49 protein-coding genes and 3 pseudogenes (1 of these 52 running past the window's edge) are annotated in these 57,671 nt (G+C 58.8%); 27 read left to right on the top strand and 25 right to left on the bottom strand.

Annotated elements, in window-relative coordinates:
• The 6 genes from BLQ55_RS14650 to BLQ55_RS32700 all read left to right on the top strand — a co-directional run.
• Positions 1 to 112: the 3' end of a hypothetical protein gene (locus BLQ55_RS14650; protein ID WP_092254654.1), read on the top strand. Its footprint begins 224 nt before the window's first position; 112 of the gene's 336 nt are visible here — the last part of the coding sequence; the start codon falls outside the window, past its left edge; its stop codon occupies positions 110 to 112.
• Between the two features lie 46 nt (positions 113 to 158).
• Entirely contained in the window at positions 159 to 695 is a 537-nt protein-coding gene (locus BLQ55_RS14645) for a hypothetical protein (RefSeq protein WP_143011736.1), read from the top strand.
• Positions 696 to 1,052: 357 nt separating this feature from the next.
• Positions 1,053 to 1,904 carry a sugar phosphate isomerase/epimerase family protein gene (locus BLQ55_RS14640; RefSeq protein WP_092254649.1) on the top strand — a complete coding sequence of 284 codons (852 nt, stop codon included), beginning with the start codon at positions 1,053 to 1,055 and terminating at the stop codon, positions 1,902 to 1,904.
• Between the two features lie 13 nt (positions 1,905 to 1,917).
• Positions 1,918 to 2,970, top strand: coding sequence for an isopenicillin N synthase family dioxygenase (locus tag BLQ55_RS14635; RefSeq protein ID WP_092202927.1), 1,053 nt, complete (start codon positions 1,918 to 1,920; stop codon positions 2,968 to 2,970).
• 79 nt (positions 2,971 to 3,049) lie between these two features.
• Positions 3,050 to 3,853 carry an ABC transporter substrate-binding protein gene (locus BLQ55_RS14630; RefSeq protein WP_092254859.1) on the top strand — a complete coding sequence of 268 codons (804 nt, stop codon included), beginning with the start codon at positions 3,050 to 3,052 and terminating at the stop codon, positions 3,851 to 3,853.
• Positions 3,854 to 3,959: 106 nt separating this feature from the next.
• Entirely contained in the window at positions 3,960 to 5,468 is a 1,509-nt protein-coding gene (locus tag BLQ55_RS32700) for an amino acid ABC transporter permease/ATP-binding protein (RefSeq protein ID WP_092254646.1), read from the top strand.
• 94 nt (positions 5,469 to 5,562) lie between these two features.
• Here BLQ55_RS32700 and BLQ55_RS14620 read toward each other — a convergent pair whose 3' ends face one another.
• Positions 5,563 to 6,018 carry a MarR family winged helix-turn-helix transcriptional regulator gene (locus BLQ55_RS14620; protein WP_092202923.1) on the bottom strand — a complete coding sequence of 152 codons (456 nt, stop codon included), beginning with the start codon at positions 6,016 to 6,018 and terminating at the stop codon, positions 5,563 to 5,565.
• 59 nt (positions 6,019 to 6,077) lie between these two features.
• Between BLQ55_RS14620 and BLQ55_RS14615 the strand changes: the two genes are divergently transcribed.
• The 6 genes and pseudogenes from BLQ55_RS14615 to BLQ55_RS14590 all read left to right on the top strand — a co-directional run bounded on the left by BLQ55_RS14615 (position 6,078) and on the right by BLQ55_RS14590 (position 12,449).
• Positions 6,078 to 6,638: a PaaI family thioesterase gene (locus BLQ55_RS14615; RefSeq protein WP_092254643.1), complete on the top strand. Its 561-nt coding sequence runs from the start codon at positions 6,078 to 6,080 to the stop codon at positions 6,636 to 6,638.
• A 103-nt stretch (positions 6,639 to 6,741) separates the two neighbouring features.
• Positions 6,742 to 7,746, top strand: coding sequence for an aldo/keto reductase (locus tag BLQ55_RS14610; RefSeq protein ID WP_092254641.1), 1,005 nt, complete (start codon positions 6,742 to 6,744; stop codon positions 7,744 to 7,746).
• 280 nt (positions 7,747 to 8,026) lie between these two features.
• A complete protein-coding gene (locus BLQ55_RS14605; RefSeq protein ID WP_092254638.1) occupies positions 8,027 to 8,782 on the top strand; it encodes an aldehyde dehydrogenase in 756 nt (251 codons plus the stop codon).
• Between the two features lie 139 nt (positions 8,783 to 8,921).
• The gene (locus tag BLQ55_RS14600; protein ID WP_092254635.1) at positions 8,922 to 10,613 is read left to right on the top strand and encodes a thiamine pyrophosphate-binding protein; all 1,692 of its coding nucleotides are present in this window, start codon (positions 8,922 to 8,924) and stop codon (positions 10,611 to 10,613) included.
• A 483-nt stretch (positions 10,614 to 11,096) separates the two neighbouring features.
• Positions 11,097 to 11,660: pseudogene (locus BLQ55_RS14595) on the top strand (NADAR family protein).
• 489 nt (positions 11,661 to 12,149) lie between these two features.
• Entirely contained in the window at positions 12,150 to 12,449 is a 300-nt protein-coding gene (locus tag BLQ55_RS14590; protein WP_092254632.1) for a hypothetical protein, read from the top strand.
• A 98-nt stretch (positions 12,450 to 12,547) separates the two neighbouring features.
• Here the strand turns inward: BLQ55_RS14590 and BLQ55_RS14585 are convergent, their stop codons facing one another.
• Positions 12,548 to 13,462 (bottom strand): LysR family transcriptional regulator, encoded by a 915-nt coding sequence (locus tag BLQ55_RS14585; protein ID WP_092254629.1) that lies wholly within the window; start codon positions 13,460 to 13,462, stop codon positions 12,548 to 12,550.
• Between the two features lie 100 nt (positions 13,463 to 13,562).
• Positions 13,563 to 14,762: an MFS transporter gene (locus BLQ55_RS14580; RefSeq protein WP_092254626.1), complete on the bottom strand. Its 1,200-nt coding sequence runs from the start codon at positions 14,760 to 14,762 to the stop codon at positions 13,563 to 13,565.
• Positions 14,763 to 15,055: 293 nt separating this feature from the next.
• Between BLQ55_RS14580 and BLQ55_RS14575 the strand changes: the two genes are divergently transcribed.
• The 4 genes from BLQ55_RS14575 to BLQ55_RS14560 all read left to right on the top strand — a co-directional run bounded on the left by BLQ55_RS14575 (position 15,056) and on the right by BLQ55_RS14560 (position 20,300).
• A complete protein-coding gene (locus BLQ55_RS14575; RefSeq protein WP_092254623.1) occupies positions 15,056 to 16,336 on the top strand; it encodes a c-type cytochrome in 1,281 nt (426 codons plus the stop codon).
• A complete protein-coding gene (locus tag BLQ55_RS14570) occupies positions 16,333 to 16,806 on the top strand; it encodes a (2Fe-2S)-binding protein (protein ID WP_092254620.1) in 474 nt (157 codons plus the stop codon). The genes BLQ55_RS14575 and BLQ55_RS14570 overlap by 4 nt, the downstream gene beginning before the upstream one ends.
• Positions 16,803 to 19,040 (top strand): xanthine dehydrogenase family protein molybdopterin-binding subunit, encoded by a 2,238-nt coding sequence (locus tag BLQ55_RS14565; protein ID WP_092254617.1) that lies wholly within the window; start codon positions 16,803 to 16,805, stop codon positions 19,038 to 19,040. The genes BLQ55_RS14570 and BLQ55_RS14565 overlap by 4 nt, the downstream gene beginning before the upstream one ends.
• 147 nt (positions 19,041 to 19,187) lie before the next feature.
• Positions 19,188 to 20,300, top strand: a complete 1,113-nt coding sequence (locus BLQ55_RS14560) for an alkene reductase (RefSeq protein WP_092254615.1) — start codon at positions 19,188 to 19,190, stop codon at positions 20,298 to 20,300.
• Positions 20,301 to 20,359: 59 nt separating this feature from the next.
• On the opposite strand, the gene BLQ55_RS14555 is transcribed toward BLQ55_RS14560, so the two are convergent.
• The 3 genes from BLQ55_RS14555 to BLQ55_RS14545 form a co-directional block, all read right to left on the bottom strand.
• Entirely contained in the window at positions 20,360 to 21,142 is a 783-nt protein-coding gene (locus BLQ55_RS14555; protein WP_256326580.1) for a DUF4253 domain-containing protein, read from the bottom strand.
• Positions 21,143 to 21,324: 182 nt separating this feature from the next.
• Positions 21,325 to 22,386, bottom strand: a complete 1,062-nt coding sequence (locus BLQ55_RS14550) for an HD-GYP domain-containing protein (protein ID WP_092254612.1) — start codon at positions 22,384 to 22,386, stop codon at positions 21,325 to 21,327.
• The gene (locus BLQ55_RS14545; RefSeq protein WP_092254609.1) at positions 22,371 to 25,268 is read right to left on the bottom strand and encodes a sensor histidine kinase; all 2,898 of its coding nucleotides are present in this window, start codon (positions 25,266 to 25,268) and stop codon (positions 22,371 to 22,373) included. Before BLQ55_RS14545 ends, BLQ55_RS14550 begins: the two co-directional genes overlap by 16 nt.
• A gap of 248 nt (positions 25,269 to 25,516) precedes the next feature.
• Here BLQ55_RS14545 and BLQ55_RS14540 point away from each other — a divergent pair, with 248 nt between their 5' ends.
• Together BLQ55_RS14540 and BLQ55_RS14535 are read left to right on the top strand one after the other, a co-directional pair.
• Positions 25,517 to 28,501 (top strand): sensor histidine kinase, encoded by a 2,985-nt coding sequence (locus BLQ55_RS14540; protein WP_256326579.1) that lies wholly within the window; start codon positions 25,517 to 25,519, stop codon positions 28,499 to 28,501.
• The gene (locus BLQ55_RS14535) at positions 28,498 to 29,127 is read left to right on the top strand and encodes a response regulator (RefSeq protein WP_092142311.1); all 630 of its coding nucleotides are present in this window, start codon (positions 28,498 to 28,500) and stop codon (positions 29,125 to 29,127) included. The genes BLQ55_RS14540 and BLQ55_RS14535 overlap by 4 nt, the downstream gene beginning before the upstream one ends.
• A gap of 12 nt (positions 29,128 to 29,139) precedes the next feature.
• On the opposite strand, the gene BLQ55_RS14530 is transcribed toward BLQ55_RS14535, so the two are convergent.
• From BLQ55_RS14530 to BLQ55_RS14480, 12 genes and pseudogenes are all read right to left on the bottom strand, one after another.
• Positions 29,140 to 30,216: a protein-glutamate methylesterase/protein-glutamine glutaminase gene (locus BLQ55_RS14530; RefSeq protein ID WP_092202892.1), complete on the bottom strand. Its 1,077-nt coding sequence runs from the start codon at positions 30,214 to 30,216 to the stop codon at positions 29,140 to 29,142.
• Positions 30,216 to 30,725 (bottom strand): chemotaxis protein CheD, encoded by a 510-nt coding sequence (locus BLQ55_RS14525; protein WP_170847609.1) that lies wholly within the window; start codon positions 30,723 to 30,725, stop codon positions 30,216 to 30,218. Before BLQ55_RS14525 ends, BLQ55_RS14530 begins: the two co-directional genes overlap by 1 nt.
• Before the next feature lies 1 nt (position 30,726).
• Positions 30,727 to 31,530, bottom strand: coding sequence for a CheR family methyltransferase (locus tag BLQ55_RS14520; protein ID WP_092254603.1), 804 nt, complete (start codon positions 31,528 to 31,530; stop codon positions 30,727 to 30,729).
• Positions 31,527 to 32,051: a chemotaxis protein CheW gene (locus BLQ55_RS14515; protein ID WP_092254600.1), complete on the bottom strand. Its 525-nt coding sequence runs from the start codon at positions 32,049 to 32,051 to the stop codon at positions 31,527 to 31,529. Before BLQ55_RS14515 ends, BLQ55_RS14520 begins: the two co-directional genes overlap by 4 nt.
• A 71-nt stretch (positions 32,052 to 32,122) precedes the next feature.
• Positions 32,123 to 32,635 carry a chemotaxis protein CheW gene (locus BLQ55_RS14510; RefSeq protein ID WP_092254597.1) on the bottom strand — a complete coding sequence of 171 codons (513 nt, stop codon included), beginning with the start codon at positions 32,633 to 32,635 and terminating at the stop codon, positions 32,123 to 32,125.
• Between the two features lie 3 nt (positions 32,636 to 32,638).
• A pseudogene (locus BLQ55_RS32860) lies at positions 32,639 to 33,472 on the bottom strand (methyl-accepting chemotaxis protein); the annotation flags it as partial.
• Positions 33,473 to 33,535: 63 nt separating this feature from the next.
• A pseudogene (locus BLQ55_RS32855) lies at positions 33,536 to 34,159 on the bottom strand (HAMP domain-containing protein); the annotation flags it as partial.
• Between the two features lie 891 nt (positions 34,160 to 35,050).
• On the bottom strand, positions 35,051 to 37,180 hold the full coding sequence (locus BLQ55_RS14500) for a chemotaxis protein CheA (protein ID WP_092254591.1): 2,130 nt from the start codon (positions 37,178 to 37,180) through the stop codon (positions 35,051 to 35,053).
• Positions 37,181 to 37,196: 16 nt separating this feature from the next.
• Positions 37,197 to 37,511, bottom strand: coding sequence for an STAS domain-containing protein (locus BLQ55_RS14495; RefSeq protein ID WP_092202881.1), 315 nt, complete (start codon positions 37,509 to 37,511; stop codon positions 37,197 to 37,199).
• A gap of 32 nt (positions 37,512 to 37,543) precedes the next feature.
• The gene (locus BLQ55_RS14490) at positions 37,544 to 37,912 is read right to left on the bottom strand and encodes a response regulator (protein ID WP_013692986.1); all 369 of its coding nucleotides are present in this window, start codon (positions 37,910 to 37,912) and stop codon (positions 37,544 to 37,546) included.
• Between the two features lie 11 nt (positions 37,913 to 37,923).
• On the bottom strand, positions 37,924 to 38,604 hold the full coding sequence (locus BLQ55_RS14485; RefSeq protein ID WP_256326578.1) for a hypothetical protein: 681 nt from the start codon (positions 38,602 to 38,604) through the stop codon (positions 37,924 to 37,926).
• Between the two features lie 248 nt (positions 38,605 to 38,852).
• Entirely contained in the window at positions 38,853 to 40,082 is a 1,230-nt protein-coding gene (locus tag BLQ55_RS14480; protein ID WP_092254853.1) for a cyclic di-GMP phosphodiesterase, read from the bottom strand.
• Positions 40,083 to 40,481: 399 nt separating this feature from the next.
• Between BLQ55_RS14480 and BLQ55_RS14475 the strand changes: the two genes are divergently transcribed.
• The 5 genes from BLQ55_RS14475 (at position 40,482) to BLQ55_RS14455 (ending at position 45,200) form a co-directional block, all read left to right on the top strand.
• Positions 40,482 to 41,183: a hypothetical protein gene (locus BLQ55_RS14475; protein WP_092202879.1), complete on the top strand. Its 702-nt coding sequence runs from the start codon at positions 40,482 to 40,484 to the stop codon at positions 41,181 to 41,183.
• Positions 41,184 to 41,461: 278 nt separating this feature from the next.
• Positions 41,462 to 42,262: a helix-turn-helix domain-containing protein gene (locus BLQ55_RS14470; protein WP_092254589.1), complete on the top strand. Its 801-nt coding sequence runs from the start codon at positions 41,462 to 41,464 to the stop codon at positions 42,260 to 42,262.
• Between the two features lie 57 nt (positions 42,263 to 42,319).
• Complete coding sequence (locus BLQ55_RS14465; protein WP_092254586.1) at positions 42,320 to 43,744, top strand: NAD(P)/FAD-dependent oxidoreductase; 1,425 nt, start codon at positions 42,320 to 42,322, stop codon at positions 43,742 to 43,744.
• Entirely contained in the window at positions 43,741 to 44,082 is a 342-nt protein-coding gene (locus BLQ55_RS14460) for a cupin domain-containing protein (RefSeq protein WP_092168971.1), read from the top strand. Before BLQ55_RS14465 ends, BLQ55_RS14460 begins: the two co-directional genes overlap by 4 nt.
• Positions 44,083 to 44,126: 44 nt before the next feature.
• Positions 44,127 to 45,200, top strand: a complete 1,074-nt coding sequence (locus BLQ55_RS14455; protein WP_092202873.1) for a polyamine ABC transporter substrate-binding protein — start codon at positions 44,127 to 44,129, stop codon at positions 45,198 to 45,200.
• 244 nt (positions 45,201 to 45,444) lie between these two features.
• On the opposite strand, the gene BLQ55_RS14450 is transcribed toward BLQ55_RS14455, so the two are convergent.
• Positions 45,445 to 46,200, bottom strand: coding sequence for an SDR family oxidoreductase (locus tag BLQ55_RS14450; protein WP_092254583.1), 756 nt, complete (start codon positions 46,198 to 46,200; stop codon positions 45,445 to 45,447).
• 99 nt (positions 46,201 to 46,299) lie between these two features.
• Here BLQ55_RS14450 and BLQ55_RS14445 point away from each other — a divergent pair, with 99 nt between their 5' ends.
• Positions 46,300 to 47,208 (top strand): AraC family transcriptional regulator, encoded by a 909-nt coding sequence (locus BLQ55_RS14445; protein WP_092254580.1) that lies wholly within the window; start codon positions 46,300 to 46,302, stop codon positions 47,206 to 47,208.
• 28 nt (positions 47,209 to 47,236) lie between these two features.
• Complete coding sequence (locus tag BLQ55_RS14440) at positions 47,237 to 47,542, top strand: NIPSNAP family protein (protein WP_092254577.1); 306 nt, start codon at positions 47,237 to 47,239, stop codon at positions 47,540 to 47,542.
• Here the strand turns inward: BLQ55_RS14440 and BLQ55_RS32180 are convergent.
• The 5 genes from BLQ55_RS32180 to fdhF form a co-directional block, all read right to left on the bottom strand.
• On the bottom strand, positions 47,468 to 47,818 hold the full coding sequence (locus BLQ55_RS32180; RefSeq protein ID WP_176814217.1) for a hypothetical protein: 351 nt from the start codon (positions 47,816 to 47,818) through the stop codon (positions 47,468 to 47,470). The two genes, BLQ55_RS14440 and BLQ55_RS32180, sit on opposite strands and share 75 nt — an antisense overlap.
• A 120-nt stretch (positions 47,819 to 47,938) precedes the next feature.
• Positions 47,939 to 48,946, bottom strand: a complete 1,008-nt coding sequence (gene cydB / locus BLQ55_RS14435; protein ID WP_092254574.1) for a cytochrome d ubiquinol oxidase subunit II — start codon at positions 48,944 to 48,946, stop codon at positions 47,939 to 47,941.
• Positions 48,946 to 50,319 (bottom strand): cytochrome ubiquinol oxidase subunit I, encoded by a 1,374-nt coding sequence (locus BLQ55_RS14430; RefSeq protein WP_092254571.1) that lies wholly within the window; start codon positions 50,317 to 50,319, stop codon positions 48,946 to 48,948. Before BLQ55_RS14430 ends, cydB begins: the two co-directional genes overlap by 1 nt.
• A 13-nt stretch (positions 50,320 to 50,332) precedes the next feature.
• Positions 50,333 to 50,815 carry a helical membrane plugin domain-containing protein gene (locus tag BLQ55_RS14425; RefSeq protein ID WP_092254568.1) on the bottom strand — a complete coding sequence of 161 codons (483 nt, stop codon included), beginning with the start codon at positions 50,813 to 50,815 and terminating at the stop codon, positions 50,333 to 50,335.
• On the bottom strand, positions 50,815 to 53,790 hold the full coding sequence (gene fdhF / locus BLQ55_RS14420; RefSeq protein ID WP_092254565.1) for a formate dehydrogenase subunit alpha: 2,976 nt from the start codon (positions 53,788 to 53,790) through the stop codon (positions 50,815 to 50,817). Before fdhF ends, BLQ55_RS14425 begins: the two co-directional genes overlap by 1 nt.
• Before the next feature lie 530 nt (positions 53,791 to 54,320).
• On the opposite strand from fdhF, the gene BLQ55_RS31565 reads away from it, so the two are divergent.
• Positions 54,321 to 54,782 carry a hypothetical protein gene (locus tag BLQ55_RS31565; RefSeq protein ID WP_139208003.1) on the top strand — a complete coding sequence of 154 codons (462 nt, stop codon included), beginning with the start codon at positions 54,321 to 54,323 and terminating at the stop codon, positions 54,780 to 54,782.
• Positions 54,783 to 55,210: 428 nt separating this feature from the next.
• Here the strand turns inward: BLQ55_RS31565 and BLQ55_RS31560 are convergent, their stop codons facing one another.
• Positions 55,211 to 55,444 (bottom strand): hypothetical protein, encoded by a 234-nt coding sequence (locus BLQ55_RS31560; protein ID WP_139208001.1) that lies wholly within the window; start codon positions 55,442 to 55,444, stop codon positions 55,211 to 55,213.
• Between BLQ55_RS31560 and BLQ55_RS14415 the strand changes: the two genes are divergently transcribed.
• The coding region (locus BLQ55_RS14415) for a non-ribosomal peptide synthetase (RefSeq protein ID WP_143011735.1) at positions 55,410 to 57,671 on the top strand (2,262 nt) is incomplete at its 3' end. The genes BLQ55_RS31560 and BLQ55_RS14415 overlap by 35 nt on opposite strands.

The following is a 57,671-nucleotide window of genomic DNA, read 5'->3' as shown; positions in this document are numbered from 1 at the left end:
CGAATTGTGGCGGCGCTCGGACGAACTGAAACCTGAGAACGGACAACCGTCATATCATGATTTAATCGAAAGGTATAAGGGCGGCATCGAATTGTACAAGGAAATGCAATAAGCATAGTGTACAGCGAAACTAAACTGTCATTAATTGGGATGACTGCATGGAAAGCCTTAATCCACTGTTGCACTCCATCACCTATATGGCGGGCCCTTCGCTTGTCGCCATAATATTGAATATCACCCTATGCCTGGCAACATTAAAGCTATCCCGGCATAAGCTTGAGCCGGGGCATACACCGCTGATAATAGCATTATGTTTTCTTGGCACGATTTTGGGCGTGATCGCAGGTGGCAGTGCAACGCCGCTTGGACAGTCATTAGTCACAGGAATCCTAGGCATCATTGCTACCTTCCTCACTTATTTGCTCGGTAAAGAGTCAGCAGCCGACTGGCGCAGTCTGATGCCTTTCGCGATGATTGCACTATTGGTCGCGGCGTTCGCCGGCCTAATGATCGGTGGTAACTATAAAGCAGTACGACAAAACAACGAAGAAACCATGGCGCAATGGCAAAAATATTACGAAGTCGTGATGCTACCCATTTGCACCAAGGAACTGGCGTTACTTCTTGATGGCAGAACACTTCCCGAAAATTACATCAGTCAGTGCGAACAAGCGAAGTCAATCATTGAGCAATGACCAAACACTTCGGAAACAGAACACTTTACTTCGACATCATTGCGTTCTACCGCGTCCAGAAAGCCATCCCCCTCGGCAGTGGTCAACGCTACAGGTTCCAGAGGACCGGATCGAGGGCTGACGATTCAGCGCCGCAACCAGTGATCAATAGTTTAGAAATCTCTGAACTATCTTTTTGCGCTTCCCTATTCTTCCCGCCAACCGCCCCTCCCTACTATTGACGGCAACAAAGGAGCCTTTCCATAGAGATGCGGCCCGAAGATTGCTTTTTCTGATTGCCACTGCCGTTCGTTGTGCGTTTCGGTTAGCCGCAACGTCGCCGTGTCAATCATGCGAAGGAACCTTTGGAGCAGATCGATGAAGTTGGAAATATTCCGAACGTTGTGGGGCTACACCGCGAGCAAGGCACAAGCGCTCGACGAGCTGCTTGAAGCCGGGTTCGATGGCATGGAAGCCCGCCTGCCCATGACCGCCAGCGAACGTGCCGAGTTCGCAGCCTTTCTACGCATCAACAAAGTCAGCTATATCAGCACCGTCTTCAGCGCCTACGACGTTCTGCCGGAACAGTCGGCAACCGTCGACGAACACCTTCTGGACCTCGACAAGAAACTCGGCTGGGCGGCTGAGTTGGCGCCGCGCTTCATCAATCTGCTAGCTGGCAACGACCGCTGGCCACTGGCACAGCAAGTCGACTTCTTTGGCCGCGCGATGGACCTTGCGCGCAAACATGGCCAGGTGTGCGCCTTCGAAACCCATCGCGCTCGCTCGTTATTCAACCCCTGGGTCACCCTCGAGCTGATTCGTCAACTGCCGGACCTGCGCTTCACCAGCGACATCAGTCATTGGGTCGTCACCTGCGAGCGCCTGCTCAACGATCCGGAAGACGACCTCAGCGCCTTCGTCGAACGCGTTCACCATATCCAGGCCCGAGTCGGTTATGACCAGGGACCGCAAGTGCCCCACCCCGCCGCCCCCGAGTACAGCCAAGCGCTTGCCTTCCATCAACAACATTGGGAGGCCATCTGGCGATCCCAGGAAAAACGCGGGTATCAGGTCAGCACGCTGACACCGGAGTTCGGCGCCGACGGCTACCTGCATCACCTGCCCTTCACCAACGTGCCGGTGGCTGATCTGTGGTCGCTGAACGTGTGGATGGCAAACACCGAGCGCGAGCATTTTCGGCGTTTCGCCTGCACCTCAACCCGATAAGGAGTGCTCCCTCATGCCTGACAAAACGCCCACGGCCGCCAACTTCAATCGCATTCCGGTGGTGGATATCGCCGGGCTGTACAGCGACGACCTCACCCAGCGCCAGGCAGTGGCCGCAGAACTGGGTAACGCCGCCCGTGCGGTCGGTTTCCTGTACATCAAGAACCACGGCATCGAGTCGTCACTGATCGACGGATTGCGTCAAGCGGCGAAGGACCTGTTCGCACAATCGCTTGAGTACAAAATGCAGCATTACATCGGTACCTCGCGCAGCCACAAGGGTTTTGTGCCTGAAGGTGAAGAGGTCTATGCCAAAGGCAAACCGGATCACAAGGAAGCTTTCGATATCGGTTTCGAAGTGAGCGAAGACGATCCGCTGGTGATTGCCGGCACACCACTGATCGGGGCCAACGAATGGCCGGACCTGCCGGGTTTCCGTCCCGCCGTCGAAGCCTACTACGCCGCGGTGTTTGCATTAGGTCGGCGCTTGTTCAAGGGCTTCGCCCTCGCTTTGGGCTTGGAGGAGGACTATTTCGAGGCAATGGTGACTCGCCCACCGTCGAAGCTGCGCCTGATCCACTACCCATTTGACCTGGCGGCTCAAGACGCGCCCGGCATTGGTGCGCATACCGACTACGAATGCTTCACCATTTTGCTTGCCGACAAGCCAGGCCTCGAGGTGATGAACGATCAGGGGCAATGGATTGATGCGCCGCCCATGGACGGTACTTTTGTGGTCAACATCGGCGACATGCTGGAGGTCATGACCGCAGGCACATTCGTCGCGACGGCTCACCGAGTGCGAACCGTCAGCGAAGAGCGCTACTCGTTTCCACTCTTCTATGCGTGCGATTTCCATACGCAAATCAAGCCACTGCCGCAGTTTCTTGAAGGTGGTAAGGATTACGAGGAAATCACCATCGGTGAGCACATGTTTGGCCAAGCGTTGCAAACCTATCAATACCTGCGCCGCAAGGTCGAACGCGGCGAACTCAAACTGTACGAGCGCGCGCGCAAGCCATCGAGCTTCGGTCACTTGAAGAACCAGACGCAGGAAGCGTCCTGATGCAACCCCCGACCCGTTCCAAAACAACCCTGCTTCAAAACCAGTCCAATCCTACTTTTTCGACGTGGAGTCACCGATGATGCGCAATCCAATGAATATCGCTGTCCGCTTGTCCCTGCTGGCCTTCGCGATCCTCGGTGCGGCAGGTGCCCACGCAGCCACGACGGTGACACCCGGCGTCCTCAAGGTCGGCATGGAAATCACCTATCCGCCCTTCGAGTCATACGACGAACAAAAAAATGTCGTCGGCTCCGACCCCGAACTGGCGCGATTGCTTGCCAAACATCTGGACCTCAAGGCCGACTTCGTTGACACCAAATTTTCCAACCTGCTGCTGAGCCTGAACGCCGGTCACTATGACGCGATCATCTCGGGCATGTACATCACGCCCGAACGGCAGACCCAAGCGCAAACCATCGCATACGCCAAGACCGGCGCAGCGATCATGGTGCTGAAGGACAGCCCGCTGAAACCGAAAGTACCGGAAGACCTCTGCGGCCTGAAAATCGGCCTGGAAAAAGGCACCACTTGGGTGACGCAATTCAACAAACTCTCGACCGATTACTGCGTCCCGAACAACAAGGGCGCGATCATGGTCAGCGAATTTCCGTCCGCCCCTGAAGTGACCCAAGCGCTGCTCTCCGGCAACGTACAGGCTCAGGTGGAGATCGACGGCGCCGCCGGCATGATCGCAGAACGCACCAAAGGCCGGGTCGTGATCAGCACCGAGCACTCGATCTATCAACAGACGCTGGGTATCTACATCAAAAAGGACAACGACGCGCTCTACCAAGCGCTGCTCAAGGCCTTTGATGCGACGAAAGCGTCGGGTGAATACGCCGCCCTGTTGAAGAAGTACAACCTGGAAGAACCGACTAACTGACTCAGTGCAGCCCTGTGGGAGCGAGGCCGCTCCCACAGTCGGCGGCGTTCGCTTGACTGCCCGACATAGGTGAAACCTCCGTCGACGCCAGCAGTTGGAGGTATACATGCAATTTGAATGGCCCTACTTCTTTTCTCTATTTTCGGTCTCGGACTTCTGGAAAGCCTGCATTACGGTGGTGGAACTCAGCACACTGGCCTGGTTCATCGGCATGCTGCTGGGCTTCCTGCTGGCGTCGGCCAAGCTTTCGGCCACGCGTTGGGTCAGCGTGCCGGCGTCGGTTTATATCTGGTTCTTTCGCAGCGTGCCGCTGCTCGTGCTGGTGGTGTTCGTCTATAACCTGCCGCAGATGTTCCCGGTCACCCGTGGCGTACTGTCCAACCCCTTCTATTCCGGCCTGTTGGCACTGGTGGTCACCGAGTCGGCGTACATGGCGGAAATTCATCGGGGCGGCTTGATATCCGTTGCCAAAGGCCAGAAAGAAGCCGGCCGCGCACTGGGCATCGGCCTGATCGGCCTGCAGCGCCTGATCGTGATCCCACAGGCATTCCGCATTTCCCTGCCGACACTGATCAACGAATACATCACTGTGGTGAAACTGACCTCACTGGTCTCGGTGATTTCCTTGACCGAACTGCTGACCGTGGGCCAGCGCCTTTACGCGCAAAACTTCCTGGTCATGGAAACCCTGTCGGCTGTGGCGGTGTATTACGTGCTGATCGTGACCGTGCTCGGCTGGCTGTTTCATTGGCTGGAGCAACACCTGGAGCTCAACAACCGCAAACCACAAACGCTGGATGACATCAGTCTGCGGCGTCTACGCGCGTCACGGGCGGCGCCCTCTCCGGCAGACGCTCGTACAGCGCCGGGGCCCGGCTCGGCACCCGCCCTGCAACTGGTCAACATTCACAAGCGCTACGGCCAGCACGCCGTGCTCAAGGGCATCAACCTTGAGGTCAACGTGGGTCAGGTGATTTCCATTATCGGTCCGTCGGGATCGGGAAAAACCTCGCTGATTCGGACCGTCAACGCCTTGGAAAGCATCGACCAGGGCGAGATCATTCTATTCGGCGAAAGTTATATCCACGCCGGTGACAACACCAACACGCAACAGGTACGCCACGGGGTGCAGCGCATCGGCATGGTGTTTCAGAGCTTCAACCTGTTTCCCCATCGCACCATCCTCGACAACGTCACCCTCGCGCCGCGCTATCACAGCCGTGACAAGTCCATCAGCGAGCAGCGCGCCTACGCCCTGCTGGACAAGGTCGGGCTGCTGGCGCATGCGCAAAAGTATCCGCATCAGTTGTCGGGCGGCCAGCAACAACGCGTGGCAATCGCCCGCGCATTGGCGATGGATCCCCACATCATGCTGTTCGATGAGCCTACTTCAGCCCTTGACCCGGAACTGGTCGGCGATGTGCTCAAGGTGATCAGCGACCTGGCAAAAGAAGGCATGACCATGTTGATCGTGACCCATGAAATGGACTTCGCCATGTCAATTTCCGACAGGGTAGTTTTCATGGAGGACGGCCTGGTCAAACTGGATGCGGCGCCTGGGATGATCCGAGCTGATCAGTGCGGCGAGAGAATCAGAAAATTCATGAGGGTTTGAACTCGGTGTGATTTGCTCCCGACACTCGAGATGGGATATCCGTCAAGCACGCTGGTTTCCCACCCACGTCATGCGTTGCGAAGCGGCTGGCGAGTCATTCTGATGGGGCCTCATCAAGATCGTCGTCAAGGCTCGCAATGCATGCGTCGAGCAATTCGTGCAATACCGCCACGCGCTCCACGCCGAGTAGACCATTGAGTGCGCGCTGTGCCTCCTTCCAGGCCCGCTGGCCTTCGGCTTGCTTTACGCATCCAGCCTCGGTCGCTTCGACAAGGCGACTGCGGGCATCGCCTCCTGCACCAATCTCCAGCCACCCCTGAGCGGTCAGGGACTGCATGTTTCGAGTCAAGGTCGAATTATCCATCTGCATTTGCCTGGCCAGATCGCTCGGCCGAATAGGCCCCAGCCTGACCACATGCGACAACAATGCGTACTGCGTGTTCTTCAGGCCGGACTCGGCGACGTAGCGGTCGTAGTGACGCGTCACCATGCGATTGAGCTGGCGGAGTTTCAGATTGGTACAGCCCTGTGGCTTGATAGTATTTTTCATGGGGTATATTGTACCTGCAATATTTGCATATGCAATTATCTGGAGAGAAGGAAACGCCGATGGAAGTCGATCAGGTCGTTGCTCACTGGGAGGCGGAGGAACAATCGGTTCGTGCGCGCTTGCTGGTCGCCGACACCGCGCCGCAGGATCAGATCGCCGGTCGAACAGGCATGCAAGTGTTCGAAGCAATCTTTGCTGGAGAACTGCCTCCCCCCCCCATCGGCGACACGCTCGATTTCGTGCCGATCCACATGGAGCCCGGCATTGCCGTTTTCCAAGGTCGCCCACAGCGCAGGCACTACAACCCACTGGGCACCGTCCATGGCGGATGGTTCGCTACGCTGCTCGACTCGGCAGTAGGTTGTGCTGTGCACTCGACCTTGCCCGCAGGCAAGGGCTACACCACGCTGGAACTGAAGGTCAACATGGTACGCCCTCTGAACGACCAGGTCCCGTTGGTGCGTGCCGAGGGCAAGGTCATTCATGCGGGGCGTACAGTGGCGACGGCCGAGGGCCGGATCATTGGCCCCGACGGCAAACTGTATGCGCACGCGACGACCACCTGCCTGATCTTCGATCATCCCGCAGCCAAACAGGGGACCTCTCATGGCCAAGGCTGAGACCGATCCTGGCACACCCGTTACCCGCGAAACACTGCGACGCCCAGGCCTTTGCGCCGACACTGTCTGACAATATCGTTCCGACTTGATCAATGGTGAAAACATGAAATATGCATCTTTCGGCAAAACAGGACTGAATGTGTCCCAGGTCGTACTCGGGACAGGCAACTTTGGCACAGGCTGGGGCTACGGCGCGGATCCCGATGTCAGTACGGCAATCTTTAACGCCTACGCGGAGGCCGGCGGCAACTTCATCGATGGGGCCGATATCTACCAGTTTGGACAATCCGAGGAACTGCTCGGGACCCTGCTGAAGGGCCGACGCGAGCGTTTCGTCCTGGCGACCAAGTACACCCAAGGCGCGCAGCCCAATGCCGATCGCCTCGTCACCGGCAATAGTCGTAAAGCCATGGTGGCCTCGGTAGAGGCGAGCCTGAAGCGACTCGGAACCGATCGCATCGATCTCTACTGGGTGCATTGGCCGGATAATGTCACGCCCATCGAAGAAATTGTCCGTGGGTTCGAGGATCTCGCCCGCGCGGGCAAGATTCTTTATGCCGGCCTCTCCAACTTTCCTGCCTGGCGGCTATCGCGCGCCGTCACCCTCGCCGAACTCACCCACTCGGTGCCGATCGCCGCGGCGCAATTCGAGCATAGCCTGGTCCACCGCGAGCCCGAGGTTGATCTGTTCCCGGCTTCACATGCGTTGGGATTGGGTATCGTCACTTGGTCGCCACTCGGCGGAGGCATGCTGACCGGTAAGTATCGCAAGGGTGAGAAAGGACGCGCCGAGGGCCTCGGTGGCAAGGTGTTCCAGGCAGAGAATAGCGAGCAGCGTACACAGGTCCTCGACACGGTGATCGCCATCGCCAACGAACTGGGCGTCAACCCCGGTCAAGTCGCCATCGCCTGGTCCGGCACGCACGGGTCGTTACCCATCATCGGCCCGCGCTCGGTCGAGCAGTTGGCCGACAACCTCGCAGCCCTGTCGGTTGAACTGTCAGCCGAGCAGATTCATCGGCTCGACACCGTTAGCAGCCTGTCTCCTTCGATGCCAGCAAGGACAGCGACCCCTTGGGCTCGCGCAGCAGCGCAGATCGTGGCTTGAACGTGGGTGGGTGATGCAAGCCGACGACAAGAAGGCCGGACTCAACTGTATGCATCACCTGCCCGGCCCCTTTATCGCCTGACATGTTCCTGTCAGCCTCCTGTCACCCTGACGTCAGATCGTTCCGCCTAAAGTAACACCAGGATTGCTCCTGCGGCGCCAGCGTGAACCTGCGGGAGCGAGCCTGCCCGCTCCCGCAGGAACCTGGCTTGACCAGAGACTCCGCACCCTCGGTTGCTTTTTGCTGGAGCTCTTGTCATCAGGCGGAAGGAGAACGCAAATGAACCATCCTGACGGGCACGACAGCGCGCTTGATCAATTCATCTGGCCATCGCCAGACGGTATCCTGGACCGTAAGGACCTGTTGCTTCGCCTGCACGCCGAACAGCGGTTCATGGCCGCACAGGACCCTGCATGCAGGCTCGATCAACAAGACTACCTGCTCTCCCTGGTCGACTCGGTATCAACACGGGCCGAGAGCGCCGCGCAACGCTCAGGTTTCGATGCCCGGCGAATGCGTAGCGTCATCACCGAAGCGGCCACGAGAAGCCATTGGGGCAAGCCTTCAGGCGGTCGCCGAACCCAGGGCATCGCCGCACACTGCGATGCGCAGACTTGCATGGCCGCGGTACTCGATGTCGAGCTGAGCGACGAGGGCCGCTTGATTGTGCATGACACGGTGTTTGTCGCTGACCTGGGCGCGGTAGAAAACCCCGGTCGCCTACGCGCCCAGCTTGAAGGCGCGTGCCTGATGGGAGTCGCATTCGTGGCATCTGCTGAATTTGGTGTGACGGCGGCGGATCTGTGCCCGACGATCGCCCAACGGCCCCGCTGGCCACTCGTCTCATGGCTGCCAGGGCACATCGCGGTACATTTGATCAACCCAACGGGTGCGCTCCAGGCCTGCCAGCCCAGCCAGCTGAGCTACGTACCCATCGTCCGGGCCTTGTGCAATGCGATTCGCAAAGCCTCGGACAAGCGTACCAGCGATTTGCCGCGCAAAAGCCAGTCGCTCGAAAGAATGGGCGGACGTTAAGTCACTGACAGGCTTCAAATCAAACCCGGCGCCAGGGCTTTCAGCGTCGCCGCCGCACCAATGGTGCAGTGCCATTTGGCAATCCGATAGCCACGAAAGCAGGGTAAATTATCTCTTCCAATAAGTGAGGTTTCGCGCCATGCCTTCAACTCCCTGTGTCCCGTCCAGCATCCGTGGGCAACGCGGCGCGGACCTGCTCGTAGACGTACTGCGCAGCGAAGGCGTTCGCCATGTCTTCGGCAATCCGGGAACAACGGAGCTGCCTTTGCTCGATGCGCTCTCGGGCGTCTGCGACATTCACTACGTGCTCGGCCTCCAGGAGGCCTGCGTCGTGGCGATGGCCGACGGTTATGCCCAGGCATCCGGCCGCCCCGGTTTCGTCAACCTCCATACTGCAGGAGGCCTTGGCAATGCGATGGGCGCCATCCTGAACGCGAAGATGGCGAACACGCCGCTGGTGATCACCGCGGGCCAACAGGATACCCGCCATGGCGTGACCGACCCGCTGCTTCATGGTGATCTGGTCAGCCTGGCCCGACCGAGCGTCAAATGGGCGGAGGAAATCCAGCACCCCGAACATATCCCGATGCTGCTGCGTCGCGCTCTTCAGGACTGCCGCACGGGGCCGACTGGCCCGGTTTTCCTTTCGCTGCCGATCAACGTGATGGAGCAACACACCGATGCCGATGCTGGCCAGCCGTCGCGAATCGAACGAGGTGCGGTGACCGTGGCGATTGACCCGTTGGCTGACGCCTTGGCGACGGTTCCCCCCGGCCGTCTGGCGATTATCGTCGGGGAGGAGGTCTTCCAGTCGAATGCCCAAGTGGAAGCGGTGAGACTCGCCGAAGCGCTCGGTGCGCCGGTCTTCGGGCCATCCTGGCCCGGGCATATCCCCTTCCCCACCGCTCATCCTCAATGGCGAGGAGCCTTGTCGCCCAAGGCTACCGATATCCGCGAAACGCTCGCTGATTTCGATGCGGTCTTGCTTCTCGGCGGCCATTCGCTGATCAGTTACCAATACTCGCAAGGCCCGGCGATTCCCCCTCATTGCCGTCTCATTCAATTGACCGGCGATGGCCACCAACTGGGCAGAGTGCATGGAACGGCACTGGGATTGATAGGCGACATCAAGCTGTCCTTGCAGTTGTTGCTGCCGTTACTGGATCGGATACTGGCCCCACACAGCCAGGCCATCGCGACGCTGCGAAATGTCGCTGCGCACGAGCGCAGTACCCGCCGAATCGAAGTGGCCGAGCGCGCGAAGCGCGAATTCCATACACCCGTGACAACGCCTTTCGTTGCGGCCCATGAAGCTGTCCGCGCAATCGGCCCTGACGTGTGGATCGTCGACGAAGCGCCGGCCACCATCGCTCATGTGCGTGCGTGCCTGGATTCGCATTCGGCCCGCCAGTACCTGTTTACGCGGAGCGCCATCCTCGGCTGGGGCATGCCGGCGGCTGTCGGTACATCCCTTGGCCTGGACCGCACCCCGGTGGTCTGCCTCGTCGGCGATGGCTCGGCGATGTATTCACCCCAAGCGCTTTGGACAGCGGCACACGAGCGTTTGCCCGTCACCTTTGTGGTCATGAACAATGGCGAATACAACATTCTGAAAAATTACGCGCGTAGCCAGGCGCACTACCGAAGTGCCGGTACGAACCAGTTCATCGGCATGGACATCCGGGACCCGGCCATCGACTTCCTGGCCCTCGCCTCCTCCCTGGGGGTTGCTTCGCGCAGGGTCGAGCGCGCCGGCGATATCGCTGAAGCGGTCGAGGATGGCATTCGCTCAGGCCGTCCCAACCTCATCGAATTACCGATCATGGCTTGAAGCTAGCGGGCCTTTCGAAAACTGCTCACAAGCGTTGCCAAGTTCATCTGAGCTTAAGGAGTTTGCCTTCGATTCAATCTCGGCGAACACGCGAGCGTAGGATTCCGAAGCTCGCAGCTTTTTAAGGAGATTTGCATCCGCATCTTGTAGGAAGTGAGCGGTCACCGCAGAGTATCGCTCCCGCATACCAGGGTTCACTGAAGAGCACTTGGCCTCCATAAAATCAAGTGGTGCAATAAAGGAAGCCGATGCTTCGCCAATGCACCCATCACCCGTACATGGCGAAGTTGCACTGGCTAATGTGGCCCAAAGCATCGGTAAGCAAGCCAAAGTTCGCAAAGTGTTTGGCATCGGTTGATCTTGATCAGGTTGGAGAGGTGCAATTATGCCTCAATCTATGGACGTTCGATCTCCCAAGCTTCGTAGTTGCCTCGGTCAGCACAATAGCTGTAGCTTTGATCTTCAATCAGCGAGGATATGTCATTGGACGACTCTGAACATCTGAAACAACTGTGCGCTCGTTTCAACTCTGGAGAATGTCTGAGCTTCACGTTTTTCTGGGGGCACCAGCGTAGTAAAACTGGCGTCACGGCTTCGTGCTTCAGCCAATGGTTCGAGGCCGGGTTCATTGTCGACGGGCAACATTACCCGACAGCCGAACACTACATGATGGCCGAGAAAGCGGCCTTGTTCGACGATCAGGATATTCGTGCGCAGGTGCTCCACGCGCCTACTCCAAATGCCGCCAAAGCGCTTGGCCGCAACGTGCGCGGATTCAATGATAAGGTTTGGCTGCAACACCGATACGACATCGTCGCTTGAGCGAACCAGGCCAAGTTCTCCCAGAATCCGCAGTTGAACGAATATCTTCTACAAACCGGTTCGCGGGTTATTGTCGAAGCCAGCCCGGTTGATAATATCTGGGGTATAGGGCTCGCACAGGACAACGCGGCTGCGAATAATCCGAAACTGTGGAAAGGCTTGAATCTGCTGGGATTTGCGCTGATGCAGGTGCGGGACGGGACTGGTATGTCAGCCCCAAGGTAGGGTGCTGACCTTACTCACGAAAAATGCAGAAGCCTTGACGAACGCAAGGGCTTATTACATGCGACCTTATCGAGATAGCGCGTCAATCAACAAAAGCTGAGTCGCCCGAATTTTCGTCGACACCTTCAGGCGGCTGCTTCTGGCCGATTCCTGCCTGTCATAGCTGGTAGCAATTGACCCAAAACAGATGTTCGAAACTCGGAAAATAAACCCATCGAATTTCTTCACGCTTTGAGAATTTGCTGACGCGCTTTTTACACACTCTGGGTCGTTAGCTGCCGTTCGCCGCTGACCGCTTTCGACCATAGCGGTCTGTTGGCAATGAAAGGGGGCGGCAATGAAGGGGGTAGATTTATTTACTGGAAATACTGTCCACTTTTTTATGAGGTTCGCCACTCCTTGGCTTGGCGCGGTTGAACCGCCGACGTTGGGAACACCCGCTGTGCCTGTAAGTCTACCTGTAACCAATCATTGGTAAGGTACAGCGCAATGGATAAGACAATTACCCTGGATCAACTGGCGACCACTGACCTCAGATCAATCAACGAGATATGGCTCGGCGGGACTCATACCCAGCTATGCCTCTGGCGTGGCGCACAAGTCTTCACCCACGAAATGCTCAGCGAAGGCGCCCACGATCAGAATGTCCAACGCCTGTGCCTGCAGTTGGTCAACCCTGACGATCAGGCCGCAGTGGCCAGCGTTGAGCGGATCGCGCGCGAACGGCTGACAAAGATGGGCAAGGAAGGCGAGTTTTATCCGGCTGAAGAGGCGAACACCCATCAATAGTCGCTCTGCAGCGGTGATAAAAAGAGGCTATCGACCAGTCATGAAGGTCCTCAGTACGTCACTTGAGGATCCGGCGCTACACATCTCGGCGATATCCCTCATTGGGCCATTCGATCAGAGGCAAGAATCTCCGCAAGAAAATCGATGAACACATTGATGCGGCTGGAGCCGCGATGATTGGGCAAATACAGTGCATTGATGCAGCTGCTCGCACTGCCCGGATTGACTTCGTAATGCTCCAGCAACCGTGTCAGTCGACCTGCGGCGACGTCATCGCGCACCAGCCAGTCGGCCAGGAGAGCCACCCCGCCGCCCGCGATTGCGGCCTCGCGCAAGATGTCGGCGTTGTTGCTTTGCAACCGGCCATGCACGTTGAGCTGAAGGGGTTGCCCGTCGCCCTGAAACGTCCAGTGATGATGCGATCCACCGTAATCGAAGCGCAGGCACTGGTGCCCCAGCAAGTCATCAGGATGACTCAGCGCCGCGTGACGGCCCAGGTAATCCGGGCTGGCGACGACCCAGCGCTGGAAGGCCCCTACCCGTTTGCTGACGATGTCCTCGCTGACCACCGACGAGCCGAGGCGCACGGACACATCGATCTGCTCGCTCAACAGGTCACCGACCTGATCGCTCAATGACACGCTGATTTCCAGTCCCGGATGACGGTCGAGCAGCCGGCCCAGATGTGGCGCGATGATTCGCCGGCCAAACTCGACGGGAACACTGATCCGCAGGCGCCCTTGCACCTCGCTGCCGCGGTCGGCGACCACGGCATCGGCTTCATCGATGGCCTCCAGAATAGCCACGGCTTTTTCAAAGTAGGCTTGCCCGGCGACGGTCACGCTGGTGTTGCGGGTCGTGCGGTTAAGGAGGCTGGCGCCCAGCTCGCTTTCCAGGCCCGCCACCTGGCGTGTCACCGAAGAGGTGGAGATTCCGAGTTTGCGCGCCGCGGAGGAATAACCGCCGCAACGCACGGTTTCAACAAACATCTTCAACGCCAGCAATTTGTCCATCAGCGGAATCCGGTCGAAAGGGAACGGAGCTGATTGTGCATGACCGTTCGCCCGCCGTCTTGCAGGACTGTGCTTCGCCGCGCACCTCGATGCCTGTTGGTCAGACATCTGCCTTGCGACTCATGAATATCACCAGGGCCAAGGAAGGCAGCAACGCAATCGCCATCGCAGAGAGGCTCCAGCCGAAATGCTCATAGAGCGGGCTCGCCACCAGCGATCCCAAGGCACCGCCGACGAAGATGCTGGTCATGTACACGGCATTCAATCGAGCCCGGCTGTGCGGGTCGATGGAATACACCTCGCGCTGGCCCAGCACCATGTTCAGCTGCACGGCGAAATCCAGCAGCACCGCGCACACGACAAGCCAGATGTAGCCACTGCCGGGCAGCGCAGCAATCAACAAGGAGACCGGAGCCAACAGCAGCGCAACGAGTGTCCCGCGACGGCCATGACCTGCATCGGCCAAGCGTCCGGCAATGGGCGCGGCCACGGCACCGACGGCGCCTACCAGCGCAAAGATCGCGATCTGCACCTGGCTGAAACCGTGGTGGCGCATCAGCTCGATGGGCGCCAGGGTCCAGAACAGGCTGAAGCTGGCGAACAACAATCCCTGATACAACGAACGTTGGCGCAGGACCGAATGGCGCCGGGCCAGCGCAAACACCGAGCCGATCAATGCGGCATAAGTCGCCCGATGCGTCGGTACGCGACGCGGCAGCGCAATGGCGGTGATCAGGGCGATAACAGCCATCAGCGCCGCCGCACTGAAGAACACACCGCGCCAGCCGAACACGTCCACCAGCAGGCTCGACAGCGGGCGCGACAGCAGAATGCCCAGCAACAGGCCGCTCATGATGTTGCCCACCACGCGGCCTCGTGTTGCTTCCGGCGCCAGGTGCGCCGCCAGGGGCACCAGGATCTGCACCGCTACCGATGTGAGGCCGATCAGCAGCGACAAGACGAGGAATATCGACGGCGAGTGCGTCAGCCCGGCACACATCAGGGTAACGCCCGACGCGAGGGTGAGGCCCACCACCAGGCGCCGGTTCTCCGCAAGGTCAGCCAATGGCACCAGCAGCAATAAACCCAGGGCATAGCCGAATTGCGTCAGCGACACGATCAGGCTCGCCTTGGTGCTGGACAGGCCAATTTGCGGCGCGATCAATTCGACAATCGGCTGAGCATAATAAAGATTGGCCACGATCGCGCCGCAGCAGAACGCCAGGAACGCGACCATCAGGCCGGAAAGTGAAGCGGGTTGTTCGGCCTTGGCCGTCGCGGCGGGATTCATGAACATGATGACACCTCGGTAAGTTTGGGGAAGTGATCGTCAGGCTAAGGGCAGCGGTCTGCCCGGAGAATCCATTGTTCGGGCAATGAAGTGATGCGCGACACGCAACGCCAGCGGTGTTGCGGTTGGCGCAACAGGCTTTTGCGTGATCCGCTGATACTCCGGCGCATGGGGCTTCTCTACCCTTGGGCACTCGGCGCAGGACTCTCCATCGGCGCCCTTTTCCGATTGTTCAAGGAGCCGTCAATGACCTCGAATCCATCCTCAATGTCCAGCGCGCGTCCCTCAGGCTTGGGATGCCCATGATCGGCATTTCCACGAGGTCCAGACCGTTTTGGATCGGCGCTGCGGTCCTGGCTTCGATAGGTGCGATCGCTGCCACCCTGCTGATGTGGCGTCCGGCGATTGCGCCCGTCGAGCGGCCGCGAACCTTCGATTCGGTGCAGTTGCAACGCGGTGCGCGAGTCGTCGAAGCGGGCGACTGCGCGGTATGCCACACGAGACCCGGCGGCCCTTACCTGGCGGGGGGACTGCCGCTGGTGACGCCGTTTGGCACGCTCTACAGCACGAACATCACACCCGATCCGCAGACTGGCATTGGCCAGTGGTCGCTGCCGGCGTTCGAGCGGGCGATGCGTGAAGGGATCGCCCGCGATGGGCACTTCCTGTATCCGGCCTTCCCGTACGTGCATTACCGGCGCATGACGGCAGGCGATATAGAAGACGCCTATGCGTACTTGATGAGTGGCCCTGCCGTGCACGCTCCAGCCCGGCAAAACCGCATGAGCTTCCCGATGAACCTCCGGCCGTTGGTGGCGTTCTGGAATTTACTGTTCCTGCACGGCGAGCCACTGCCCCCCGTGGCGCAGCAATCCGATGCATGGAATCGCGGGCGCTACCTGGTCGAAGGCCCTGGCCACTGCGCAGGCTGTCATTCTCCGCTGAACCTGATCGGCGCCGAGAAGTCCGGCGCAAGCCTGGCCGGCGGTACCGTGGATGGTTGGGAAGCGCCTTCGCTGCTGGGCATGGACCGTCGTGCAAATGCCTGGCGCTACGATCAGTTGGTGAGCTACCTGCGAGCAGAAGTGGTGGACGGCCATGGAACTGCCGCCGGCCCGATGCGCCCGGTCAGTCTCAGCCTGGCGCGCTTGCCAGTCGGCGACGTAGAGGCGATTGCCGAGTACCTGCTGAGCTTGCCCGCCAGAACTGTCATCACCGAGGTCCCAGCCGCAGATGCTGATGCCGGGGCCTCCGATCAGACCACTGGCGCCCTGCTGTTCGCCAGCGCCTGTGCCGGCTGCCATGGGCCAGCCGCACCGATGCGTGAAATCGACGAGCGTCCTTCGCTGGACCGTACGTCATCGTTGCAAGCCCCGAACCCGCTCAATTTCCTGAAAACCGTGTTCGAAGGTGTCCCGGCAGCGCCGGGCATGCCGGGACCGATGATGCCGCCGTTTGCCGCCAGCCTCGACAACGATCAACTCATCGCACTCGCTTCGTACCTGCGCCGACAAGCCAGACCCGACCAACCCTGGACAGACCTTTCTTCAACCCTTGAAGCGATACGTCAGGAGACGAAATGACTCAAGTCACGCTTAACGTCAACGGCTCAGCCCAGACATTGGACCTCGAACCGGACATGCCGTTGCTCTACGCGCTGCGTAATCATCTGAGGCTCAACGGCGCCAAGTACGGTTGTGGTCTGGGGCAATGCGGCGCCTGCACGGTCATCGTCGATGACAAGCCTGTATTTTCCTGCGTGACGCCGTGTGCGGGCCTTGGCGGCAAGCAGGTTCGGACGGTGGAAAGTCTCGGTACCGCCGAACATCCCGGCCCTTTGCAAAAGGCTTTTATCGAGAAACAGGCGGCCCAGTGTGGCTACTGCATCGCCGGTATGTTGATGCGCGCGCAGTCACTGCTGGAGAGTAACCCGCAGCCGGATGAACAGACCATTCGTGAGTACATGGCCGGCAACCTGTGCCGATGCGGCACCCACTTGCGAATCATCGACGCGATCAGCCTTGTCGCCAGGCAAAACGGGAGCGCGCCATGACAGTGGTCAATGAGGTCAATCACAGCCGTCGCGCATTCCTACGTGGGGGCGCCTTGCTGATGGCGTTTACCCTGGTACCGGTGCCGCGACGTGCGTGGGCGGACACCGAAGTCGACACGCTTGGCACGGTGGTATTGGCACCGGATCTGCCCGGCAGCCTGCGCACCAATCCCTATCTTGATGCCTGGATCCGCGTCGGTCATGAAGGCATCACCGTCTATACCGGCAAGGTTGAATTGGGCACCGGGGTCAAGACTGCCTTGCTGCAAATTGCCGCTGAACGCCTGGAGGTTTCTCCATCAGCGATCAACCTGCTCACCGCCGACACGGCGCTGACGCCCAACGAAGGTTACACCGCTGGCAGCCACAGTATTTTCGACAGCGGGACCGCGCTGTTCAACGCAGCGGCACAAGTGCGTGAACTGCTGCTGGAGTCGGCCGGGCGTCGTTGGGAGGTTGCACCGGCACTGTTGACGACCCGGGAGGGCATCATTCACGGTCCCAACGGACAACGAATGGCCTACGCCGACGCTGTCAAAAACGTCGATCTGCACCGCTATGCACAGTCCGATTCGCCAGCAGCGGCCGCGACCGCGTTCAGGCTGATCGGCCATTCGCTGCAACGACTGGATATTCCGGCAAAAGTCAGCGGTGGCACCGCGTTTGTCCAGGACATCCGTCTGCCGGGCATGCTGCACGCTCGGGTGATTCGCCCACCCCGCCCCGGCTGCACGCTGCGGGCCTTTGATGCGGCGTCGGTCGAAGCGCTGTCCGGGGTTGTGCAGGTGATTCGCGACGGCAATTATCTTGCGGTGGTCGCGCGGGATGAATGGCAAGCGATCAAAGCGATGCGCAGCGGATACGAAACGGCGCGCTGGAGCGGTGGCCAGGCAACCCCCGAATCCGCGGACATTCATGCGTTGCTCAAACGCCTCCCCTCACGCCCCTACCCGATCAGCCATGAAGGCACTGCCCAGGGTGCGACCGACAACAGCTATCAGGCGCGCGTGACCAAGCAATACCTGATGCACGGCTCCATTGGCCCGTCCTGCGCCGTGGCCTGGTTCAAGGACGGCACCCTCACCGTCTGGAGCCACACCCAGGGCGTGTATCCCCTGCGGGCCGGGATCGCCGAAATGATGCAGCTCCCCCCCGAGCGCGTTCGCTGTATCCACACCGAAGGGTCCGGTTGTTATGGCCATAACGGCGCGGACGATGCGGCAGCCGACGCGGCGTTGATTGCCATGCGCATACCCGGCACACCGATCCGTGTCCAATGGATGCGCGAGCAGGAAAATCTATGGGAGCCATACAGCTCGGCGATGGTCACCGAAGTCAAAGCCAACCTGGACGCCCAAGGTCGGTTGCAGGACTGGAACTATGAACTGTGGACGACGCCGCACAACGAACGCATCGTCAACGCCGGCCGGTTGCTGCCAGCGCGATTGCTGGCTCGACCGTTCGCCTCCGCACCTTCGGTGCCCATCGCTCAACCTGAAGGCGATGGCGATCGCAACGCCGTGCCGCTCTACACGCGGGCTTCTACCCGCATCAACATGAACTTTGTCACGCAGATGCCCTTTCGCACCTCGGCCATGCGTTCACTGGGTGCGCACATCAACATTTTTGCGATCGAAGCGTGCATGGATGAGCTTGCGTCCAGGGCCAGGGTCGATCCGATAGCCTTGCGCCTGGCTCATCTGGAAGATCCCCGGGCGCGGGCCGTGGTGGAGCGGGTTCGCGACGCCATTGGCTGGCAGCAAAAAAGCAATGAGCCTGGCGCAGGCATCGGCTTCGCCTTTGCCCGGTACAAAAACATCATGGGCTACTGCGCTATCGCGGTACGACTTCAGGTACATCCGCTGACCGGTGAAGTCCAGATCGAGCATGTGGTCACGGCGGTGGACGTCGGACAGATCGTCAATCCCGATGGCCTGCGTAATCAGGTGGAGGGCGGGATCGTCCAGTCCACCAGTTGGACACTGTATGAACAGGTCGCCTATGACGCCGGGGGTATACGCAGCTACGACTGGAGTGGTTATCCGATCCTGCGCTTTTCGCAGGTGCCCAGGAAGGTCGATGTTCATCTACTCGACCAACCGGGACAACCGTTTCTCGGCGCCGCCGAAATCGTCCAGGGTCCCATGGCCGCCGCCATCGGCAACGCCGTGGCGAACGCCACCGGCCGACGCTGGTTGAACCTGCCCCTGACCCGCTCGGAGCAACCGTCCTGACCTGCACTGCGTTGCGCTTCACGCAACGCAGTGTTGGGCTTTCCTCGGATTATCAAACGCCCTCCCGCCGATTAACTTGAGCCATCCGGTGCCTGACCCAACGTCCGCCGCCGCCCTGCTTTCTGTACCACTATCGGAGAACACCTCATGCCGCAGCACCTGTTCCAACCCATCGCATTGGGCCCCTACACACTCCCTCACCGCGTGGTGATGGCGCCTTTGACACGCTCTCGCGCCGGGCAACCGGGCGACGTGCCAACGGCCATGAACGCCGAGTATTACCGCCAGCGTGCGAGCGCCGCGTTGATCATTACCGAAGCGACGCAAATTTCCCGGCAAGGCCAAGGCTATGCCTGGACACCGGGCATCTACAACGCTGAACAGGTGCAAGCCTGGCGTGCAGTCAGCACCCAGGTGCATGAGAGCGGCGGCCTGATCTTCATGCAGCTCTGGCATGTCGGCCGCGTGTCCCACCCGAGCTTTCAGCCTGACAACGCGCGCCCGGTTGCCCCGAGCGCGTTACCCGTGCCAGGCAAGACGTTCATCGTCGACGCGGATGGCAACGGTGTCTGGAGCGATGTACCGGTGCCACGTGCACTGCAGGCTCCAGAGATCACCGACATCATCGACGACTACCGCCGGGCCGCGCGCAATGCACTGGACGCTGGAATGGACGGCGTGGAAATTCATGCGGGCAATGGTTATCTGCTGGACCAGTTCATCAACAGTAACAGTAACCAGCGCGAGGATGCTTACGGTGGAAGCCTGGAAAACCGTGCACGGCTGTTATTGGAAGTAGTCGCCGCCGTAGTCGACGAAGTGGGCGCAGAGCGCGTAGGCGTACGCTTGACGCCCATGGGACGGTTCATGGGCATGGGCGACGAGACACCGCAGGCGACATTCGGCTACATCGTGCGCTCGTTGAACCAATGGACGCTGGCCTATCTGCACCTCGTCGAGCCCGCCGTGGTTGGCACCGTCAAGGACGAGCACTTCGATCCACGCTGGGATGAAATCATCGGTCAATTACGTGCAGCATGGGACGGCGTGTTGATGATCGCCGGTGGCTACGACCCCAAGACGGCGGAACAGGCCTTGATCGACGGCCGGGCGGACATCATTGCGTTCGGCAGAGCGTTCCTGGCAAACCCGGATCTGCCCCGGCGAATTCGCGACGGGTTACCGCTCAATACACCAGACCCGAGCACCTTCTTCGGTGGCGATCAGCGTGGCTACGTGGATTATCCGACTTATTCCTGAGCTGGGCTTAACGCAGTTGACCGATCCGAAAGGCGGCCGGCGCGGATTGTTTGGAATTATCACTCCACATAACGCAGCCAAAGATGAGTCCGACCCGAGACCGCCTGAGCGACCGCAAAAATGCGTGCTTGTAGTTTTTCAACGCTCGTGTTGTAGAGCGCGCAAAAGTCTTTCGCAACAAGATTGGCCAGAGATAGGTCAGGCGGCTCAGCACGAATGAAGCCGATGTAAGAGGCACCTACGCCCATTAGCTCATAGCCATGCGCTTCTGAAAAATGACGCGCAACCGCAAAGTTTTTCGCAGGATCCAAATCGGAAGTGAAATAACCGTTGGGAAAAGCAGCGAGCGCCTGGTAAGACTCCTGAACGGGTACCAAAAGCGCTGACATGGGCTGGTCGATTATCGATACAGGTTTTTCCTGATAACCAATCCACTCCTGCAGGGCCTGCTCATCAAGCGTCAAACCATGAGCACAAGCATCTTCGAAAGACGTAGCTGCTACCAGGTTCGTGAAATTGCGAAGGCAGATTGCGAACTCCGCTTTCGTGGTCGGATAACCTACATATTCACCGTTCTCAAAACATTCTTGAGGCAGCCCCGCGATGTCATCCTCGGTGGCGTCATCCATTCCTAAATGACTGCGAGCATGGCCCGACGTGTATCGAGCCTGGTGCAGATCATCGAGCGAGAACAGAGGTTTAAAGCCTGGGTGCGATTCTGCAATCTTACGACGAGCCTCGGTCAGATCGTCAAAGCTGGTAATCCCGCTCACACCGTACTCATCGCATGTACCTACAGACGGGTTCCCATGCATGCCATTACCGCGAAATTCGATCTCCATAAAGCGTGCCTTGCTCCATTGAATTGAGGGAGTAATCCTAAGCGCCCCAAGATCATCATAGAAAGATCCGCTTCCAAGCTACAACAGGACCAGTAGCATGCGACACACACTGCATGTGGCCGTTGCCAATCCCCGCCGCAACCGGCGTGGAGATACCAAAGCTGCACGCTCATAGAACAATCTCAGCCCTCTCGCGCATCGGGCAAACGCAAACGATCTATTTCATCAAAGAGGTTACAAAAGACGTCCACCAGGGAGGGATCGAACTGGGTACCGGCTTGATCGGTGATGTAACGCCTCGAACGCTCGACATCCCAAGCCTGTTTGTAGGCTCTAGGCATTCTTATGGCGTCATACACATCGCATATCGACACAATCCTTGCCGATAATGGAATCTCCTTACCTCGCAATCCCTTGGGATAACCGGTGCCGTCCCAGCGCTCGTGATGCGCCAGGGCAATTTCCGCTGCCAGATCCGTCAAGGGAGAGCCGTCCGGGTCATGCAGGATTTCATAACCGATACGGGCATGTTCCTGCATGATCTCTCTTTCCTGTGGTGTCAACGCTCCAGGTTTTTGCAGAATGGCGTCGGCAATGCCGATTTTCCCGATATCGTGCATCGGCGCCGCCATCTTCATGAGGTCGCACCATTGGGAGGGCATGCCGATTGCCTTGGCCAATAACGCGGCGGACTCGCCAATACGAACAATGTGATGCCCCGTGTCATCGTCGCGATAGCTGGCTGCTCGACTCAAGCTGCTGCTGATCGCCTTGTAGCTGGAAGCCAGTTGGGCCGTACGTAGCTCGACTTTGCGCTCGAGCTCGACATTGACCTCGCGCAACTGCTTCGCCGCCTGCGCCAACTCCAGGCAATTACGTACCCTGAGCAGCACCTCAGGCAGGTCGATGGGTTTGCAGATGAAGTCGTTGGCGCCCTTCTCCAGTCCTTTTCGCCTGCTCGTCTGGTTATTCAGGGCCGTTACGATGATCACCGGAGACTCCGTGCGATCACGTATGCTGAGGCGCTCAAGGATCTCGAAGCCATCGGGCGCGGGCATATCCAGGTCCAGCAACACCAGGTCCCAGGCGTTCGAGATCAGCCAGTCCAGTCCTTGGCCCGAGTCGCTGAAGGTCATGATGTTGCGCAGGCCCACGGCTCGCAAGCATGAATCCAGAAGCCGGAGATTGGTGGGCACATCGTCGATAATGACAATCCTGCTTTCAGCATTTACTTTGGCGAACATGCATCTGCCCTCTTCGTGGCGAGCGTCAATACCAGGTGACGAATACTCTGCCTCTCCAAGGGAGAAGCCACGATGGCCTGGCACTCCAGTTGGCTAATCGAAGCGTGATCGACGGCCGCACGAACCACGACGATCGACAGGGCAGTCTCTGCGATCCTAGTGCGTAGACTGCGGAAAAAAGTGTCCAGCACAGGCACACGGTCCGCGGTGGCGACAATCAATACGCTGACTGCCGTGGTATCAAGCACGACGCTGGCATCGGGCAACGTGGTGACCCGTTGCAACTCGAAATCACCGGCCAGTGCCTCTCGGACCACCTCACCATCCTTGGGGTTGCTGCTGACCAACAGCACGCGTGGCAAGCCAATCGCCGACACTGTGGGATCGCCCCCGGGGGCTGGAAAAGCCGACGAGCACATGTCGATCCAGAAAGTCGACCCCACCTCGACGTGGCTTTCAAGGCCCATGCTGCCGTGCATCAGCAGTGCCAGGTCCCGACACAGCGCCAAGCCAATGCCCGTGCCCTGGATGGAAGAATTCTCTTTACCCAAACGCTGGAAGGGCCTGAACAGCTCGGCCTGCAACGCCGGGGGAATGCCCATGCCGGTATCCGTCACATAAAGACGCAACCGGGCTCCCCCCTCGACAACCGTGGCCCCCAGGGTGATGTCACCCCCGGGCCGGTTGTACTTGATTGCATTGGATAACAGATTGATCAGGACCTGCTTGAGGCGGCGTTTATCCGCCCAGACATGCCATGTATCCAGAGGAGCATGGGTGTGCAGGGTCTGGCCGTGGGCAGCGATCTGCTGCTGGACCATGTCAGCGCAGTTGGATAACAGGCTCGCCACGTGCACCGGCTTGAGATCCAGCAGAGGCCTCTCAGCCTGCAGACTGGAGAGTTCGAGCAGATCGTCAACCAACTGCATGAGGTGCTCGCTGGCCTCGATGATTTCCTGCAGGTTGGCCGTTTGCTGCGATGCCTCGTCAGGCGGCTGCATGAGCCCCAGCTGGGCAAACCCGTAGATTGCATTCAACGGCGTACGCAACTCATGGCTCATGCTGGAGATGAACTTGGACTTGGCCGTACTGGCGGCCTCTGCCTCCAGGGTTTTCTCCCGCAGATCCAGCTGGGTCTGCTTGAGCGTCGTAATGTCGACACACGCCACCACCACGACACTGGCATCCTCAAGCCGCGAGGGTTCCAGCATACGGCCCCGGCAGAGGATCCAGATCAACTTGCCCTGCACGTCCCTGATCCGGAACTCCGCTTCCGGCGCCACGCTGGCAGTGCCCCTGGCCTCCTCCAGAAACCGCATGAAGGTCTGCCTGTCTTCAATGGGTATGTTCTCCAGCAGTGTCGCCATCGGCACTTCATTGGCGGCAAAGCCGAAACGCTGGCACAGGGCGCCCTTGAGAGTAAAACGCTGTCGCTGGGGGTAATACTCCCAGAGCCCTTCGGCAAAACTCTCCATGACCAACTCGAGACGCTGCTGTGTGGAACTGCGAACAAACTCGGCCTGGGCCAACTGCCTGCCCATTCCCAGTGCCTGGTTGGACATTGACCAGAGTTCGGAGATATCGGAGGGGCTCTCCACCGGTTGCCAGTTACCCCGGCCAATCTCTCGCATCATTCGTGAAACCCCCTGCACCGGCGCGCTCAATTGGCGACTGAGGTCACGTGTCCGCCACCACATGAAGGCAAAGAACAAGGTGTAGAACAGGACCAGCCCCGCGATCAACAAATAACCCACATCGCGGTAATGACTGGCGAGCAGATTGGTTTCCTGCATGACCGTTGCTTCGTCCACCACCGCCAGCAACAACCACCCGGTGGAGGGAATCACATTCCAGGCGACCAGATGAGGCCGTCCATTCAACGTCAGGGCAACAATGCCCCCCGGATGGCCCGGTAAGTTCTGATTGAGGCTGGCGAGGTCCGGATGACGGGTAAGATTTAAATCCGGGGACTGCAGACGCTCGCGATCAACAGGCTCTGCGACGGGCTGGTTCTCGACTCGCAGGGAGAAGTCACGTTGGCCCGCCTTGGGTACGGCCATGACATCGAGCTTGTTATTGACCAGCATCAGGTAGCCATCCCACGGCATCTGCAACTGTTCGATTCGCTTCAAGATGCCGTCGACCGTGACATCAACTCCGGCGACACCCTCGAGAAAGTCGCCCTTATAGACCGGCGCAATGGCAGACATCATCCACCCCTGGCCGGCGGGGTCCAGGTAGACATCCGTCCAGACTACTTTTTTATCAGGATTGTGCTGTGCATCGGCCAGGTAGTAGAAGTTGTATTGGGTGATGTCCATATCATGGGGGTATTGCTCGAGCGTATTGAACCAGGGATAAATCCGGTTATAGCTGTCCCAACTGTTGAAATAGATACTGGCAATCAGAGGATCCCCGTCCTTCAACTGCTTCATCATGAAATCCTGATTCGCCAGGAGGGATACCTTGTAGAGATCCTGATCTTGCGGCGCAGTGACATTCGAATAAAACGAGGCGGACGCACCATTGTTTGTTGCGCTGTAACGGACACCGTCGGCACTTAATGAAAGCGATGCCGCCACCAGATGCTGGTTTTCGGTGAATTCATGCTCAGTGGACTTGGCATAGAGGTCGATCGCCTTGTGGATCCGCTCCAACTGTCCTTGCACCAACAATGCATTCTGCTGAACCGATATCTGGATGTCTCGCGTTGCACTTTGATGCAGGTGCTCGATCTGAGAACTTCGAATGGACTGGTTCGTGATGAAATAAGCGGTGATCAGCACCCCTTCCACCAAGATGAGTGGCAACAGGCTCGTACTGGCAAACGCCCGCCAGATCCATCTGCGCAGACTGACCCTCTGTTTTGAAGCTGCTCGCATAAGCACGCTCATTCCGTTGGCGGCACCGCTAATATCACAGCGATATCATTGTGGTCGCATCCCTGATTTCTGTCCAACGGAACTCCTTTCCTTTCGTCCGCCGGCTACACAACCTGCCGGTACCGCCCAGCATTGATCAAAAGCCTGTGGGATAGCCTTATGACCATAGTCGAACACTCGATTTCGGTTTCAAGACTTAAGCTATGCTCAAGAACGGTGACCAGAGGATGGGGCGAATGGATGCAGCCATGGCGGTAGCAACACCGTTCACGCAGGATGCGGATGATGTGGGTGTCGTGTTGCTGGATGCCCAAGGATCGTTGCTCATCATGGATGACTGCGCCAGCGCACTGCTGGGGCTGAACGAGAGCGTCGCCGCGCTTATGCCCTCGCCTGCGTTGTTTTCGCTCAAGCCGCTGACGTTTGAACAGCACCTGACCCATGCGCGACTCAAGGGGAACTGGTATTTCCAGATGACCTCGGCCAGCGGCGACACGCTGAGAGTGACCCTCGACTACAAAGCACAACAATCGACCTACTTGGTGAAAGTCCGCCGCGCCGAACTCGTCCACATTGCCGAACAGGACTATCGCCTGGCGTTCGATTCTGCCGGCACGGGCCTGGCCTTATTGCGAATGAGCGGTGAATGGATCGCGGCCAATCGAATGCTGTGTCAGATGCTTGGCTACACCGAAGCAGAACTTCGCGCCACATCCTTCCAGCGTTTGACGCATCCGGACGACGTCGATATCAATAAAGAGGAATTGCACAGGCTCATCCAGGGACACCGCACGAGCCTGACCCTGGAGAAACGCTACATCCGTAAGGACGGCAGCACGCTGTGGGCACGTTTGACCCTGGGCATCGCCCGTAACGCTGATGCAGAGGCGCTTTACTTTGTATCGCAACTGGAAGACATCAGTGAGCATCTTGCCTTGCGCAAGGCACTGTTCAATAACGAACAGAAGTACCTTTCACTGGCCAAAAACTCACAAAACATCATTCTTCGCTACAACCGGCTTGGACAACAGATCTATGCCAATCCCGAGCTTGAACGCGCCCGAGGCTTTCCCAACACTCACATCACCGAACGCGCTTCGACGCTCAATCAGCTCGACAAATATTTTCGTACGCAAGTAGAACTCACGCTGTCAACCGGCGTAGCCAATACGTTCCTGCTGGAAAACAGGGACTCACACTCACGTCGTTCCGTGGATTTCCTGTGCAACCTGACGCCAGAGCATGACGAAACAGGCGAGCTGTGCGGGGTGCTGGTCACAGCCCAGGATATCAGTGCGTTGCGCCGACAGGAGCGGGCCGAGAATGCGCGCTCCGCCATTTTTCAAAAGATGGTCACTCACGACACACTCCGGGAGGTGCTGCCACTGCTCGGCGCCTACCTGGATATTCTGACGCCCGAGTTTCACAACGCCATGGCCTTCAAGGCTGTGCCTGGCGACGAATCCCTTCGCGCCCCTCTTACGGACACGTCCTCGATTACAACCTGCCTGGCCGAAGATCTTGATCGACACCCCGAGCGGTTCGAACACCATCACTTCATCGCTGATTTGAAAAGCGATGCCGCGGGCCTCGCGTTCAGCCAGCCCGCCTTGCAGGCAGGCTACCGAGGTTGTTGGGTAGAACCGGTGGTCAATAAGACCGGTGTCGCGATGGGCGCCATCCTGTTGTTCGTCGGTGGCGACGCCCAACTGAGCGAGCAGGACCGCAAGCATGCACAAATGGCCAGTCATATCGGTGCCATCGCCTGGGAGCGCTGCTCGGCCCATAACCACCTGGCGCAAAGCGAACGCCGTTACCGCGAAGTCTTCGACCATTCGCAAGACATGCTTTGCCTGCTCGCCGTGGATGCCGACCAGCAACTCAGTTGCCTGGAGGCCAATCCAAAGCTGTGCGAAATGCTCGCCAGGAGTCATTCGGACATGATCGGCCAATCGTTGGGCCAGTGCCTGGAAAAAGAAGCCGCCAGTATCGTCGAGGCGATCTGCCTGCACTGCATTGCCGTGGGAGCCCCCATCGAACTGGATGCACACCTGCCCTGCGGTCAGCGCTCACTCGTTGTCCATTTCAACCTGGTACCCGTAGCCGATTCAAATGGGCGCTTGCATCGCCTGGTATGCATTGCTCGCAACATTACCGATATCCTGGAAGCTCAGCGCAACGAACTGGCCAGGCAGCAGGAAATTGGCACACTGGTTGAGAACTCTCCAGACGGTATCGCACGATTGAGTCGAACGGCGAAACTGCTGTTCGTCAATCCGGCATTGGAAGCCTGGTTGGATCGCCCGCAAATCGATTTGCTGCACAAGGACCTGCTCGAGATCCTGCCGAAAAACCTGCAGAGCCAATTGTTCCATGCGGCCGTCATCGAAGCAGTGGAAAAAGGCCAGCCTCTGGAGCATGAATATGTGCTCACCGCGCAACATCGATTGCAGCGCGTCTATCACATCAGTCTGGTTCCCGAGCAGGACATCCAGGGGAAAATCGCCACCGTGCTGGCTGTCGTTCGCGATATATCGCAGCTGCGCCTGGCCGAACTGCGCCTGGCTTCGCTCAACAAGCAACTGCGCCAATTGATGTCCAGTCGGGAAAGTGCGCGGGAAGAGGAACGCAAGCTCATTGCGCAGGAGATCCACGATGAGCTCGGACAACATCTGACCGCCATACGCATGGGCACTTCGCTGCTGCGCTTCCAGTACGGCGAGCAACTGCCCCAGCTCAGCGAACAAGTGGCGCGCCTGCTGCAACTGATCGACCAAACGGTGCAGGTGGTCAGGAACATTTCCACCAGCCTGCGCCCCTCGATCCTCAACATGGGTATTGCCGCGTCACTGGAATGGCTGAGCGATACGTTCAAACAGCAACAGGGCATCGACTGCAACCTGCAGATTCACCCGCAGAAAATCCATTTGGACGATGCCAGTGCAACCGCTGCATTCAGGATCGCCCAGGAGTCGCTGACCAACATCGCCCGACACGCCGAAGCCACTCGGGTCGATATCAGGTTCGAGCAAGGCGAGAACGGCTGGTCACTGGAAATCATCGACAACGGCAAAGGCTTCGAGCAACGCGAACAAGCGTCCAGGACCCTCGGCTTGCTGGGAATGCGCGAACGGGGCCTGACCCTGGGGGGAACCACCACCATATCCAGCACCCCAGGCAGCGGCACCACTGTCCAATTACGTGTACCGGCTTCAAGGAGTCAAGACTCATGATCCGTTTAATGGTGGCCGACGATCACACGATCATGCGCGAAGGCCTCAAGCAATTGTTCGCGCTGGTCAAGGATATTGCCGTGGTGGCGGAAGCGGAGAACGGAGCCCAGGTCCTGGAGTTGTTGCGCCATACCGATATCGATGTGCTCCTGCTCGACATGACCATGCCCGGTTCGAGTGGCGAGGACCTGATCGGCCGTATCCACGCCCATTACCCCAAGCTGCCGATGCTCATCCTGAGCATGCACAATGAAGCCCACATTGCCCAGCGAGCCCTACGCGCCGGCGCCTCAGGCTACATGACCAAGGACCGCGACCCGGAAGCGCTGCTGGCGGCGATCCGCAAGGTGAGCACCGGCGCACGCTACCTCGACCCGCAACTGGCCGAACAGATCGCCCTGCAGAGCAGCGGTGTGACGCCCGAGAACGCCTCGCAGAGCCTGACCTCGCGTGAATTCCAGATCCTGCGCATGCTGGCCCAAGGGCTGAGTGTCAACCAGATCGCCGAACAACTGGTGATCAGCAACAAGACCGTCAGCACGCATAAGACTCGGCTAATGGAAAAGATGTGCTTTGCCACCAGCACAGACCTGGTGCGCTATGCCTTGAATGAAGGGCTGGTCTGAAGACGGCGCGATTCAGGTTGGATGCCCGCGGACGCCAAGGATGGCTGAAGCGATCTGCTCCAGGGGCAGCTCGCGCTCGACCGCGCCCAGCTTGAATGCCTCGCGCGGCATTCCATACACCACGCAAGACGCTTCGTCCTGACCCAGGGTCCTGGCACCGGCATCGCGCATTTCCTTGAGTCCGCGAGCGCCATCATCCCCCATGCCCGTCATGATGATGCCCAAGGCATTGCTGCCGGCGCTACGTGCGACCGAACGAAACAGTACATCCACCGAAGGTCGATGCCGGCTGACGGGAGGCCCTTGGACAATATCCACCTGGTACTGGGCACCACTGCGCTTGACCAGCATATGGTTGCCACCCGGTGCGATCAGCGCACGCCCGGGAATGATGCGATCGCCCTGTACCGCCTCACGGACCTCGATCTCACAAACGTGATTGAGACGCTCGGCGAAGGCGGCGGTGAACTTCTCCGGCATATGCTGCACGACGACGATGCCCGGACATACCCGCGACAACCCTTGGAGAACCTGTTCCAGGGCCAGGGTGCCCCCGGTGGAAGTGCCTATGGCCACGATGCTTTCAGTCGTGCGGGCCATGGCTACGGACGCAGGGGGCAGGATCGAATCGGCACTGAGCCGGGGCGCTACCTCGACAGGCGCCCGGGCGCCCGCTACGCACCGCATGTTGGCCTTCGCCGCCGCCCTGACGGCCTGGACCAGTTCGTCCGCGTTTTCAGTCAGGAACTGCCGCAGGTTGGACTGTGGCTTGGTGACGATACTCACAGCACCAGCCGCCAATGCCTGCAAGGTGGTCTTGGCGCCCTTCTCTGTCAGCGTCGAGCAAATCACCACCGGCGTAGGCTTTTGCGCCATGAGTTTTTTCAGGAAGGTGATGCCGTCCATTCGTGGCATCTCGACGTCCAACACGATGACGTCAGGCCATTGTTTGTTCATCTTCTCCATGGCGTATATCGGATCGATGGCAACATCGATCACCTGGATCCCGCTGGCCTGGTTCAGAACTGCACTCAGCACCTGGCGCACCACGGCGGAATCATCAACGATCAAGACCTTGATATCCGTCATCAGACATTACTCTTGGGCGATTCGAATACTTTGCGTACCGAGTCGGCATGATTGAGCTGAAGGCGTCCGGTGCTCACATCGAACACCAAGTGGCGATACCCCCGGCCACCTACGTGATAGGCCCGGCATTGCAACCCATGGTCCTGGATCAGGCGAATGGCGGCATTGACGTTCTGTTGGCCAATGCCGATAGCGTCACCGCGCTCCACCCCGGGAAACATGTCAGCCCCGCCAAAAAGGCTCACCTCGAACTGCTCGGGCCGGGCGCCTGCCTGATGAATGCACTCGAACAGCAGCATCAACGCATCCGTCGCATAACGACCGTTCAGGTGTCCCGCGCCGTGCCCTCCCCGACGAGGCAACATGAAATGACACATGCCGCCCAACAAGCGTTGCGGATGCCAGAACACCAGGGCAACGCAGGAACCCAGCACCGTACATAAGCGCATCTGGCGCCCTCCGAACGCCACCTCGCCGGGCTGCAGGAAGTATTCGACCACCCGAGCCATCTCAAGCATCCGGTTTGCGATAGATCGAGGGCTTGACCACCTGCAATTCATCGCTGATGCCGTTCAGGCTTTCCGAATGGCTCACGATGAAATAGCCACCCGGCCTCAGGTGTTTGCTCAAGCGCTTCACCACCTCGGACTTGGTCTGGTTATCGAAATAGATCATCACATTGCGCAGGAAAATCACGTCGAACTGCCCCACCGAAGGCAGCGCATTGTTCAAGTTGATCGAAGTGAAGGTAATCCGTGACGCCAACGTGCGGTCGACCATGAAAATGCCGTTGTTGCAGCCCACGCCCCTCAGGCAGTACTTGTTCAACAGCGCCTCGGGAATACCGCGGATACCATCCAGCGGGTAGCGTCCGCCCTCGGCTTTTTCCAGCACCCGGCTACTGATGTCGGAAGCGAGGATCTCCCATGGCCGGGTGCCCAGGCTGTCGGCCAGTACCATGGCCAGGGTGTAGGGTTCCTCTCCCGTGGAGCAGGCACCACTCCAGATACGCACCGGGCCATTGCCACGAAGCCCGGGAAGAATCACGTCGCGCAGAAACTCGAAATGCTTGGGTTCGCGGAAAAAGTAGGTTTCATTGGTGGTCAGCAAGTCCACCGCCATTTGCAACTCGGCCCGGTCCTTCATCAGCAACCGGTAATAGCTGCCGTAGCTGGTCAAGTTGAAAAACTGCAAGCGCTTGGCCAAGCGGCCACTGACCAGTTGCTTCTTGGCAACGGATAAGCTGATCCCGGCGATTTCGTGAATCATTGACCGAAACTGCTGGAACTCGTTGTCGGAGAGGACGGCATTCATACGTTCAACCCGCCTTCGTTGATGTTCGAAGCAAGGAGTGCCGACCAGTCATTGCGACTGAGCAGGTGTGCGATGTCCAGCAACAGGACAAAACGATCACTGAGCTTGCCAACCCCCACCACGAATTCAGGGCTAAGGCGCCCCTGGAGTGCCGGTGCCGGTTCGATCTGCTCGGCCGGTATTTCCAGCACCTCGCTGACGGCGTCCACGATGATGCCCACCAGGCCTGCGCCACCGCTGCCGTCGACTTCCAGCATGACGATGCAGGTGCGTGGGTTTTCCAAGGTCTGGACACCGCCAAAACACAGCCCGAGATCCAGCACCGGAATGGCCGCACCGCGCAGGTTGGTGATGCCGCGAACCTTCGGCGGCGCCATCGGCAACGGGGTTATCGGGCCGTATTCGACAATCTCCCGGACGCACAGGGTACCTACCGCAAACATCTCCTGACCCACGCTGAAGGTCAGGTACTGTGGGGCTGCCGTCCCTGGGGCCGGCGAACGCGACGCGGATATGGACATGGTTCACTCCTCGGGACCCACCGCAGGCGGCCCCCTCTCAAGACAACGTATGCACGCCTGGGCGCGACGACTCAATGCAACTGGCTGGCGATCTCATTGACACACAGCACCTGGTCGAGCTGAAGCACAGTCAGGAACGCCCCTCGCACCTTGACCATCCCTCGAATGAAGTCTTCACGGATCCGGTTTCCGATCGCTGGCGCGGCCTTGATGTCGGCCAGCTCGATTTCGATCACCTCGCTCACCGAGTCGACAACGATGCCCAGCACGTGGGGTTCGCCCTCCTGGATCAGTTCCAGGACAACGATGCAGGTCCTGCTGCCTTGCTGCGTGACGCCCTTGCCAAAGCGCGCCTGCAGATCGATCACCGGGACCACCGAGCCGCGGAGGTTGATCACCCCGCGAATAAAATCCGGCATCATCGGTACGCTTGTGACCTGGCCGTATTCGATGATTTCACGCACACACAAGGTATCGATTGCATAGACCTCCCTGGCGGACACGAACGTCAGAAACTGCAGGAATTCGCTGTTACACGGACTCTGCGGCGCATACTCGAAATGGCTCAAGACTGCAGCGTCCATGGCTCAACTCCCGAAGCGAATGAAACCGCCTTCCTGGGCATGCTCACTGCTTTGCACGCCGCCCAGGCTGGAAGCAGCGGCCCGAGGAACGGCTGACACCGCCACCCGCCCCTGCAGGGTGAAAAAGCCCATCAACTCCTGCAACTGTTCGGCCTGGCTGCTCATTTCCTCGGCGGTGGCGGCCAGCTCTTCGGAAGCCGAGGCGTTTTGCTGAGTGATCTGGCTCATCTGCGACATGGCGGTATTGATCTGCTCGGAGCCGATGGACTGCTCTTCGGACGCCGCGGCGATCTCCTGGACCAAATCGGAAGTCTTGGTGATCGAGGGCACGATTTCATCCAGCAGGTTGCCGGCCCGTTCAGCCAGGGCGACACTGTTTTTGGCCACCTGGCCGATTTCCTGCGCCGCGATCTGGCTACGTTCGGCGAGCTTGCGCACCTCAGCGGCGACGACCGCGAAGCCCTTGCCGTGTTCGCCGGCACGAGCCGCTTCGATGGCCGCGTTGAGCGCCAGCAGATTCGTCTGATAGGCGATCGAATCGACGATCCCAATCTTCTCCGCGATGGTTTTCATGGCCGAGACGGTGTCCTTGACGGCCTGTCCGCCCTCGCTCGCTTCCTTGCTCGCCTTGCCGGCCATGCCATCGGTCACCTTGGCGTTCTCGGTGTTCTGCGAAATCGACGCCGACATTTGCTCCATCGACGCCGACGTCTCTTCAACCGACGCCGCCTGTACCGAAGCCGACTGGCTAATGCTCTGGGCCGTGGCGGAAATCTCTTCCGAGGCGCTGGAGAGCGAATCGGCGGAACTGCGAACTTCGCCGATGATCTGCGAGAGTTTGCTCACCGTTTCGTTGACCGCGTTCTTCAGGTCTTGCAGGCTGCCCTGGTAATCACCTTTGACGCTGCGGGTCAGGTCACCACCGGACAGGGCCACCATGACGTCCATCGCCTCGCTGAGCGGCGCGACAATCGAGTCCAGCGTGCTATTGATCCCCGCCACGATGCGGCGGAAATCCCCTTGATGGCGAGTACTGTCCGCACGGGTATCGAGCCGGCCGATCACGGCATTCTCGCTGAGCATCTGGGTGTCTTCGATCAGTGCCTGGATGTTGCGGCGCAGTTGTTCGATGTTGTCGTTGATAAAGGCTTTTTTGCCGGGGAACTGCGCCAGGGGCGCCGACAGGTCGCCTTCACCGAAGGAGCGTATGCAAGCCATGGCCTGTTTCTTCACGCTGATGTGGCCATCGACCATGTCGTTGATGCCCTGGGCGATCTGACGGTACGAGCCTTGGAATCGCTGTACGTCGATATGCACATCGATGTCGCCTTTCTCATGCTCGTCCGACATGTGACGCATCTCTTCGATCAACGCCACGATGGTGCTGCGGAGCTGCTCGATGGTGACGTTTATGAAAGCCTTCTTGCCGGGGAACGCCTGGAGGGGCGCCTGTAGATCGCCCTCACTGATCGATTTGATGCAGGCCATGGCTTGCTTCTTGACGTTGATATGCCCGACGACCATGTTGTTGATGCCTTGTGCCATCAGCCCATAACTGCCAGCGAAGCCTGCCGCATTGATTTGCACGTCGATGTCGCCTTTGTCGTGCTCCGCGGACATGTGATTCATTTCGTTGATCAGTTGATTCAAGGTTGCGCTCAGGCGATCCATGGATCCCATCAGTCCGGTGCGCTCAAGGCCATTGCGGCTACTTTGCATATCCAGTTGACCAGCCACGAACCGCTCGGCCAGCAGGCGCAGATCGTCGGGCTCGCCGCCCAAGGTATGCAGCAGCCGGCGTACCAGGAAGAAACCGATCAAGCCGATGACCAGCAAGGTGGCGCCGCCGATCAAGGCAATGCTGTAGATCGCCGTCTGTTCGGTCGACGCCGCGATCGCCGCCTTTTTACTTCCCAGGTCCAGGTTGTACTGGCGGATATCATTCAAGGCGGAAGTGACCTTTTCACGCGTCACCTCCAGCTCGAGCAGCAGACTACGGGCTTCAGGAGCTGCACTCCTGAGGGCATTGTCGAAACGTTCCACGCCCCGGTTGTATTCGTTGACTGTACTGCGCAAGGCGCTGAGCAGCGTTGCATCACGATCGTCGGAGACGAACTCTTTCTGGTAGCGATCGAGTGCCTGGAGGACCGACTCCTTGTCACTTTGCTGGGAATTACCGGCAGGTCCGGACAGGCTCTGCCATTGGCGGCTGTGGTTATCGGCCAGCGCCAAGGCCACTTGATCCAGCAACTGCAGGCTGGGCACGGTATTGACTTGCGCATAGCTGGCGGTGCTCCTGACCCCACCCATCAGATAAAGACTGAGACTGACCAGGACCAGGATGCCCAACAGAGCAGAGGCGACCAGCAGCGAGATATTTTTTTTGACGGTCATGATGCTGTACTCCAGGGAAAACTATTGAGTCAATTCAGGGCTGAGGGTCATACCGTGCTTCTGTTGGCTGACGACTTGCCCGAGTAGTTTGGGAATATCCAGGATCAACGCGACTGCTCCGTTCCCCAGGATGGTGAAGCCGCCCAGTCCATGAGCTGTACCGAAAATCTTGCCCAGCGGCTTGATCACCGTCTGGAACTCACCCAGCAATTGATCGACGACCAGGCCCACCCGCATCCCCGCGTAATGCACCACCACGATGTTTTCACGGCCGTGGTTAGGCTCATCGATGGCGAACATCTCGCGCAGGCGCAGGACCGGAAGAACCGAGCCCCGCAGATCGAGAAACTCCTGATTACCGCCGTCATCGGTCGACAACTCGATGCACTCCTCGACCAGGTCCAGAGGCACGACATAAGAGGCATTGCCGACCCCGATCAGAAAACCATCGATGATGGCCAGGGTTAGCGGCAGGCGGATACGCACCGTGGTGCCCACGCCCTCCTCGCTTTCCAGATTGACCGAACCGCGCAGGGCCAGGATGTTCCGTTTGACGACATCCATCCCCACGCCGCGCCCGGACAGGTTGCTGACCTGATCGGCCGTGGAAAAGCCGGGTTCGAAAATCAGGTTGAGAATGTCGCCGTCGGCCAACTGTTGCCCTTCGGCAACCAGGCCGCGCTCCATCGCCTTGGCCAGGATGCGTTGCTTGTTCAAGCCACCACCGTCGTCACTGACTTCAATGACGATGCTGTTAGCCTCGTGATAGGCATTGAGGCAAACCGTGCCCTGCTCCGGCTTGCCACGGTCACGGCGCAGTTGGGAAGGTTCGATGCCGTGGTCCATGGCGTTGCGCACCAGGTGGGTCAGGGGATCGCCGATACGCTCGACCACCGTCTTGTCCAGCTCGGTCTCGGCGCCAAGGACCTGCAAGACGATGTCCTTGCCCAGCTCCTTGGAGACATCGCGCACCACCCGCTGGAAGCGGTTGAATGTGCCGCCAATCTGCACCATTCGCAGGGTCAGGGCACAGTCGCGCACTTCTTCGACAAGACGCGAGAGCGAACTTGTCGCTTCAATCAGCTCGCCGATGCCACTTTGGATGGCCCCCAGGTTGGCGCCAGCGCCGGCGATGATCAGCTCGCCCACCAGGTTGATCAGTTGATCCAGTTTGCCGGCGTCGACCCGAATCAGATTACCTTCGGCCGGACGGGCCTCTTTTGCCATCCGGCTCTTGGTCACGTCATCGCGCATCGTCTGGTCTGGCACCACGGGGGCAACCGCAACGGTCGTCGACTCGTCAGGAGACGAACCGGCCAGCCAATCCTCACGGGTCACGGAACCACAGGCGATGAATGCCTCCACCATGGCATCGGGCTCAGCATCGAGTCGGCCGATCAGCGCCCGGAAACCTGTCAGGTCGCCGTTGCACGGCAACACGCAGATCTGGCTACCCTCGCGAACGAAGTCGAACGCCCCTTCAATGGTGGCCTGGCCGGCATCGCTGACAAACCCCAGTTCAAACCCCAGGTAACACGCTTCCGGATCCATCGTTGCGATACCCGGCATACCATCGGTGATGCACACGACGGCGCCGATTTGGCCGAAACTGTTGAGGTAGCGCAGCAACGACAGCGGATCCATACCGTTACGCAGGACGTCCGGACACAGGCGAAGGGACAGATGCCAACGCGCGGCACAAGCCGATTGCGGCGGCTCGATCGGTGCCTGGGACGGCTCAGGTTCGTGACGGTTTTCCAGGTAACGGTTGAGACGCTCGACCAACGCCGCGCCCTGCCGCTCATGCGCTGCGGTCATGCCTTGCAAGTCACCGTGGCTGGCAAGCAATTCAATCAGCGTGCACAGGTGGTCCCGCACTTCCAGGAACAAGGCACTCAGCGACTCGTCCACCCGCAGTTCATGTCCACGGACCCGATCCAGTACGCTTTCCGCCACGTGGGTAAAGGCAACGATCGGCGTGAAGCCGAACAGGCCGGCGGAACCTTTGATGGTATGGGCGACGCGAAACAGCGCGTTGATGGTGTCCATATCGTCCGGCGCCTGTTCGATCTGCAACAGCGCGTCTTCCATCAGGAGCAGAAGCTCCTGGCTTTCGGCGATGAACGTCTGTAGCACATCGTCCAGATTCATGGGCGAACTCATGGTTTCAACCTCTCTGCCGACGGGTCGTCGACTCGTCGAAAAAGCTGTGCAGCCCGCTCATATCCAGTGCATCGAGCACCGCTGTGCTGTGATTGCTCAGCAGCAGACTGGAGCCGTGACGCAGTGATTCCTGCTTGATCAGCACCAGCAACTGGAGCCCGGCGGTATCCATTTCGTCCACGCCCCCCAGGTCCATTTCGACCTCCTGGGCCAAGGGAAACAGCTCCAGCAACAGGTCTTTGCGTTCAGCGGCGGTGTAAATGGTCAGCGGCCCTTCGAGAACCAGGATCCGACGCAGACAAGCCGTGGTGTTTGTCATGACAACCTCCTTCCCAGGGACTCTGGGCAGCGCTACGGCATGATCAGTTTGGAGACGGCACCCAGCATCTGAGCCGGCTGGAAGGGCTTGACCATCCATGCCTTGGCACCGACGGCCTGGCCCTGTTGCTTCATGGCCTCACCGGTTTCGGTGGTCAGCATGATCACGGGCGTGAACTTGTAGGCCGGCAGTTGCTTGGCGGCCTTGATGAAGCTCAGGCCATCCATGTTCGGCATGTTCACGTCACTGACGATCAGGTGGATCTTGCGTCCGTCGAGCTTGGTCAGGGCGTCGCGCCCGTCGACACCTTCGATGACCTCGTATCCGGCGCCCTTCAAGGTGATGCTCACCACTTGGCGAATGGAAGCAGAGTCATCGACAATCAGGATGGTTTTGCTCATGGGGAAACTCCCTAGAAAAAAGTGATCTCGGATGAAGAGCTGCTCACCACAGGCTTACCGTGATGGATCGCGTGTTGTTCAGGCATCGTGTAGGTGCTTGCCAGTTGTTCGAGCCAGGTATCCGCGTCGATCGGGGCAGGCGTATCGCCGGTGAGGGCCAGTTGCTGGCGTTCGACGATATGCGCATGCAGCTTGCGCAGATCGTTGTTGACCAGGGAAAGCATCTGGCCGACCCGATCCTGGAACTGCAGGGCAACCAACACCCCCGCTATCTGCGCGGCAACGTTTTCGCCTGTGCCATGGGTAGCAGAAGTACCGATGTCCCCCGACAGCGTCGCGAAGCGGTTGCTCAGCTTGAGGATCGATTCCTCGCTGAGGATGCGCGCCGCATCGATCTGGTGGCTCCAGATCGGCAGTACCTGCGCGCATACTTCGCCCAGCCCTTCATCGGGTGAAACGGCCAGCGGTAGATGACCTGGCTGATCGGCTTGCCGGGCGTGCAAACGGGTACTCGCCAAACGCTTGTTCCACATGCCCATGAACAACGAGCCCAGCAAGACAAAAGCGCAACTGACCGCACTGCGCAGGGTGAAGTCCGCGTTGATCAGAATCGCGGCGCAACCGAGCGCTCCCGTCAGCCCCACGGGCAGCATCAGCAAGATCAGGGGGGAGGAAATTACCTGTCCTTTCACCTTCATCTCTCCAGTTCAGTGCGGATCCGGCGGGATCCTGCGCAGACATCCACCCTTGGGATGCCCGGTTTTGTTCGCTTGAAGAGATGATGGCCAAGTAATAGCGATGGAACTATCGGAGCATCCTGATTTACAGCTAAGGATTGCGGCGGCGTCGTAGGAGAATTCCTACGCGCCGCTGACGGAACCCTGGAACGCAAAAAAAAACCAGCGGCAAGCGCTGGTAATAAACTCAGGCTCGCACCGCGCTACCCAAAACGCGCCTCGCTGCCTTGCACCTTGCCGGCCCAGAGCGCTTCAAGGTTCTTGAAACCCCAGGTTTTCTCCGACTCGAAGCTGACAATACTGTCCTGCCCGCAGGCCAGATCAACGCTTTCGGGCGGCAGCGGCGTGCGACTCGACGCCGAGAAGAAAACCTTCACCCTGGGCGTGAGCAAACATTCGGTGTGCTGTTCCATGACCACCGCCAACCTGCCGCTTTGCAGGCGCACCAAAGCGCCCACCGGATAGATGCCAATGCATTTGACGAAGGCGTGAAACACTTTCTGATCGAAATGCCCAGTCCATCCGGCCATTTTTCGAATGGATTCGGCGGGGCACCAGCGATCTCGATAAGGTCGGTCGGACGTCACGGCGTCATACACGTCACAGACGGCTGCCATGCGCGCGAACAGGCTGATTTGGGTTCCACATAACTTATGGGGATAACCACTGCCGTCCACCTTCTCATGGTGATGCAGACAAACGTCCAGCACCCGGGCCGTGAAATGGCTGCTGTCGGCCAGCATCCTGACTCCCGCCTCAGGGTGGGTGCGCATCGTCGTGTATTCGCTGTCATTCAAAGCTAATGGTTTAGCCAGGATCGCCGTGGGTATCGTCATCTTGCCCACGTCATGCAGCAAGCCAGCCAACCCGGCTTCTTCCACCAGTTGCGGTGGTAGATCCAGTTGACGAGCCAAACCAATCATCAACCCACAGACCGCGACGGAATGCATGTAGGTATATTCATCGGCGTTCTTGAGGCGCACCAGACTGAGCAGTGCGTCAGGATGACGTAACAGCGAGTCGGATATCTCACCCACCATGTCCGTGACGCGATCGAGCTGAACGATCCGTCCCATTCGCAAATCGCCGAACATCTCCATGACCGCAGCCTTGGAACTGGAGCAAAGCTTGAACGCCCTCGACAACTCTTCGCTCATGGGCACCCGGGGATGGGGGCCGGCGGCTTGGGCGCAAGGCCGGTTCGACGCACAAGGGGGTTGCTGTTCACCATGATCCGCCTGCACAAGGCTATCCGCCCCTTTTGAAGGGTCGATCCACGCACCGGCGATGCCCGAAACAAGGATTTTTTCCAGCACCTCTTCATTCTGGATCAGGAAGCTCTTGTTCCAAAATGGACGTTCTACACAGGAACCAGAGAGCTCCTGGACGTACATTCCTACGCAAAGATCGGTCACACCGACATGTTTCAGCACGATGCAGATCCCCTTTCTGTCCGCAACCGCCTTCCCTGAATTGTCCGAACGCAATCCAAGCGCGGTATGTCTTGGATAGATCTCAGGATTGCCACCCCGGCCCTTGAATAATAGCCATGCGCCATTAAGCATAAAATCAGAGCAGTCCTATTTAGGCTTAGGAATTTTGGATGATGGCGTAGGAATTTCCCTACAAGCTGCCGGGGTCTAATGAAACCGAACATTCCATCAAACGAGAATGCTCGCCAGATCGAGGCGCCTGCGTCATCGCATGCGGCGGACGCAAGCTCCGTGGCTTGAGAAAGTCCGTCGGCGCAGCAGTTTTCCCGCTGCCCCGTTCTATGATGTCGGCCGGTTGATCAACCTTGTGCCACCTCTCGGACCTGATACGGAGATCCCATGTCCTGTGTTCCCGCCTTTACCGATTTTCTGCTGACCCATCTGCAACAAGAAGAACGCAAACGCATGCTCAAATCAATCGTCGTCACCGTAGCGCCAGAGCTGTGGCTGAGCCTGGAGTCGGCAGCTCTGCTGGACATCCATCGTGATCGGTTCGGTCTCGGTGGACAGTTGGATGATTGTGAAGCGTTCAAGCCGGACAGCGCCCTGCCCGCCCGCATCAACGTTCCCCGTTGGCTGATCGCCGCCGAACGGCGCAAGGTCGATATCTGGGTCGAAGACAGCTACGGCGAAGCACCGTCGAAAGCTATCGAGTTCAAGATCGTTCACAACAACAAGGACGCTTACAACAAAATCAAGGGCATTCGTAAAGACCTGATCAAGCCCATTGCCTGGACTGAGCCCAACGAAATCATCGAGCGCTGGGGCATCGTACTGCTGGTCTACTCACGCTTTTACCGGGACCAGCAGGGTGGCTACAGCTATGGAAAATTCGCGACCTGCGAAGAGTTTCTGAACACCTTCAGCGAAAGCCTGAGCGACAGCGCTGCCCGATACGCAACAGCTCCCCCGCTTGAGCTGACCATGGCCCCGACCCTGGTGACCGACCTGTGCGACGCCAACTACATCGCTCCTGGCAATGGTGCGGGGGTGTATCTGGCACTGGTCAAACCCAAACAGGCCGCACTCGCTTCGCTGTAACCGTGCTGGCTGCGCCAGATATGGCGCAGCTCTTTGCTCCCACAGGCTTGTATCGTTTGATCCTTAACTGACTGGCATTACCCGAAGGTCCTTTTTTCTTTCACCATGGAGTTCAGTGGAGCCCATGGAACAATAATTGGAGCGGGAAACGAGACTCGCATCTGGCGTCCGCCCCATTGAAATCTTGGCGAGCTCAGGTATGCGGCGGCTGTATTTGTCCAGTGAGCCACTGCAGGGCTAGACTGGCGCTAGCCCCCAGTCGTCACGCCGGTCAGCCAATGCCTCTTCTTCCGCCAGATACCGCCGAACAGACAGCGCTGACCCTCGAAGTGGTGCTGCGTTACCACATGGCGTGGAAACGCCGCGACTTGGAGGCGATTCTCGCGATTTATCACCCGCAAGTGCAGTACAACGATTTTTTCCAGAACCGCAGCATGGGCCTGACCGAGTTGCGCGCTTACATCACCAGCACGCTACCGCGTCATCCCGACGAGTATCTTGAACACAACGACCGCATCCGTGCAGATGGCTGTACCGCATTCATCCAGTACCAGACAGCGCTGAAAGGCAGTGGCGAGCGGGTGGTTTTTCGCACCAGCGAAGCCATCACGGTATGTGATGGCCTGATCCTTCGCATAAACGAATATGCCTCACTGGTGCGCGACAGCGAGCCCCAGACTGGGCGCCACGCCCCGGCCATCAGTAAACTGGGGCTCTCGGCGCGTCAGCTGACGTTCATGGCGCGAGACTTGGCCGACTATTTTACGCGCCAGCAGCCCTTCCTCGACCCGGATCTGGACCTTGCACGGATTGCCAGCGCCACCGGGTACAGTCGCAACCAGCTGTCTTACCTGCTGAATCAAGTGCTGGGACAAAGCTTCTATCGCTACGTGACCCAAGCCCGGTTGGCCTACCTGCTTGAGCACCTGGCCAATCACGGTGAAAACGCGCCCATCGATGCCCTTGCGACGAGTGCCGGATTCAATTCCACCTCGGCGTTCTACAAGGCCTTCCGAAGTCATACCGGCTGCACACCCAAGGCGTGGTTGAAAGCCAATTGCGCGCGTGCCCGCAGATAACACAGCCCCCGTCGCAGCGCATTAATCTCTATCGGCAATCAACCGATGGAGCATGGGATGTCTGGCTGGGGTGGTGTGAGTTTGTGGATGGAGCAACTCGGCGAGGCGCTGACGCCGCGCCCGGCGTTGTATCAGGATCTGCAAGCAGACGTTGTGATTATCGGCGCCGGTTACAGTGGCCTCTGGACGGCCTATTACCTTAAACAGCAAGCACCGCACCTGAACATCGTCATCGTTGAAGCACAGATTGCCGGCTTCGGCGCCTCCGGCCGCAATGGCGGCTGGTTGATGGGCAACCTGCTGGGCGAAGACCGGCTCCTGGGCCCCTTACCTGCCGCGCAACGTCACGCGGGTTACCAACTGCTGCATGCAATCCCCGACGAGGTGGCGCGAGTGTGCCACCTCGAAGGCATCGATTGCGAGCTGCGCAAAGGCGGCGTGCTGTACTGCGCGGCACGTTATCCCGAGCAAGAACGGCGCCTGCGCGAACAACTCGATGCTGTCCGTGCGCAAGGCCTGGGGGAAGACGACTACCGCTGGTTGAGCCCCCAGGCCTTGCATGAACAGTTGAATGTGGCCCAGGCGTACGGCGCCCTGTACTCACCTCACTGCGCGACCATCCAGCCTGCACGGTTGGTACGGGGGCTGGCCGAATCCGTCGAACGGATGGGTGTGCGCATTTACGAGCAAAGCGCGGTGCTCGACTGGAAGCCAGGCCAGGTCCGAACCGAGCACGGTCGGGTGAGCGCCGATTGGGTGGTGCCGGCAGTCGAAGGTTATGCCAGCACCCTGCCCCCGTTGAACAAACATCAACTGGCCGCGCAAAGCCTGATCATCGCGACTGAGCCACTCCCGGCCGATGTATGGGCCGAAATCGGCCTGACCCGTGGCCAGGCGTTCAGCGAGAACAGCCGACAAGTCACCTACGGTCAGCGCAGCCGAGACGATCGCCTGGTGTTTGGCGCCCGCGGTGGATATCGCTTTGGCGGTCGCCTGCGCAGTGACTTCAACCTCACTCAGGCCGAACGAGCATTGCGGCAACACCTGTTTAGTGAACTCTTTCCGATCCTGCGCAATGTACGCCTGACCCATGCCTGGGGCGGCAATCTGGGGGTTGCCCGGTCCTTTCATCCGCACATGCTCGCCGACCGTCGCCAGCGCATCGCACTGGCGGGTGGCTACGGAGGTGAAGGTGTAGGCGCCAGCAATCTGGGCGGCCGAACCGTGGCGGCGTTGATTCTTGGCCAAGACAACGAACTGACTCGCCAACCCTGGGTGCTGGATGATCGTCCCCTGGCCTCGTTGCCACGATGGGAGCCCGAGCCTCTGCGCTGGCTGGGTTACAACGCCATTATCCAGAGCTTCGTTCACGAGGATCAGGTATTGGCCAATCTCCATGCGCCACGCTGGCGTCGCCGGATGGCTGAAGGGCTGGCCGGTTGCATGGAACGTCTAATGAAGTCCAAGGAGCCGTTTGCATGAAGATCGATCATTTCCGCGACACCGCCCGTTTGCCTCTCGGTGAGCCTGGCGCTGTTGGTGTACCGCTGGGCGAGCCGCTTTCACAGGTTGCCACGGCATGCGTCGAACGCGACGACGGCGTCGAGGCCGGCGTGTGGGAATGCACCCCCGGCCGCTGGCGGCGCCAGATCGTGCAACAGGAGTTCTGCCATTTCATCCAGGGGCGTTGCACCTTCACCCCGGACGGTGGTGAGGCCCTACATATCCAGGCCGGCGACGCGTTGATGTTCCCTGCGAACACGACGGGAATCTGGGATGTACAAGAAACCGTTCGCAAGAGCTACGTACTGATTTTCTGAACTGCCTTCATCCATAACGCCTAGAACAAAGGTTGAGGTCTCGCATGTTGAAGTCGATCTTTCCGTTACTGTTGATCGCGTCTACCGCTCAGGCAGCAGACACCGTCAGGATCTACAACTGGAGCAGCTACATCGCTCCAGATACCCTGCAAAACTTTACCGCCCAGACCGGGCACCAGACTCAATATGACCTGTACGACAGCAACGAGGTGCTCGACGCCAAACTGATGGCCGGCCATTCAGGGTATGACGTGGTGTTTCCGTCCAACCACTTCATGGCCCGACAGATCACGGCCGGCGCACTCAAACCGCTGGACCGCGGCAAACTCCCGAACTGGCACAACCTCAACCCGACGCTGATGAAGGTTCTGGAGGCCAATGACCCTGGTAACCGCTACGGTTTTCCCTACCTGTGGGGCAGCACCGGCATCGGCTACAACGTGGCCAAGGTCAAGGCAGTCCTGGGCGATGTACCGATAGACTCCTGGGACATCGTGTTCAAGCCGGAAAACATGAAGAAACTCGCCCGATGCGGCGTGGCTATGCTCGACAATGGTCCCGAGATCCTCCCCATCGCCTTGAACTACCTTGGCCTGCCGCATCACAGCAAGGACAAGGCCGACTACGAGAAGGCCCAGGCTCTACTACTCGCTGTGCGCCCCTATGTGAGTTACTTCCACAATTCCAAGTACACCAGCGACCTTGCAACGGGTGACGTCTGTCTGGTCGTGGGATTTTCCGGCGACGTGATGCAGGCCGCAGCGCGAGCTAATGAAGCCGGGAACGGCCAGCAGATCGCCTACGCCATCCCCAAGGAAGGCTCACCGATGTGGTTCGACATGGTCGCCATGCCCGCCGATGCGCCGAATGAAAGCGCCGGTTACGAATTTCTCAACTACCTGCTGGACCCCAAGGTGATGGCTGGCATCAGCAATCATGTGCACTATGCCAACGGCAACACCGCCGCCGAGGGGCTCGTCGACAAGGCCATCCTCAACGACCCGATGGTGTACCCGCCTGACAGCGTGATGAAAAAACTCTTTGTACTGGAGGCAATGCCCTTAGAGAACGACCGGCTGCGCACACGGGTCTGGAGCCGGATTAAAAGCGGGCAATGAAACCTGTCGCCGATGAAGCAGGCACCCGGATCATCGGCGACATCTCCCAGGCCTCATTCAAAAGCCTGTGGCCAAATGCAGCAGCATCGACGCAAGCCTGAACACTTGAAGAGGCTGGACTCGTTAGGCGCCCACAAAACGATGACGCACTTCCATATTGGTACTCGGGCGCCTCCGGGCAAGCGCTCCTAGAGTCGATGGGCAACTGATACAAGCTCAATAACGAGTTTCATCAATCACGCATTTATGCAGATGTGCTTTGCTCACTTTCCAGAGCAACGGCGTCAGCACCAGCAACAATGCGCATTGGCGAGGCTGGGTCATTCGCTGCACGCCATATCGCTTCAACGACGTCCTGGGCCTCAGTGACGACGGTTGATAGCGACCACTCTGCAAACACCTGCTGCGCCAGATCGGAGTACGCCTCCGGGATGCTGCCTTGCATCCGTGGTTGTGCATTCTTACCGAAGTCGGTCGAGGGAGCGCGCCCCGGAAGCACCAGGTTCACCCGAACATTAAACGGTTCAAGCTCGAGCGCGAGAGACTCGGTGAACGCATTCACCGCAGCCTTGCTGGCTGTATAGATGCTGAGCAGCGGCAATGACTTTATCGTTACGCTTGAAGTGACGTTAATGACAACCCCGGATCTACGCTGCCGAAACTGCGGTAGCACCGCCTGAATCATCGCCATGGTGCCAAAGGTGTTGGTCTCAAAAAGGCTACGAATCGCTTCCATTGAGATGCCTTCGAGGGCGCCGAGTAACCCGATACCGGCATTATTGACCAGCACGTCGATGGGGCCCACGGCCTCTATTACCTGTTGGATACTGCTCGGATCGGTGACGTCCAGGGCAAGCACGCGCAGATGCTCGGATGCTTCAAAGAGCCTTTCGTTTGGGCTCCGCATCGTCGCGATAACCTTCCAGTTGTGCTCGAGAAAATATCGGGTGGTGGCCAGACCAAAGCCAGAGGAACAGCCAGTAATCAGCACAGTTTTCATGGGCGTTTCCGTTGAATGATTGACAGGATTACAACGATAGGCTGTCGTACCCGGACTTAATATCATCGCCAGTCCGCTAATCTTTCGCAGGAGTCCGAGATGTTCGATCCGCTCGCGGAGGTAGTCACCCTGCTGCAACCGGGTGCCTCATTTTCCAAAGTCGTCAGTGGTGCCGGAGCCTGGCGTGTTCGCCGCTCGGTGTACGGTCAGCCTTTTTACTGCGCGATTCTTGAAGGTGGATGTCGGTTTTCAGTAGCCGGGAATCCGACGATAGGCTTGAAGACCGGCGACTTCGTGCTGGTCCCGGCCGCCTATGATTTCACGATGATGAGTCTTCAGCCGATGGCAGCCGAAGACACCGATACCGTGCCCGTCGAGATACGGCCGCGTGACATTCGTATCGGCACACCCGATGTCGCGGCTGATGTTCAATTACTGGTAGGTCACTGCACCTTCGGCTCGCCGGACGCTGCGTTACTGGTAGCGCTGCTGCCCCAGCTGATACACGTTCGCGGCGAACGCCGGCTGGCAGTGCTGGTGGAACTGGTTACCGAGGAAGCGCGCGGGCAGCGCCCAGCACGAGATGTCATCCTGGCACACCTGCTTGAAGTGCTGTTCATCGAAGCCCTGCGTTCAACCGCGACCGAAGCCGCACCGGCCGGCCTGCTGCGCGGACTCGGCGATGAACGTCTAGCTACGGCGATACGTCGAATTCACGAGTTTCCGAACCAGCCATGGACAGTGGTGCAGCTAGCCAGAGAAGCCGCCCTCTCGCGCTCCATCTTCTTCGAACGCTTCAAACAAGCAATGGGCATGGCGCCAATGAAGTATTTGCTGACGTGGCGAATGGCGCTGGCCAAAAATCTGCTACGCACTCAGGACGACAGCGTTGCTGAAATCGCGCAACGGGTCGGTTATAGTTCCGTGAGCGCCTTCAGCGTGGCATTTACACGCTATACGGGGATTACACCTGGACGTTATTCGCGGGAAATAATCACTACTCCATGATTCCCCCCATTTTAAAAGGAATGATCCAGTGATCACTTGCCACGTCAGGTATGTAATCGATCCCTACCAGATCCCGGCTTTCGAAAGCTATTCTCGCCATTGGATTCGTGTGGTGAACCGCATGGGAGGGAGCCACCACGGCTACTTTCTACCAGCTGAAGGCGCCAACAACATCGCTTACTGTCTATTCAGCTTCTCCAGCCTGGCAGATTATGAGCAGTACCGTAGGGAGGCCGGAGTAGATCCTGAGTGCGTTCAATTAGTGACGCAGGCTACCGAGCAAAAATTCATCCTGAGCTACGAGCGCAGTTTCCTTCGTCCCATTCTTGATTGAAATGACTGTTTTCAGCCGCGCTCGGGCGCGCCAAAGAGGTTGCTTTTGGCTTTCAAGCAGCGCCGCCAGCACTTGCTGCGGATCCTCATTAGCACCGTACATAAAGTCAAAGTACGGCGCCTGCGAACCCTGAAACGGGTACAGCGACCCCCAGCCATTGGCGGAACCGGCGAAGCACAGCGTGACATATCGGTACGCCCATTCAGATCCACCCTGCTTGATGCTGCGAAGCACGGCCGCGAGCGGCTGGCTTTCGCAGAAACGGATGCATTCCACTCTTGAGTCAGGCTCCAAAGTCGCGTCGGGTGTGGCTGAAAGTGCTGTCCCGTTCACCGGGCATAGTTTCCAACAGAATGAGATATTTTATTTTTGCTATTGAGCGGCAGGAAGACCTGGCTAATCATGCGCAGGTTCAGCTTTGACCTTACCGCGAAAGACCCAAAATCCCCATGTGTTGTAAGCCAGTGTCACGGGCACCAGAACAGCGAAACCGATGAGCATGAAGCCCTGGCTTGAGGCTGGAGCAGACGCTTGGCTGATTGTCAGCGAGGGAGGCAAAATCAATGGATAGAGCGCAATGATCGCAGCAATGAACGCCGTGCCGAACCATCCCAGCACCGCGAACAGCGGAAGAAAGTGGAAGCGGCTGGAAAACGCCCGGTGAAACCCGACCAGCAGAGCGCACTGAATCAGCAAAAGCTTCAGGCTCAGGTTCGATAGAAGAAGATGTTCTCGATAGAACGGTGCCAACAAGCTGGTCCACGCCAAAATGGTTGCAATGCCTGTCAGCGTCAGCCACCCGAGCATCCGCGCCTGTCTTCTGGCCGCCGTTTGTAGGGTTCCCTCAGTACGCCAGTACAGCCAGCAACTGCCCAGCAACGCGTAGCCCACCACGAGCACCGCGCCACACGCCAGCGGAAATGCGCTCAGCCACTCCCAACCGTCTCCGGCAAACTTGCCATCCTGTTGATCGATGCCCTGTATCACGGAGCCCATGATGACACCTTGGCAAAGCGTTGCGATTAACGAGCCAGTCACGAGATTGATGTCAAGCCAGCGCTTCATTCGTGCGGACGCGTCAGCCCGGAACTCCAACGCTACCGCTCTCGTAATCAACGCCAGCAGCATCGCAATGACCGGGATATAGAGCGCGGAAAACAAGACGCCGTAAACCATGGGGAACAGCGCGAGCAGACCGCCGCCGCCAAGCACCAGCCAGGTTTCGTTGCCATCCCAGATCGGCAGGATGGAGTTGACCATGATTTGCTTTTCATCAGGATCATGGCGGGTTGCAAAGAGAATCCCGACCCCCAGATCGGTGCCATCCAGAATCACATAGGTAATGATGGTAAATGCAATCGCAGCGGCCGCCAGATCGGGTAACAGCGCTTCAGATATGGACATCACGATTCCCCCGCGTTGCGCTGCCGTTTATCCGTGATGTCCGTTGATTTCGCCGGCAGTCGGCTGATCGCTCGCAGCAAATAGAAAAGCCCCAGGCCGAAAACCAGCAGGTACACGACCACGATAGCGAGCGTGCTGCCCACGACGAATGAAAGCGGTTGCTGCGAACTGCTGTGGACAGTGCGCATCAATCCATAGACCGTAAATGGCTGGCGTCCGACTTCGGTGACAATCCACCCGCAGATCATGGCCACAAACCCGGCCGGAGCCATGAGAACCGCACAGCGCATCAACCATCGACACTCGAACAACCCACCGCGCCAGCGCAGAAAAAGACTGGCGACACCGAGTGCCACGATGAGCAAGCCTATGCCCACCATGATACGAAACGCGAAAAAGACCGCGGCCACTGGCGGGATGTCTTCGGGCACGAATTCATCGAGGCCCTGTATGGTGCCGGTCCAATCGTGTCGTAAATAAAGCGAGCCGAGATGGGGAATCGCCAGTTCGAAATCATTTCTATGGTTGGCTTGGTCAGGTATCGCAAACAGCCTGAGTGGCTCCCCCTGCCCCGCTTCCGGGCGATGCCAGGAACCTTCCATCGCGGCCAGCTTCTGCGGTTGGTGGTCCCGGGTGTTTTCACCGTGCAGATCCCCCGCGACGAGCTGGATAGGTCCGACCACCGCCGCCATCCACAATGACATTGAAAACATCACCCGCGCAGGCGCATGGGTATTGTCGCGCAGGAGATGCCAAGCACCCGCGCCGCCCACCAGGGTGGCTGTGCCGAGAAATGCGGCGAGGCTCATGTGCACCATGCGGTAGGGGAACGAGGGATTGAATATGATCTGCAGCCAATCCTCGGCCACGAAGCGACCGTCGCTGGCAATGCTGAAGCCTGCGGGGGTGTGCATCCAGGAGTTCGCTGACAATATCCAGAATGCACTGAACAGCGAGCCAACGGACACGGCACACGTAGAAAGAAAATGTAACCACGGCCCGACCTTGTTCATGCCGAACAGCATGACCCCGATGAAGCCTGCCTCCAGAAAAAACGCGACCATGACTTCATAGAACATCAGAGGCCCGAGGATGCCTCCTGCCCTGCTGGCCAGCGCGCTCCAGTTGGTCCCGAACTCGAATTCCATGACCAGCCCGGATGCCGTGCCCACGGCGACAGTCAGGGCAAATATCTTCAGCCAGAATCGGTAGACATCCATATAGACTTGACGCTTGCGCCACAACCAGAGTGCCTCCAGTACCATCAGGTAATTGGCCAAGCCGATGGAAAATGCGGCAAGCACGATATGAAAGCTGATGGTGAACGCGAACTGGTACCGCGCCAGCATCAGCGCCGAATCCACCGATTCCATGTGCAAGCTCCGCTCAAGCGCCGCTGGGCTTGCCGGCGAACTGGCTGATCGGTTTGTCGACCGGCCTGTTCATGCCCTCACCCATCGCTTTCAAGCCTTCCACCAGCGGCATGATCGCGCGCCAAAGCGATTCGTCATGCAACAAACGGTAGGCGCCTCGCACGCCTGGCGCGATGTCGTCGTTGTCCGGCGAGGTCCATTGACTGACCGCGGCGCCGGCATCCTTCAGCGCGAAGACCAACCGGTAGAACTCATCGGGCGGGACGCGCGAAAGCGCCATCGCGAGGATCGACAGGTTCTGAATGACGTTGAGCGTACCTTCCTTGTTCAAACCGTCCACCAGCACCTTGGTGATCGCGGTGTTGGCACAGACCAGGTCATTGGCCATGCGCAGCACACCGTGCTCATGAAGGTTCTGGATCAGACGATCCAGTTCGTCTTTTGCATCAGGCTCGGTCTTGCTCGGTTTTACGTTGTAATCAATAGGCTCGGCCATCAGAACCTCTCCGGATGGGGCGCCGGTGCATCGATCGGCGCGTAATCAGCTCTGGCCCACTTCACCGCCACAGCCACGCCCTCATTCGGCGTCCTGCGGCCGTTTCGGAAATTGCCGCGAGGCAATGCCGACGGCTGAACGGGCTCCTTCAGTATTGTCATCTTCACAGCGGTTTCCTTATAAGCCGGCGTGTTGACGTCTGGATCGTGGTGTTCCCCGGTGAGCTCATTGATACCGGGCTTGCCTTGGTGAATTGGCAGGAACAGGACTTTTCCGCGCATCCGGTCGGTGATGACCACCGGTACCACGACCGAGCCTCGGCGTGACGTGATCCGCACCTGGGTGCCTTCCACGAGGCCTCGTTCCGCGGCAAGTTCGGGACTGATTTCGACAAACCAGTTCGGTGACAACGAATCGAGACGGGCGCCACGTCCCGTCTGATTGTTGCCCTGGAAGTGCTCCAGCATGCGTCCGTTGTCCAGCATCAGGTCGAATTCGCTGTCGGGTACTTCCGCTGGGGCTTTCCACTCGAGCGGGTACAGCACGGCTTTGCCATCATCGGTGTGGAAACGCTCGGTATAGAGCAACGGTGTATCGGTGCCATCCGGCTTCACCGGCCAGAGAAGGGATTTCCAACCTTCCAGGCGCTCATAACTCGCGCCGGCGAACAATGTGGAGATACCAGCCACCTCCGCAAAGATCTGCGAGGGATGTTCATACCCCCAATCATGTCCCATCCTCTTGGCCAGCTCGGTCAGAATGCGCCAGTCCGGCAGGCTGTTTCCCAGCGGCGCAAACACCTCATAAAAGCGCTGGATCCGTCGCTCGGTGTTGACGAAAGTGCCGTCCTTTTCAACGCTTGGGCAGCCTGGCAGCACGACATCGGCAAACTGCGCGGTGCGACTGAAGAAAATATCCTGCACGACCATGAAGTCGAGTTTCTTGAAGGCCTCGTGCACGTTTTCAGTATCGGCGTCGGAAAAGGCCGTCTCCTCACCAATGACATACATGGCCTTGATCTTCTGCTCGGCGGCGTGCTGGACCATCAGGAAATTGTCTTCGCCGACCTTGTTGGACAGTCGTTCGGGAACAACTCCCCAGGCCTTTGCCCATTTAGCCCGGACGCCTTCGTCAGTAACACTTTCATAGCCTGGATAAACATTCTTCAAGCAACCGAAGTCACTGGCCCCCTGAACGTTGTTGTGTCCGCGCATGGGGTAACCACCGGTGCCAGGGCGTCCGTAATTGCCGGTGACCAACAGCAAATTGGACAGAGCGGTGCTGGTATCGGCCCCATGGCTGTGCTGAGTAATGCCCATTGCCCATAACAGACACACACGTTTTGCCTTGCCGATCATGTTCGCAGCGCTGACCAGGTCTGCCTCCGCCAACCCGGTGACTTGCGAAGCGAACGGCAGGGTAAAAGGCTCCAGCGAGCGGCGGTACTCGTCCACCTGGCTCACCCGTGCTTGCAGAAACGCCGTGTCCACCATGCCATGGTCAAACAGGTAACGTGACATTGCGCTGGCCCAGACAATGTCCGTGCTCGATCTGATCTGCAGGAACAAGTCGGCGCGCTCCGCCATTTCATGCTTGCGCGGATCGACCACCAGCAGCTTTTGTCCCCGATGCTTGCGCGCGGCCTTGATTTTCGAAGCGATAACCGGGTGGTTCTCCGCCAAGTTGCTGCCAACCAGGACGATCAGATCCGCCTGTTCGAGGTCCTTGATCGTACCGGCGTCGCCACCATAACCGACCGTGCGGAAAAGCCCCTGTGTCGCGGGGTTCTGGCAGTAACGCGAAGAGTTGTCGACGCTGTTGGTACCGATGATCAGGCGAGCGATTTTCTGTGTCAGATAAGCTTCTTCGTTGCTGGCCTTGCTGGAACCGATGAATCCGATGGCATCGGAACCATGCTCACGTTTTATCGCCAAGAGGCGGCCCGCGACCCTCGTCAGCGCCTCATCCCAGCTTGCCTCGCGGAACTGACCGTTCTCGCGGATCAGCGGCGTCGTCAGGCGCTTTTCGCTGTTGACGAAATCCCAGGCGAACTTGCCTTTGATACAGGTCGATATGCCATTCGCCGGTGCGTCCACCACCGGCTGCACCTTGAGCAGTTTGCGGTCACGGGTCCACATTTCGAATGAACAGCCCACACCGCAATAGGTGCATACGGTTTTGGTGCGCTTGATTTCGGGCTGCCGCCAATGCATGTCCATGACCGAAATAGCGGTAATGGGGGGTGCACCAATCGTGTTCTCGAGGGTCTTTACCGCGTCGATAAGCGGCCGCTTGATGTTCTCGGGTATCGACGTCAGTGGTCCGGCATCCGGCTGCATGGTTTTCTCCAGCAACGCATTGCAGGGACAAACCGTGACGCAATGACCGCAGCTCACGCAGCTGGAACCCTCTATCTCGGTGCCGCCATCCCACAACACACGTGGATGGTCCATGGTGAAATCGATGCTCAGCGTTTCATTGACTTCGATGTTCTGACACGCCTCCACGCAACGGCCACAGAGGATGCATTGATCGGGGTCATACGTATAAAAAGGGTTCGAATGATCCTTGTTGTAGGGCTTGCGTTGGTATTTGTAGCGCTGGATCACGGGGTTCATGTCGGCGACGGTATTATGGAGCGTGCAATCACCCGTGTTGTGCTCGCAGACCGTGCAATAGAGCTCATGCTTGGCAAGGATCCGGTCCATGCCTTCTTCCTGCGCCGCCTTTACGGAGGGCGTGTCACTCACCAGCTTCATGCCGTCGGCAGAACGCAGGGTGCACCCGCGGACCATTTCGCCGTCGTGTTCGATCCAACAAACATCGCAAGTCTGAATCGGCCCGAGGGCTCGGTGATAGCAGACGTGAGGCAGGTCGATGCCCTGCTCTGCCAAGAAATCGATCAGCGGCTGATCAGCCTGTCCACGAAGGGTAAGACCATTGTATTCGACACTGCACTGGTTATTGACGCTCATGGAAACTCGCCTCATCAGCCAACTCACCGCCGTTACAGCGACCCTGCGAAGCTTGAGGCCGGATGCCTGGACGGAAATGTTCGGTTACAGAATCGATATCTGAGCGCTGAGATTGTTCATTAATTTTGCTAGGTGGTGACACCGGCGGTCACTTCTGCCCAGAGGGTGTCCGATGAGAGGCCCTTTGGCGTGATAACCGGCTCGGTCATGAATCGCCGTAAGGAAAGTGCCATTCATACCCAAGCTAATTCTGGCGTTCCTCTGTCCCTTTGCGGCGAACGACTAGGTCACTTGCACTATTGATATAGATGACTCTCCATCATCAAATGGACCTGAGAAGCGTGCTTCGCTGATTCAATAGTGTTTCTGTACTTGCCACTCATTGGGGCATTGAAAAATAATGCAATGCCCCAGCAAGACTGTAGCGCCCACTTTTAGCTTCCTGACTAACAAGCACTCATTCTAAAACAAAGCGACGCAGTTCAGCTTCACACCTTTAAAAACTTCCAACCCAGCCAAGGAAAGACTGTATGTTTTCTTATAAAACACCATTACTCACACTCCTCTCTGTGCTTGCACTCTCATCAACAGGGTGTTCTACAATCGCACCCGAGCGTTCCGCCGCAAGTGAACTTATGGGAAAAAACATTCAGGAAGCCTATAAAAAATTTGGCAAACCCTCTTTGACCTTGACAGAGCATTCAGTAAGCTCAAGCCATGAATTATATGGACAAAAAATATATGTATTCGACCGCTATGGAACCAATTACGACCAGCAAACAGTTGTAGGCTCCAACATGGACACTTCATCCGGACAACTAGTCAATGTTCAGCAGATTCAAACAAAAAATATTCAGGAGCGCTGCACCGTCGCATTCTGGGTTAATAATAACAGTAGTGTAATAGATTATTATGAGGTAAAGGGGAATTGTGGAATATTTGGGTCAGGGCTAGGAAACACTGGAGCGCTTCATTACATGGGCATCAATTAAAAATATTGAGCAATCTCTAAAAACTTTGATTGCCGTCAAGCCTGCTGAAACAGATGACCGTGCAGAGACCGTTCAACAGGCAATTGAGGCAGGGCAACTGATTATCTGGTGGAATCCCTTGGCGAAGGGCTTCGCAGGGATAGTTCGGTTTCGGCAACCAAAGTTCGGTCAGCATTAAAAGGGGGTGTTCCTTCGGTGCCAATCGGGCGATTCAGCCGATTCTGGGTGTCAGGGCTCCACCGTTCGCGGTTGCATCCTAGTGACCGCTCCTACGCTCGCCTCTCATGTCCCTCGTCCTTGGTTAGCGATCGGACGACGCCCGGGCTCAAGCCTGCGCGGCGGCTCTAGTCCGCGGCGGGGTGGGAAAATGATTGCGATATGACATCGTACAACGATTAAAAAAGAGCTTCCCATTCGCAAAAGCGCTGTTATTTTAAATGCGCATCGAGCCCGCCCCACCCCATCGAAAGACGCCGGAAAACCGTTTCCAGCGCGGCCATATCCGGCCAGGGGATCGGCGTCGAGGCTTGTCTGCCGTTGTTTTCCAAACAGGACCGGTCCGTATCGCGCAGGCCACAAGCCTTGCCGCGTCGACCCAGGGGCACGACCCCTGCACAAGGAGGTGTCATGATCGAACCGCGATGCTTTTCGTTGAGTTCCACGCAACAATCCGTCTGGCTCGACCAACTGCTATCGCCCGACACGCCCTCCTACAACATCGGCGTAACCGTGGAAATCCACGGCACGGTGGACCACGCGCTGTTCGCCGCGGCGCTGCGAGCCGTGGTGGCCCAATTCGATGCGTTGCGGCTGATAATCAGCGACGGCAATGGGCAGGTGCAGCAGCAGGTCGCCGAGCACTTGCAGGTGCCGTTCACCTTCCACGATTGGCGCGGTGACTCCGAAGGCCGGGCTATGGCCGCCATCGAGCAATTGAATCGCACGCCGTTCTCGCTCCGCGGGCAACCTCTGTGGGGCATGGAATGGTTTCAACTGTCCGACACCCATGCATTGTGGAACAGCCGCTACCACCACCTGATCAGCGACGGCACTTCGGTGGGCCTGGTCGGCCAGGCTGTCAGCGCCGCCTACAACCAACTGCTCGTCGGCGAGCCACTCCAACTGGACCCGGTGTTGGCTCAGGGCTATCGCAGCTTTGTCGCCAGCGACCGCGATTACCTCGATTCGGCGCGCCACGCCAAGGCGCGGGATTTCTGGCTGGAGCAGTTCCCGGCACTGCCGGAACCGTTGTTCCAGAGCGCTTCGCCGTCCCGCGATCCGGCCAGCGCCAGCGAGCCGCAGCCCAGTGCCCAGGCGATCTGGACCCTGGGCCACCAGCGCCTGGCCCTCATGACCCAGTGGGCAAGAACCCAGGGCGCGACATTGAGCCATTGTCTGAGCGCATTGCTGGCCGGCTACTTCAGCCGGGTGACCGACCAGCGTGAGCGGCTGGTCATCGGCGTTCCGGTGCACAACCGCAGCAATCCCCTGCAGAAACGGACGGTGGGCATGTTCTCCTCGGTGCTGCCGCTGACGGTCGAGGTCGATCCCGCCGCCAGCTTCGTCGAGACCGTGCAAAAGGTAGCCAGCCAGACCCTGCGCAGCTACCGCCACCAACGCTACCCCCTGCAAAGTCTGCATCGTGAGTTGCGGGCCCGCGCCGGCCACCCCGGCCAGTTGTTCGAGCTGATGCTGTCGGTCGAACAGTACCCCGGCGACGTCAACCTTGCCTCGGCCCGCTGCGCTCTGCGCACCTGGCACAATGGTTATGAGCGCTATCCGCTGGCGATCTATCTGCGGCATTACGAAGCCCAAGTCGAACCCTTCCTGGAATTCAACTACGACCCGCGACTGTTCAGTGCCGAGCAGATGGTCACGCACCTGCGGCGCCTGGAGTGCTTGACCGATCAGGTCCTCGCCGAGCCAACCCGGGCCCTGGGCGACTGGGTGCTGCTGGACACAGCCGAACGGCAGCAGATCCTTGACGATTTCAATGCCACCAGCCGTGACTACCCGGCCGATGAACCGCTGCCGGCGCTCTTCGCCGGGCAGGTGCAACAGCGCCCCGATGCGTGTGCATTGGTGGACGGCGCGCAGACCCTGAGCTATCGCCAGCTCGACCAACGGGCCGAGCGCCTGGCTGGGCATTTGGCGGCCTGTGGGATTGGCACCGGTGATGCGGTGGCGCTGTGCCTGGCCCGGGGCGCGGCATTGATCGTGTCGATCCTGGCGATCCTCAAGCGCGGCGCATGCTACGTACCCATCGACCGGGAGGCCCCGACGGCCCATCAGGCAAGGGTACTGGCGGACTGCGGCAGCGCCTGGTTGCTGGTGGCGGGCGACGATCGGCCCGCACTGGAAAACGTCCGCTTCATTGACGTTGCAGCGCCGGACCATGGATTGGCTGAATCCCACCCGGCCCGCCGGGCCGGCGATGTCGCCTACATCATGTACACCTCCGGTTCCACCGGAACGCCCAAGGGCGTGCAGGTGCCGCACCGCGCCATCACCCGACTGGTGCGCAACAACGGCTTCGCCGGGTTCACCGCCCAGGACCGCTTCGCCCTCGCCGCCAACCCGGCCTTCGACGCCAGTACCCTGGAGATCTGGGGCGCGCTGCTCAACGGTGGCTGCCTGGTGGTCTGTCCCAGGGAAACACTGCTGGACGCGGCCCGCTTCAACGAGCACCTGCTGCGCCACGAAGTCAGCGTGCTCTGGCTCACCGCCGGGCTGTTCCATCAGTACGCCGAGGCCCTGGCACCGGCCTTCGGCGCGCTGCGCTACCTGATGGTCGGCGGCGACGTGCTCGATCCGCGGCGCATCGAAAAGGTCCTGCGCCATTCGCCGCCCCAGCACCTGCTCAACGGCTACGGGCCGACGGAAAACACC

It is taken from the genome of Pseudomonas sp. NFACC13-1 (assembly GCF_900104425.1).
Taxonomy (GTDB): domain Bacteria; phylum Pseudomonadota; class Gammaproteobacteria; order Pseudomonadales; family Pseudomonadaceae; genus Aquipseudomonas; species Aquipseudomonas fluorescens_AA.
The sequence above is the reverse complement of the archived record's forward strand: the minus strand, read 5'-3'. Positions and strand labels throughout refer to the sequence as shown.

What these genes read in the sequence shown, in the direction of transcription:
- BLQ55_RS14645 (WP_143011736.1), top strand. Translation starts at nt 159, where the DNA reads ATGGAAAGCCTTAATCCACTGTTGCACTCCATCACCTATATGGCGGGC.
- BLQ55_RS14640 (WP_092254649.1), top strand. Translation starts at nt 1,053, where the DNA reads ATGAAGTTGGAAATATTCCGAACGTTGTGGGGCTACACCGCGAGCAAG.
- BLQ55_RS14635 (WP_092202927.1), top strand. Translation starts at nt 1,918, where the DNA reads ATGCCTGACAAAACGCCCACGGCCGCCAACTTCAATCGCATTCCGGTG.
- BLQ55_RS14630 (WP_092254859.1), top strand. Translation starts at nt 3,050, where the DNA reads ATGCGCAATCCAATGAATATCGCTGTCCGCTTGTCCCTGCTGGCCTTC.
- BLQ55_RS32700 (WP_092254646.1), top strand. Translation starts at nt 3,960, where the DNA reads ATGCAATTTGAATGGCCCTACTTCTTTTCTCTATTTTCGGTCTCGGAC.
- BLQ55_RS14620 (WP_092202923.1), bottom strand. Translation starts at nt 6,018, where the DNA reads ATGAAAAATACTATCAAGCCACAGGGCTGTACCAATCTGAAACTCCGC.
- BLQ55_RS14615 (WP_092254643.1), top strand. Translation starts at nt 6,078, where the DNA reads ATGGAAGTCGATCAGGTCGTTGCTCACTGGGAGGCGGAGGAACAATCG.
- BLQ55_RS14610 (WP_092254641.1), top strand. Translation starts at nt 6,742, where the DNA reads ATGAAATATGCATCTTTCGGCAAAACAGGACTGAATGTGTCCCAGGTC.
- BLQ55_RS14605 (WP_092254638.1), top strand. Translation starts at nt 8,027, where the DNA reads ATGAACCATCCTGACGGGCACGACAGCGCGCTTGATCAATTCATCTGG.
- BLQ55_RS14600 (WP_092254635.1), top strand. Translation starts at nt 8,922, where the DNA reads ATGCCTTCAACTCCCTGTGTCCCGTCCAGCATCCGTGGGCAACGCGGC.
- BLQ55_RS14590 (WP_092254632.1), top strand. Translation starts at nt 12,150, where the DNA reads ATGGATAAGACAATTACCCTGGATCAACTGGCGACCACTGACCTCAGA.
- BLQ55_RS14585 (WP_092254629.1), bottom strand. Translation starts at nt 13,462, where the DNA reads ATGGACAAATTGCTGGCGTTGAAGATGTTTGTTGAAACCGTGCGTTGC.
- BLQ55_RS14575 (WP_092254623.1), top strand. Translation starts at nt 15,056, where the DNA reads ATGATCGGCATTTCCACGAGGTCCAGACCGTTTTGGATCGGCGCTGCG.
- BLQ55_RS14570 (WP_092254620.1), top strand. Translation starts at nt 16,333, where the DNA reads ATGACTCAAGTCACGCTTAACGTCAACGGCTCAGCCCAGACATTGGAC.
- BLQ55_RS14565 (WP_092254617.1), top strand. Translation starts at nt 16,803, where the DNA reads ATGACAGTGGTCAATGAGGTCAATCACAGCCGTCGCGCATTCCTACGT.
- BLQ55_RS14560 (WP_092254615.1), top strand. Translation starts at nt 19,188, where the DNA reads ATGCCGCAGCACCTGTTCCAACCCATCGCATTGGGCCCCTACACACTC.
- BLQ55_RS14555 (WP_256326580.1), bottom strand. Translation starts at nt 21,142, where the DNA reads ATGGAGATCGAATTTCGCGGTAATGGCATGCATGGGAACCCGTCTGTA.
- BLQ55_RS14550 (WP_092254612.1), bottom strand. Translation starts at nt 22,386, where the DNA reads ATGTTCGCCAAAGTAAATGCTGAAAGCAGGATTGTCATTATCGACGAT.
- BLQ55_RS14545 (WP_092254609.1), bottom strand. Translation starts at nt 25,268, where the DNA reads ATGCGAGCAGCTTCAAAACAGAGGGTCAGTCTGCGCAGATGGATCTGG.
- BLQ55_RS14540 (WP_256326579.1), top strand. Translation starts at nt 25,517, where the DNA reads ATGGCGGTAGCAACACCGTTCACGCAGGATGCGGATGATGTGGGTGTC.
- BLQ55_RS14535 (WP_092142311.1), top strand. Translation starts at nt 28,498, where the DNA reads ATGATCCGTTTAATGGTGGCCGACGATCACACGATCATGCGCGAAGGC.
- BLQ55_RS14530 (WP_092202892.1), bottom strand. Translation starts at nt 30,216, where the DNA reads ATGACGGATATCAAGGTCTTGATCGTTGATGATTCCGCCGTGGTGCGC.
- BLQ55_RS14525 (WP_170847609.1), bottom strand. Translation starts at nt 30,725, where the DNA reads ATGGCTCGGGTGGTCGAATACTTCCTGCAGCCCGGCGAGGTGGCGTTC.
- BLQ55_RS14520 (WP_092254603.1), bottom strand. Translation starts at nt 31,530, where the DNA reads ATGAATGCCGTCCTCTCCGACAACGAGTTCCAGCAGTTTCGGTCAATG.
- BLQ55_RS14515 (WP_092254600.1), bottom strand. Translation starts at nt 32,051, where the DNA reads ATGTCCATATCCGCGTCGCGTTCGCCGGCCCCAGGGACGGCAGCCCCA.
- BLQ55_RS14510 (WP_092254597.1), bottom strand. Translation starts at nt 32,635, where the DNA reads ATGGACGCTGCAGTCTTGAGCCATTTCGAGTATGCGCCGCAGAGTCCG.
- BLQ55_RS14500 (WP_092254591.1), bottom strand. Translation starts at nt 37,180, where the DNA reads ATGAATCTGGACGATGTGCTACAGACGTTCATCGCCGAAAGCCAGGAG.
- BLQ55_RS14495 (WP_092202881.1), bottom strand. Translation starts at nt 37,511, where the DNA reads ATGACAAACACCACGGCTTGTCTGCGTCGGATCCTGGTTCTCGAAGGG.
- BLQ55_RS14490 (WP_013692986.1), bottom strand. Translation starts at nt 37,912, where the DNA reads ATGAGCAAAACCATCCTGATTGTCGATGACTCTGCTTCCATTCGCCAA.
- BLQ55_RS14475 (WP_092202879.1), top strand. Translation starts at nt 40,482, where the DNA reads ATGTCCTGTGTTCCCGCCTTTACCGATTTTCTGCTGACCCATCTGCAA.
- BLQ55_RS14470 (WP_092254589.1), top strand. Translation starts at nt 41,462, where the DNA reads ATGCCTCTTCTTCCGCCAGATACCGCCGAACAGACAGCGCTGACCCTC.
- BLQ55_RS14465 (WP_092254586.1), top strand. Translation starts at nt 42,320, where the DNA reads ATGTCTGGCTGGGGTGGTGTGAGTTTGTGGATGGAGCAACTCGGCGAG.
- BLQ55_RS14460 (WP_092168971.1), top strand. Translation starts at nt 43,741, where the DNA reads ATGAAGATCGATCATTTCCGCGACACCGCCCGTTTGCCTCTCGGTGAG.
- BLQ55_RS14455 (WP_092202873.1), top strand. Translation starts at nt 44,127, where the DNA reads ATGTTGAAGTCGATCTTTCCGTTACTGTTGATCGCGTCTACCGCTCAG.
- BLQ55_RS14450 (WP_092254583.1), bottom strand. Translation starts at nt 46,200, where the DNA reads ATGAAAACTGTGCTGATTACTGGCTGTTCCTCTGGCTTTGGTCTGGCC.
- BLQ55_RS14445 (WP_092254580.1), top strand. Translation starts at nt 46,300, where the DNA reads ATGTTCGATCCGCTCGCGGAGGTAGTCACCCTGCTGCAACCGGGTGCC.
- cydB (WP_092254574.1), bottom strand. Translation starts at nt 48,946, where the DNA reads ATGTCCATATCTGAAGCGCTGTTACCCGATCTGGCGGCCGCTGCGATT.
- BLQ55_RS14430 (WP_092254571.1), bottom strand. Translation starts at nt 50,319, where the DNA reads ATGGAATCGGTGGATTCGGCGCTGATGCTGGCGCGGTACCAGTTCGCG.
- BLQ55_RS14425 (WP_092254568.1), bottom strand. Translation starts at nt 50,815, where the DNA reads ATGGCCGAGCCTATTGATTACAACGTAAAACCGAGCAAGACCGAGCCT.
- fdhF (WP_092254565.1), bottom strand. Translation starts at nt 53,790, where the DNA reads ATGAGCGTCAATAACCAGTGCAGTGTCGAATACAATGGTCTTACCCTT.
- BLQ55_RS31565 (WP_139208003.1), top strand. Translation starts at nt 54,321, where the DNA reads ATGTTTTCTTATAAAACACCATTACTCACACTCCTCTCTGTGCTTGCA.